We start from the raw sequence: 57671 nt of genomic DNA, 5'->3' as shown, positions 1-57671 counted from the left end.
CTATGGTTTCCCATTTGAATTAACTGTTGAATATGCTGCCTTAGATGGGCTCACAGTAGATGAATCAGCATTTAATGAAGAGATGGCACTACAAAAAGAAAGAGCACGTCAGGCAAGAAAACAAGGCGAATCAATGCAAGTTCAATCTGAAACCTTCCATAGCATTACAAGTGACAGTAAGTTTCTCGGCTACGACACAACAACAGCAAAAGCAGTTTTATCTCATATCGTCAAAGACGATCACCTAATCGATGTTGTAGATAGTGGTCAAGTTGAAGTCATCTTTGATCAAACACCATTCTATGCTGAAAGTGGTGGACAGATTGCTGATACCGGCACAATTACAAGTGACACTGGTCAAGCTGAAGTGAACTATGTGTACAAAGGACCAAATGGTCAAAATGTCCATGTAGTAACAATCATAGAAGGTGTCTTAACTACAGGTGAAACTTATGATTTACAAGTAGATAAAGTAAAACGTCGCTTTGTGATGAAAAACCATACAGCAACTCATCTCTTACATCAAGCTCTAAAAGATGTCATTGGTGCACATGCAAATCAGGCAGGTTCTTTAGTTGAAGCTGAACGTTTAAGATTTGATTTTTCACACTTAGAATCAATATCAGCTGATGATCTTAAGACAATTGAAAATATCGTTAATGAAAAAATCTATGAGAGTCTAGATGTAGTCATTGATGAAATACCGATTAGTGAAGCTAAAGAAAAAGGCGCCATGGCACTCTTTGGTGAAAAGTATGGAGATGTTGTTAGAGTAGTCGATATCAATGGTTATTCTGTCGAGTTATGTGGAGGAATCCACGTTAAAAATACTGATGACATCGGTGTCTTCAAGATACTTTCAGAAAGTGGCATTGGTGCAGGGATCAGAAGAATTGAAGCAGTCACTAGTAAATATGCTGTAGAAATCTTCCAAACTAAAGAAGATGACCTAAAAGAAATCGCTAAGTCAATAAAAACAAAAGAAGATCAAGTTGTTACTAAGGTCAACCAACTGGTTGCAGATAAAAAAGACTTACAAAAACAGTTAGAAGAATTAAAACATGAAATTCAACAAGCAAACTTAAATGATTTATCTGATGCGACTGTTGATGTGAATGGTGTGACTGTCATCCGTCAGCAAGTTGAAGCGGAAAATGGTAAAGAATTACGCGAGCAAATGGATTTAATCAAGTCACAAAATCAAGATGCAATCATCGCACTCGGTGCCATCACAGGAGACAAGGTTGCCCTTGTTGTAACAGTGCCAAACGCTCTAACAGCAAAAGTTAAAGCAGGCGATATTATGAAAGGCATGGCTAATATTGCTGGTGGTAAAGGTGGCGGTCGTCCAGATATGGCTCAAGGGGGCGGCACAAATCCTGAAAGTATAACAGCAGCATTACAATTTGTTGAAGAGTATATTAAAGATTATGTATAAGGCGACTTATAATGCTATAATGAAGCGTAAATAAGTAGAAGGAATAGGAGTGCTATTTGTGGATCAGTTCGATAAAACGATGAAGTTCAGTGTCGATGAACGTAAGGAAGAGAATGTTAAGTCTGTACTGACAAACGTGTACAAGACTTTAGAAGAACGTGGCTACAATCCTATTAATCAAATCGTTGGATATTTACAAAGTGGGGATCCTGCCTATATTCCTCGCCATAATGAAGCCCGCAACCAGATTAGACACGTTGAAAGAGACGAAATTATGGAGATCTTAGTTAAAAACTATGTTGATAAAGAGATAAATGGTTAGAATTCTTGGACTTGATGTAGGCACAAAAACGATTGGTGTCGCCCTGAGCGATGCACTTGGTTGGACAGCTCAGGGGCTTACGACCTTAAAAATAAATGTACCTGAGGGTGACTACGGTATTGATCAGGTAGTTGATATTGTCAAAGACAATGAAGTAGATACTGTTGTTGTTGGCTTACCTAAAAACATGAACAATACAATTGGTGAGAGTGGAGAACGGTCTCAGCATTTTGCCGAATTACTTGCGCTTCAACTCACAGATGTTAAAATAACTTTGTGGGATGAACGGCTCAGTACGGTTGCTGCTGAACGTTCATTGCTAGAAGCTGATTTATCAAGAAAAAAAAGAAAAGCAGTAATTGATAAGATGGCTGCGGTATTTATTTTACAAGGCTACTTAGACAATCCACATAAAGGAGCATAATTATGACAGAAGAAAACACTGAATTTAACAAAGAAGAAGAACTACTAACACTATATGATGAGGATGGAACAGAAGTCCTTTATCGTAAAATGCTCGAATTCTACCACCCTGAATTTGATAAAAATTACGTTATCTTAGCTGAAGAAGGCAACTTCAGTGACGATGAAGAAGATATTGAGTTAATTCCGATGATCAATGTGCCTGACGAAGATGGTGACGGCGGTAAGTTCTTACCAGTCGAAACTGATGATGAATGGGACATGATTGAAGAAGTTGTCAATACTCAAATGGATGACGTTGAAGAGTAAAATAAGAAGCTTCCAATAGCGATATTGGAAGCTATTTTTTAAAGATTGGAGAACGAGATGACGAAATACGATGATATAAAGTTTTCTAAAAATGTATCTTCCTATTTAACACTTTTTATCGTAATCGCTCTGGTTGTTGTTCTGATTATTGGTGCGATTTTTGCCTTTTTATATATTAGAAATGGACTACAACCGGTAGATGAAGATTCTAAAGAAACTGTAGAGCTTTCTATTGAATCGGGTTACTCAGCAGGTGACATAGGAGATATTTTAGAAGAACAAGGAATCGTTAAAAATGGTTTCATGTTTGAACTATACTTAAGATTAAACAGTATTTCTAGCTATCAAGCAGGTACATATCAAATGTCACCAGCAATGGATTTTGAACAGATTGCTAGAACACTAGAGTCGGGTACTATGTATGAGGAAGTTTTATATAAAGTCCCAGTTCCAGAAGGTTATACTGTAGAACAAATTGCTGAACAAGTCGGTAATAATACACCTGCATCAGCGGATGATTTTATGGAATTGATGAATGACGATGAATTTATTAAGGAACTCATCGCTGAATATCCAGATATGTTGACTGAAGAAATCTTAAATGAAGATATTAAATATCCTTTAGAAGGTTATTTATTCCCAGCGACATACGATATTACTCAGGAAGAACCTGACTTAAGATTATTAGTTAAAAATATGCTGAATGCAACCAAGGAAAATAGCTATAGTCTATTTACTTCTATTCCACAATATACAATTGATTATGAAGGAGAGAGTAAAGACTTAAGCTTCCATGAATTTTTAACTTTTTCATCATTAATTGAAGAAGAAGCAACCTCTCTTGCAGATCGTTCAAAAATTGCATCTGTATTCTTAAATAGGATGGCAAGTGTGCCGACTATGCCACTACAAACTGACCCGACTGTTTTATATGCGCTTGGTCAGCACCAAGATGTTGTCTTATATGAGGATTTAGAAGTTGATGATCCATATAACACATACATTCATAATGGTTTGACTCCAGGACCAATTGCAGCGCCTGGATTAGAATCCTTACAAAGTACTCTGAATCCGTCTGATACGAACTACTATTATTTCTTAGCAGATGAAGATGGAAATAACTACTTTGCAGAAACTTATGAAGAGCATTTAAAAAATAGAGAAGACCATATAGATGGTGAGTAAACAAGCCTTTTCAAATAAAGCGCTTTGTGTTATTATCATCCTTAATGGATTTAACAACTGGTAACTTTGTTATCAGTTGTATTTTTTGTATATGGTGATCAGATGGAACTCAGTAATTATGTAAAAGAATTAAATACCCAGAAAGAAATCTTTGAAGACGTCTATCTTTATGCCAAAGATAATCACGTGCCAATCATTGATGCAGATGCTCTAAATGCAGTAAAGCAGTATATAAAAATCAAAGGTGTTAAACGCATCCTAGAGATTGGAACAGCGATTGGCTATAGTGCAATGCACTTTGCCAGTGTGTCTGAAGAGATAAAACTTACAACAATAGAAAAAGATCCATATAGTTATGAGCTTGCTAAATCAAATATTGAGAATAGCCCTTATAATGATAGAATTGAGCTCATCTTAGGTGATGCTAAAGAAGTTGAGCTCGGAAATAAACGTTTCGATTTTTTATTTATAGATGCCTCAAAAGGGAACAACCAATTCTTTTTCGATAAATATAAAGAATATTTAACTGATGATGCCCTGATTATTGTAGACAATATTTTTATCCGAGGTCTAATCGTTGAAGATGAAGTCGCTAACAAAAATAAACGCAAGCTTCGTGATAAGGTTAGAACCTTCAATCAAACTATGAAAGATAGTGAGTACTCAACTTCGTTTTTAAATATCGGAGATGGCTTACTAGTAATTTACTAAGGGTGTGTCAGTCATGGAAAAACCGACTATTATTGGTATAGCGGGCGGATCTGGATCCGGTAAAACTTCAGTCACAAGAAAAATTATGGAATCACTAAAAGGACATAGTATCGTTCTGATTGAACAGGACTTTTACTATAAAGATCAAAGTGACAAAACAATGGAAGAAAGATTACAGACAAACTATGATCATCCATTTGCTTTTGACAACGATCTCTTACTTCAACATATTAATCAATTGATTAATAGAGAGACCATTGAAATTCCTACTTACGATTATGCAAATCATACAAGAAGTGATCAAACAATCACTGTTGAGCCTAAAGAAGTCATCATAATTGAAGGAATATTTGCGCTCGAAAATGAAGCTTTAAGAAATATCATGGATGTAAAATTGTATGTTGATACAGATTCTGATATCAGAATTTTAAGACGTATATCAAGAGATGTTAAAGAAAGAGGACGCTCCTTAGATTCAGTTATGGATCAATATCTCTCAGTTGTACGTCCGATGCACTTACAATTCATAGAACCTACAAAACGCTTCAGTGATATTATCATTCCTGAAGGTGGAGAAAATATGGTCGCAATTGATATCATTACGACTAAAATTAGAACGCTTATAAATGAATAAGTTGTATTAGATGGAGGATTATTATGGAAAACAAAAAAGAATACCCAATGACTAAAGCTGGTTATGACCAGTTACATGTAGATTTAGAAGAATTAAAAACTGTTAAACGCCCAGAAGTTGTAGAAAAAATAAAAGTCGCACGTAGTTTTGGTGACCTGTCTGAGAACTCAGAATACGATGCAGCAAAAGACGAGCAAGGCTTTGTTGAAAAAGAGATTACCAAAATTGAAGAAATGATTAGACATGCAGTTATCATCGAAGATAATGGAGATAAAAATACTGTTGCTCTAGGTAAGACAGTTACTTTTAAAGAAATCCCAGATGGTGATGAAGAATCATATCAAATCGTAGGAAGTGCAGAAGCTGATCCGTTTGAAGGTAAAATCTCAAATGAATCTCCAATGGCTCAAGCATTACTTAACTCAAAATTAGACGATGAAGTCAATGTTCCACTGCCTAACGGCAATGAAATGAAAGTGAAAATTGTCAACATTGACTAAGAATACAATCGGTATTATTGGTGCTATGGAACCAGAAATCGAGCTTTTAAAAAGAGCGATGGTTATTGAAAGAGAAGAAAAATTAATTCATACAACTGCTTTTATTGGCACCTTAAATCAACAAGATGTTGTTTTAGTACAATCAGGTATTGGCAAAGTGAATGCGAGTATTATCGCAGCACTGATGTGTGACAAATATGAGCTCGATTATCTAATTAATACTGGTGTTGCAGGTGCTTTATCTAAAAAATTAAGCGTGACAGATATGGTCATTTCTAATCAAGTGGCCCATCATGATGTAGATGCGAGCGCTTTTGGTTATGCACTTGGTCAAGTACCAGGAATGCCAGTTGCTTATGAAAGTGATTCACACTTAAAAGATTTAGCTCTAAATATTTTATCTTTGAATTCAGAAATTAAAGGACTCGAGGGACTTGTAGTCAGCGGGGACTCCTTTATAGACAATAATGAAGTGAAAAATGACATTTTAACATACTTTCCTGACGCCTTTTGTGTCGACATGGAATCTAGTGCAATTGCCCAAACGGCTTATCAATTCAATGTTCCATTTTTAATTTTACGCTCGATGAGTGACTCTGCAGATGATTCTGCTGACATGAACTATGAAGAATTTTTATCGAAAGCTTGTGTTCACTCGTCTGAAGTTGTAAAATCATTATTAAGAGAACTGTGATGTGGAGGTAGCTATGTTATTCTTAATGATTTTAGCAATTGTATTTACGGTTATTATCGGTTTTGTCGTTTATACGGAAACTGAAACAGATGATCCAGAAATAATTGAGTAATGAAAAGCACCTTAACTTAGGGTGCTTTTTTTGTGTAGACTAAAGTGATGGAGAGAAATTATGAAAATTATAGAAGATAAATTTTTACCAAATCATTTTGTTAATCGATATGAGAATATAACTATAGAATTTTTAAAACAACATAATATTTCAGCGGTAATGACTGACCTTGATAATACTTTAGTAGCTTTTGATGATCGAGATCCTAACGACAATGTCATTAAGTGGGTGAAAACATTAGAAGCATCAAATATTAAACTACTCATCTTGTCTAATGGTCGACAAGAACGTGTAAAAGCATTCGCAGAACTCCATGGTATTGATTACATCAATAGTGCAAAAAAACCACTTTTAAAAAACTTCCATGAAGGCTTAAAACGCTTAGGCACGAAGAAGAAAAATACAGTGATGGTTGGTGACCAACTCATGACTGATGTGCTTGGTGCTAACCGTGTTGGGATTAGAAGCATACTAGTGATTCCTGTTAAAGAAAAAGATGGTTGGGCGACATATTTAAATCGTAGAATAGAACGTGTTATAATGAAGTACTTTAAGAAAAAGAACATGATTACTTGGGAGGATTAATTTGACTGAAATTAAATGTATTGGTTGTGGTAGCATACTGCAAACCGAAAATAAAAATGCTGAGGGCTATATTCCACAATCTGGCTTAAACAAAGAGGAACCGATTTGTCAACGTTGCTATCGTCTTAGACACTATAATGAAGTACAGGATTTAGAAGTAGATTCTGGAGATTTTTTGACGATGTTAAACTCGCTTTATGAAACGGATAGTTTAATTGTTAAAGTGATTGATATCTTTGACTTTGAAGGTAGTGTCATTCCATCATTCAATCGAATCGTTGGCGATAAGAAAGTACTCGCAGTAATTAACAAGATTGATTTACTACCACGCTCGATGAATACTTCTCGACTTGTAGAACGTGCTAAAAAAATGCTGAAAGATGAAGGTATCACTGCCAATGATACGATAGCGATTAGTGCTTTAAAAGGTCAAAATTTAGATGCTTTACTAGATAAAATTTCTTCTATGTCAGAAGGTAAAGATGTTTACATTGTTGGTACGACAAATGTAGGTAAATCAACCTTAATCAATAAATTACTTGAAGACAATACCGGTTTAAAAAATGTAATTACGACAAGTAATGTACCTGGTACGACTTTAGGTATGATTGATATTCCTTTAGGAGACTCACAAACAATGTACGATACGCCAGGTATTGTTGTAGACTCACAAATTTCACACTTTGTGAAAAGTGATGATTTGAAATATGTGTCTCCAGGTAAGGAAATCAAAGCTAAGACTTTCCAATTAAATGAGGAGCAAACTCTCTTCATTGGTAACTTAGGTCGAATTGATTACTTAACAGGTGGACAAAACAGTTTTTCAGTTTATTGTAATCATCACTTAACGATCCACAGAACCAAATTGGATAATGCAGAAGATTTTTATCTAAAACATTATGATGGTTTACTTACACCACCTAATATAGATGAACCATTCTTAAGTGAAAACTATGATGAACATTTAATTAATGTTGACGCTATGAGTGATGTACTAATCAGTGGCCTCGCCTTTATTTCCATTGCCAAAGATGCGAAAGTAAAAGTCAGAGTTCCTAAAGGAGTCAATGTATCTGTCCGACCAACCATCTTTAAAGGAGTGCAATAAAATGCATTTTTCTGTTATCGGTTATCCAATTAAACACAGTCTTTCTCCCATAATTCACGAAGCGAATTTTAAGGCAAATAATGATGAATCAAGCTATGTCAAAAGTGAAGTTCATCCTGATGACTTAAAGAATATCAGACAATATATGATTGAAGAAACTATGTCAGGTATCAATGTTACAGTCCCCCATAAAGAGAAAATTATGGACTTTTTAGACGTGCTTGATCCGACTGCTAAAGAGATTGGGGCTGTGAATACTGTCAGTTTAAAGAACGATATTTTAACAGGGTATAATACAGATGTAACAGGTTATATAAAGGCTTTTAATGATTCTTTTGGCCCATTAAAAAATCGTCATATCCTCATACTCGGAGCAGGTGGGGCAGCAAAGGCTGTTCACCGAGCACATGTTGATCACGGAGATAAAGTCACTATAGTCGCAAGGCGATTGGAAAGCTTTAATAGCTTTATTAAAAAAGACTTTACGAGTGTCTTATCTAACGATTTCACTGGTGGACATTTTGATGCTGTAATTAATGCAACTCCACTGGGTTTAAATAATGAAGATGTGTTTATTAGTATGGGTATAAATCCGGATTTTATCGATAGTGACACCATCGGTATGGATTTAATATATAACCCTTCAATCACACCGTTTATGACTTATTTTAAACGCAGTCAAAATGGCCTGGGTATGCTAATCAATCAAGCAATGGATGCTTATTATATTTGGACTGGTAAAAAGGGTAATACAAGAGCAGTAGAAACTGCGTTAAAAAAATATTTGGAGGTAGAATAATGACTTTAAGTGGAAAACAAAAAAGATATTTGCGTTCATTAGCTCATCATGAATCAGCCTTATTTCAAATTGGTAAAAATGGTTTAACGGATAATTTTATTACGCAAATTAAAGATGTGTTAGAGAAGCGAGAACTTATCAAAATTTCTGTTTTACAAAATTGTTTAGAAGACAAAGATTCAATTGCAGAAAGCTTGGTAAATGAAACAGCTTCTGAGCTAGTCCAAATTATGGGTAACACTATTGTTTTATATAAGGAATCACAAGAACATAAATCGATTGACCTACCATGAAAATAGGAATATTTGGGGGCAGTTTTGATCCTATCCATATTGGACATATCAATGCCATGATAGAAACTTATCTCAAACTAGACCTTGATAAGGTATTAGTCATGCCGACTTATCTTTCTCCTTTTAAAGGCGTAGTGAATACGAGTAGTCAAGACCGCTTTAAAATGCTGACACAATGCCTTGAAGACTTTGATTATATAGAAGTAGACAGCTATGAAATATTTGGTCAAACAACGACCTATACTTATGATACACTCACTTATTTAAATGAGCAGTTTGTTAATGATGATTTATATTTCATTATTGGGACAGATCACTACCAGTCATTTGACCGTTGGAAAAATAATGAATTATTACATGACTTAGCTCAATTTGTGGTAGTTAATCGAGAAAATACAGCAATAGAAGTTCAGCCGCCATTTATTCAACTTGATATAAACACTGTAGAAGTATCGTCCTCAGTGATTAGGGAGAGACTTAAAAATCAAACAGAAGTCAGACATCTACTAGATCACAAAGTGTATCAGTATATAAAGGAGCATCGCTTATATGAAACGTAAGGAAGCACTGAAAGTTGCAGCGGAGAAATTACCTAAAAAGCGTTTTAAACACTGCCAAAGAGTAGCGGAAACCGCTGAAGAAATGGCAGAAATGTTTAACGCAGATTCATCAAAAGCTTATCTAGCCGGGGTCTTACACGATTATTCAAAGTATGATGACCTAGCTAAAATGTATCAGACAGTAAGTTCAGAAGGTCTGGATCCAGAACTGTTGGAATATAAATCAGAAGTCTTACATGGACCAATAGCAGCGGTAAAGGTGAAAAATAAATTTGGTGTGAGTGATATCGACGTTCTAAAAGCGATTAGCAATCATACATCAGGTGCAAAACAGATGGGGATCTTAGAAAAGATAATCTTTGTTGCTGATTATATAGAACCTGAAAGAAGCCAGCCCGGAGTCGATGATATTAGAACAATCGTCTATGAAGAAAAGAATCTGGATAAGGCAGTCTATGCAATTACAAAAAGAAATATTCAACATTTATTAAATAAAGATCAGACAATTTATCATAAGACTTTAGAATGCTTAAATTATTATAATATGGCCAAGGAGTGACGGTATGGAAAGTAGTAAATTATTAGATTTAATGGTGGAAGCAGTAGACGATAAACGCGCTCAGGATATTACAGTCTATGACGTAAAAAATTCTAGCCCAGTGACCGACTACTTTGTGATATGCCATGGCAATACAGAAAGACAAACCCAAGCGATTGCTGATGAAGTGAGAGACGTAGCTCATAAAAATCAGCTAGATGTTAAGCTTGAAGGCTACAGAACAGGTAAATGGATTTTGTGTGATGTTGGCGATGTTATCGTCCATATTTTTGTCAAAACAGAAAGAGAATATTATAATTTAGAACGTCTATTTAAAGATGACGGTGATAGTGTTGGCCACCAATAAGTATAAAAGTTTTGCAAAAGTATATGATATTCTAAATTATGATATGCCTTATAATCTGTGGCTAGATATTATCAAATATTATAGTAAAGATGCTTCGTCCGTCTTAGATATTGGAGTTGGCACAGGCTATATTTTACGCAATTTATCAATCGATAAAAAATTCGGTATCGATAATTCAGAAGAGATGATTGATTTAGCTAAAAGTCATCACACTGATGCTGAACTCTATGTTCAAGATATGATCGACTTTGACTTAGATGAGCGTTTTGATTTAATTATTGCTACTGCAGACGTCTTAAATTATGCACCATCTAAAGAAGATTTTCTGAAAGTGCTTAATCAAGCCTACAAACACCTAAATGAGAATGGTATTTTTATTTTTGATGTTCATACGGAAGAGAAGTTTAAAACAGATTTTAATTATGAATTATACTCGGATTCTAATGAAGATGTCTTTTACACTTGGCAAACGATTCCTGGAGAAAAGGATTTAAGTGTTTGGCATGAATTGACATTTTTCATTAAAGAATCAGATGGTCGCTATTCAAAATATGAAGAAACTCACTACCAAGAAACTTATAAACATAGTGATATTTTACAGATGGCAATCTCTTCTGATTTCACTATTCATCACACTTTCTCTGATTTTGATATCGATAATCCTATAACAGATTTAGCAGAAAGAAATTTCTATATCCTAAAAAAATAAGCTAAATAAATTTATTAACTTATTCGAAATAAAAATAAGTTATCTGAATTTCCTATATATAGTATAAGAACTATATCAGGAGGAAATTATGGATATACGATCATTTTTTGAGCAGTATCGTGCTTATCTTATTTCAGCTGGAATCATCACCGTAGTATTGGTTTTTCTACTTTTGAAATTATTTCAAGGTCAAGAAGTTGAAGAGACCCCTTTTCCTATTGACACAAGTGTTGTAGAAGAAACAACAGAGGATTTAGAAGAAACATTGCCTACTACTGTTTTTGTTGAAGTTAAAGGGGCAGTCAATGCACCAGGTGTCTATGAATTACCAGGAGATGCTAGAATTAAAAACGTACTTGATATTGCAGCAGTATCAAAAAATGCAGATTTACTCACTGTTAATCAATCTCTTAAATTAAAAGATGAGATGGTCATCTATGTGCCTTTTAAGGGTGAGTTAGATTCAAAAGAAATTCCTTACCTTACTACTGGAGACAGTACGAATCTTGAAGGCAGTGAAGAATCAAGTAAAGTTAATATCAACACTGCTGATGTAAGTGAACTGACTACTTTAAATGGTATTGGTGAAAAGAAAGCACAAGCAATTATTGAGTATAGAGAAGAGTTTGGTCTATTTTCTAAAGTAGAAGATCTGATGAATATATCGGGTATTGGAGAAAAGACTTTTGAAAATCTTCAAGCTGATATCACTATAAATTGAGGTGTATATATGAGAATTAACTGGCATGAATACTTTATGGCACAGGCAATGTTACTCTCACTTAGATCCACATGTAAACGATTAAGTGTCGGTGCAACTATAGTCAAGGACAACCGCATTATTGCAGGGGGTTACAATGGTTCAGTATCAGGTGAGGTTCACTGTATTGATGAAGGCTGTTATTTAGAAGATGGACATTGTATTCGAACTATCCATGCAGAGATTAATGGTTTACTGCAGTGTTCTAAGTTTGGTGTGTCAACAGAAGGTGCGACAGTCTACGTTACTCATTTCCCTTGCATTAACTGCACTAAGGCACTAATTCAAGCAGGTATTAAGAATATCTATTATCGTGAAGATTATAAAAATCATCCTTACGCTATAGAATTACTCGATAAAAATAATATTAACTATGAATTGATTGATACCGATACTGAAACAGTTAAAGCATATTTTGAAGCACTATAATGCTGCTACTCTATATAGTACTTAGTATCATTACTGCTTATGTCTTTATTGAAAGCCCAATATTGGGCTTCTTTTTTTATGTTTTTTTAATGTACAGTGTCTATATCAATTTAAAAAAATTTGTCTTTATGCTTACATTTACTTCAGTTTGTCTTCTTTCTATATATTTCGTTTCACAACTCGATAAAACGATTCAAACAGATAATCTTTATTATTTTGTCATCGATGACTATAAATACTATAAAGACCAAACGCATTATATCGTTCATTCTGATAAGGGGAAGTATGAATTATATGTCACAGAAGACGATCTATTACCTATCTCAACACGGTGTTATGGTGATATAGAAATTAATGAAATTGTTGAAGAGAGAAACTTTATTAAAAGGGATGCCTTTGAAAACTTGCATATAAATCAATTAGCCGGTCGGATATATCTAGATAATTTCCATGGTTTAAGCTGTAGCAAGCATCAGCCGAACTTATCTCAAAAGATTAATCAGATTCGTAGTATCTATATCAATAAAATATTAAACATCACTGAACATGATTATAAGTTTGATATGCTCACCTTATCTATAGGTAATAAATCTTATATAGAAGCTGATTTTTTTGATGCACTACAAAAGCTTGGTATCTATCATTTGTATGTCATTTCAGGAACGCATGTTGCTTTTTTATCTGGTGTGGTAATTTTTATTTTAAGGTGCTTTAAATTATCAAGAGTCACAATTAAACTCATCCTAATTGCTGTCTTGCTTTGTTTTTTCTTTCTTAACTTTTTTTCACCGAGTGTCTTAAGAGCAACTTTTATGGGGATTATGCTTTTAGTCACATCTTTGTTTAAAAGAAAACCTTACTTGACCATAATTTCTTTATCTGCCTTAGTTCAAATAGTTTTTAACCCTTGGGTCATGTATCATGCTGGCTTTCAACTATCGTATATGACGACTTTATTTATAGTCTTATGTCGACCAATCTTGGCACAATATAAAAACTTCACTCAACTAATTTTAATTACAATCATCTGTGAACTTTCAACTATTGTCATTGTCCTCTTGCAGTTTAATGAGATTAGCTTATCTGGACTTATACTTAATATCTTCTTTGTACCTTTGTTTTCTTTCCTTGTTTTTCCTAGTGTAATTATCTTTAATGTCCTATCATTTGTGTATTTTCCTGAGTTTTTAAACGAACTCTACCATAATTTTTATACATATTTAAAATATCTTATCGATCAAATTGCACAAGCTTTTAAACATAGAATACCGATCAAAAATTTACATGATGTCTCCACAATATTATTAATTGCAATCTCTTATAAATTAATCCTTCACTGTTTAAGTAAAGAAGTGTTTAAAGTAGGCATAGCTACTGTTCTTATTATCATAATCTTATACTTTAATGCTCAAAACTATAAAGATAATTTTACATTAACCATGGTAGATGTTAGTCAAGGAGATGCTTTTATTTTAAGAGACCATAGAGAGAATAAGACAGTCTTAATTGATACTGGTGGAAGGTTTAGTGATCAAGAAAATGCAATTCCTTTAAGTGAGAAGAACATTCTGCCGTATTTAAAAGAAGCTGGTCTTGGTAAAATCGATTTACTAATCATCAGTCACTTAGATATAGATCATAGTGGGGAAGCAGGTCACATTTTAGAAAAATTAGAAGTCAGCAATATATTAATAAATAGTGAAGATGAAAAATTTGGAGAATGGGTTAGTGGATTAAGTGAGGAGAAAAAAGAAAAGATTATTGATAGTCGAAATATAAAAGAGTTCAGTATTGGGAATATCAAATTTCAGCAACTCTTAACAGACACCGAGCTTTTAGATTCCAACAATCAATCGATTGTTTTAAAAGTGTTTATGGATCAGTACTCTGTTTTATTTACAGGGGATATAAGTGTAGATAGGGAAGAGAGTTTACTTAAAGAAGACTTCAATTTACAAAGTGATATTTTAAAAGTTAGTCACCATGGTAGTGACACATCAACAAGTCAGGAATTTCTTAGTAGGGTCTCGCCTAAAATTTCATTAATTTCAGCTGGTGTGAATAATCGCTATAAACACCCACATCAAGAAGTAGTCGATAACTTGTCTGAATCAATCATTTATAATACACAAGAGTCGGGGATGGTAGAATTTAAAATAAAAGATGATACAATATGTATTCGACAAAAATTACGTGTTGACAAAGCGTGTTTAGAAAAATAAAAAAAGAGCCTTAAAGGCTCTTAGAATTTAACCAGCAACGATCGCGAATACTTGAGGAATAATGTAGATGACTGCAAAAGCAATGAAACCTACAATAAATCCTAAACCAGAATCGATAACATCATTGTTTTTTGATTGTACGTTTTTCTCGAATTTGTTCATGAAATTACCCCCTAAACACTTACTTATAGTATATGATATATTCTAAAAAAAAGCTATAATAGATTTATAAACATTAAGGAGCTTCGCCATGGATCTGCTACAACTCTTATACGGGACAAATATTATACGTATAGAAGATGAAGTAAAAAAAATCGCCAAGACTTATGTTGGTGACTTAGATGACTTTAATTTTACACGTTTAAATTACAAGGACACATCTACTGAAACTATTATTGAAGAAGCTCAAACACTGCCATTTTTGAGTGATCGAAAAGTGATTGTGGTAGAAGAGGCGATTCTGTTTACCGGGCAAAAAGAAACGGGATCTTTAAAACACAATATCGATCCTTTAATTGACTATCTTGCTAATAAAAAAGATGATACTTTACTTATTTTTGTCGTCCATAGTGATAAATTAGATAAGCGTAAAAAAGTGACTAAGCTGATGAATCAAAAAGCTAAAGTCATAGAGATTAACGAGATGACAGAGAGTGAATTAATTGCCTATGTTCATAGTGTATTAGACCGTGAAGATATTACAATTGAACATGAAGCCTTGAATTTGCTCTTAGAAAGAACCGCTTATAAGTATGAAACTTTATATAATGAGTTAACTAAGCTCATCTTATATGTAGACCATGAGATAACACTCGTCGATGTCCAAAACCTCGTTACTATTTCACTTGAAGAAAATGTATTTTTACTCACTGACTATATTTTAAAAAATGAAAAGGTAAAGGCAGTTAACTTAGCTTCAGGACTTATTTTACAAAAGGAAGAGCCGATTAAACTTCTTCACTTAATCATTGGTCAATTCAGATTGTTTTACCAAGTTAAGATATTAAGCCAACAAGGTTATCAAGAAGACAATATGGCAAAAACTTTAAAGGTCCACCCATACAGAGTGAAATTAGCACATAGACATGTCAGACAAATACACTTAGATGTACTTTTAGACAAAATAGTGCTGTGTAGAGATATTGATTATAAATTCAAATCATCTTATCTAGATAGAGAAGCATTATTTGAGCTATTTATCTTAGAAATATAAAAAAATAAAACCTTCTTAATTTTATAAGAAGGTTTTATTTTTATTTAGCCATAAGTTTTGATTTAATACGGCTTGCTTTATTAGCGTGAATGTGATTACTTTTTGCAGCTTTGTCTACAAGTTTGACAGCGTTAGATACTAAAGCATCTTTGTTGTCAGCGTCTTCAAGTTTAGCTGTTTCAGCACGTTTCACTGCAGTACGCATCGCATTTTTTTGTGCAATGTTAGCTTCTTGTGCAGTTTGGTTTGTTCTCACACGTTTGATTGCTGATTTAATATTAGGCATAATGTCACCTCCGACATAAAGTTGTACAACTTTTATTGCAACATAAAATATTTTACCAAAAATAGCGACCGTATGCAATAATCAATCCGAAATGAATTGAAGTTAATCGCTAGCATTGGTATAATTATAGCATTGTAAAGACGAAGAAAGTTGGATTTTAAATGGATAAGATGGAACGTTTAAAAAGACAAAAAAATATAAGGAACTTTTCAATTATAGCTCATATCGACCACGGCAAATCTTCCCTTGCTGATCGATTATTAGAAAACACACGCTCTGTCGAAAGCAGAGATATGAAATCTCAATTACTAGATTCTATGGATTTAGAAAGAGAACGTGGTATCACTATTAAACTGAATGCTGTAAGACTAAAATACACAGCAAAAGATGGTGAAGATTATACCTTTCATCTCATCGATACGCCTGGACACGTCGATTTTACCTATGAAGTTTCTAGATCACTTGCTGCTTGTGAAGGGGCAATACTTGTAGTTGATGCTGCACAAGGTATAGAGGCTCAAACACTTGCTAACGTTTACCTTGCTTTAGACAATGATTTAGAGCTCTTACCGGTTGTGAATAAAATTGATTTGCCAGCTGCTGACCCTGACCGCGTTGCTGAGGAGATAGAAGATGTGATTGGATTACCTGCTGAGGATTCAATTTACGCGTCAGCTAAGTCAAATATTGGTATAGAAGATATTCTAGAGAGAATTGTCGCAACAGTACCCGCACCTGATGGCGATCCTGAAGCACCACTAAAGGCTTTAATTTTTGACTCTGTCTTTGATTCATATCGCGGTGTTATCTCTTCGATTAGAATTGTTGAAGGTACGGTTAAAGCAGGCGATAAAATACGCATGATGTCTAGTGGAAAAGAATTCGAAGTGAATGAAGTTGGTATTAATACACCAAGTCCACTAGCAGTAGAAGATTTATCAGCTGGAGATGTAGGATATATCGTAGCTTCTATTAAAAAAGTTGGAGACTCCCTTGTAGGGGATACGATTACCAATGCAGATAATCCAGCAGATGAACCATTACAAGGCTATAAGAAGATGAACCCAATGGTATATTGTGGGATGTATCCAATCGATTCAAGTAAGTATAATGACTTACGTGAAGCACTGGAAAGATTAGAATTAAATGACTCTTCTCTACAGTATGAGCCAGAAACTTCTCAAGCATTAGGCTTTGGTTTCAGAACTGGTTTCTTAGGACTCTTACATATGGAGATTGTTCAAGAACGTATTGAAAGAGAGTTTGGTATCGATCTAATCGCAACTGCACCGTCGGTAATATATAACGTTGAAATGACTGATGGAGAAGTAATCAGAGTTGATAACCCTGCACAAATGCCAGATCCACAAAAGATTGAGAAGATTAACGAGCCATACGTTAAAGCACAAATTATGGTGCCTAATGACTATGTGGGTTCTGTTATGGAACTCTGTCAGAGAAAACGTGGAAACTTTATGACCATGGATTATTTAGATGACGTGCGCGTTAACATCATCTATGAAATTCCTTTATCAGAAATAGTATTTGATTTCTTTGATCAGTTAAAATCACATACTAAAGGTTATGCATCATTGGATTATGAATTAATCGGTTATAAGGAATCTAAACTAGTTAAGATGGATATTCTCTTAAACAGTGAAAAAGTAGATGCTTTAAGCTTTATTGTTCATAGAGATTTTGCTTATGAAAGAGGAAAAGCAATCGTTGAAAAACTGAAGAAAATTATTCCAAGACAACAATTTGAAGTGCCAATTCAAGCTGCTATTGGCCAAAAGATTGTCTCTCGTACCAATATTAAATCCATGGGTAAAAATGTCCTATCTAAATGTTACGGTGGGGACATTAGTCGTAAGAAGAAATTGTTAGAGAAGCAAAAAGAAGGTAAGAAGAAAATGAAAGCAGTTGGAAGCGTAGAAATTCCACAAGAAGCTTTCTTAGCAGTTTTAAAAATGGATGATGAATAAATTCAAACTAGAGGAGAAATCATTAGATTTCTCCTTTAATATTAGGAGGGTAAGTATGGATAGTATGTATATCCACATTCCTTTTTGCAATCGCATTTGTACCTATTGTGATTTTAATAAGGTGTTAATAAAAAATCAGCCAGTCGACGACTATATTGAAGCGCTGATTCAAGAATTATCAGCATATGGAGACATGACTTTAAAAACAATTTATGTCGGTGGTGGAACGCCAACTGCTTTAAATGAAGCACAATTAAATAGACTCTTAAGTTATGTCACGGAACACTTTAAAGTAACAGATGAATTTACTTTCGAAGCAAATCCAGATGAATTAACTACAAGTAAACTAGATATCTTAAAAAACTACGGCGTCAACCGAGTAAGTTTGGGTGTTCAGACCTTCAATAATGATCTACTAAAGGTGCTCGGACGAACGCATAAGAAAGATGACATCTTCAATAGCATTAATCACTTAGAAAAAATCGGCTTAACCAACTACTCCATAGATTTGATGTATAATTTACCAGGCGAAACGTTTGATGATATTGATATGAGTTTAAAATATATATCTGAACTAAAACCTAAGCATGTCTCTTGGTATTCCTTAATCATTGAGCCTCATACTGTCTTTTATAACAAAATTAAGGCAGGGAAAATGTCTATAGCTGGCAGTATAGAAGAAGGGGAAAAATATGATAAGGTAATACATGGATTGTCAGCACTCGGCTACCCTCAATATGAGATCTCCAACTTTGCGACTAAAGTGCATGAATCTCATCACAACAAGACCTATTGGTTAAATGAACCCTACATTGGAGCAGGTGCTGGTAGTCATGGTTACACGGGTGATGTTCGTTACTACAACATTAAGCCTGTCAATCATTATATTAATAGTATGAAAGATACTGGCAGCGTTGTAAAAGAGGAACTTAAGTTAGCCTTAAAAGATAAGTACGAAGAAGAAATGTTCTTAGGTTTACGCTTAAATAAAGGCGTTAGTGAACAGAGATTTTTCGATAAATATAATACTTCAATCGATTCAATTTACGGTAAAGTTTTAAAAGAATTGCATGCAAAAAAATTGATAAAAAGAGAGTCAGGATTCATCAGTTTAACTGAACAGGGACGTATGATTGGTAACGACGTTTTTGCAGAATTTTTACTCTAAAAAATAAAGCGAGCTAATCCTTGACTTATTTTGACCTATTTGATAAATTATAATTAGCACTTAAGAGATAAGAGTGCTAATGAGGTGATTATTTGCTAACTGAGAGGCAGAAAATCATTTTAGAATTAATCGTAGATGATTTTCTGGAAGTAATGACACCTATTAGTTCCAACTATTTATTAAATAAATATCAATTCAATGTATCTAGTGCAACAATCAGAAATGATATGGCTGCTTTAGAACAAGAAGGATATTTAGTTAAAGTGCACACGTCTTCTGGACGTATGCCATCAAGAAAAGCCTTGAAGTATTATATTGAGGAACTAAAGTATGAAATCATCCAAGACCCACCACAGCCTATTGAGTTCAATACACCGGTAGATAATACCAAGAACTTCACGCAATCTCTAGCAACATCAATTAGTGAGAGACTGGGTCACTTAACTCAAGTTTCACTTACTGATGAAGATGAGAGAATTAAAGGCATGTATATCACGCCTTTAACTGATAGCGCTGGCATTGCAATTATTGTTTTAGATACAGGAAATATTAAACAACTTCCTGTTAAGACAGGCCGTGGAGTAACTGTTGAAGACTTATCTAAGTTAAGTAACTTTTTCAACAACTTACTCATGGATAAGAGACTTGGTGATTCACGCTTAATACTAAATGAAAATACAGTCGTCCCGACTGAAATTCGTCATTTGTTTGATCAATTGTCAACTCAAATTAATGCGGCTATTGTAAAACCAAGACGAACGGTTGGCCATGCTGGTTTTTCTTTTCTACTTAAAGATATGAAAGATGAACTAGATACTCTGGAGCATATCTATGAGGATATTGAATCAGAGTCGCTACAACAAACTGTGGAGCAATTGTCATCTAATGATGTTAATATTTATTTTGGCGATGAGTTAGATGATAGTTATAAATCCATTTCAGTTATCACGACTAATTTTGATTATAGTGGACTGAGTGGGAACTTGATGGTGATTGGGCCGGAATTAATGGGTTACAAGCACGTCATAAACTTGCTTCACTCATTTAAAAAAGGAGTGTAGAGATTGTCAGAAGAAAACAAAGATCTTACTTCAGAAGAAGTTAAAGAAACTTCAACTACATCAGCTGAAGAAGCGGTCGAAACAACAGAAGAAAAGAATGAGGCTTCAAATGAAGCTGAAGATGTAGTAGACACAGAAGAAGATCCTAAAGACGAAAAAATTAAAGAGCTTCAACAAGCAGTTGAAGAAAATGAAAACAAATATTTAAAACTAATGGCAGAGTTTGAAAACTTTAAGAGACGTAATCGCCAAGAGATGGAACTTAATAATAAGTACAAAGATCAGAAATTTGCTGAAGATCTCTTGCCGGTCATCGATAATCTAGAACGCGCACTTGCAATTGAAGGCGAAGAAGAGAGCTTTATCGCTTTAAATAAAGGTGTCGATATGGTTTATAGAAATCTCTTAGAGTCATTAGAAAACCATGACATTAAAGTCATCGATGCCCTCGATCAGGAATTTGACCCTAACTTCCACCAAGCTGTTATGACAGAAGAGGTTGAAGGTAAAGCGTCAGGTCTTGTAATCGAAGAATTTCAAAAGGGCTATATTTTAAAAGACCGCGTTATCAGACCATCAATGGTTAAGGTAAGCGAGTAATAACTTAAATTAATGGAGGACTAATTAATATGAGTAAAGTAATTGGAATAGACTTAGGAACAACAAACTCAGTAGTATCAGTATTAGAAGGTGGCGAACCTAAAGTAATTCAAAACGCAGAAGGTAACCGTACAACGCCTTCAGTAGTATCATTTAAAAATGGTGAACGCCAAGTTGGTGAAGTTGCTAAACGTCAAGCAATCACTAACCCAAACACAATCATGTCAATCAAAAGACATATGGGTACAGAATATATAGAAAAAATTGAAGATAAAGAATATACACCACAAGAAATTTCAGCGATGATTTTACAAAACCTAAAAGAAACAGCTGAAAGCTACCTTGGTGAAAAAGTAACAAAAGCTGTTGTTACAGTTCCAGCTTACTTCAACGACTCAGAACGTCAAGCGACTAAAGATGCTGGTAGAATTGCCGGTTTAGAAGTTGAACGTATTATTAACGAGCCAACTGCAGCAGCACTTGCATATGGTTTAGACAAAACTGACAAAGAAGAAAACATCTTAGTTTTTGACTTAGGTGGGGGAACGTTTGACGTTTCTATTCTTGAACTTGGTGACGGTGTCTTTGATGTACTTGCAACAGCAGGTGATAACCGCCTAGGTGGGGATGACTTTGATGATGTTGTCATTGATTTCTTAGTGGATACTTTCAAACAAGAAAATGGTATTGACCTTTCTAAAGATAAAATGGCAATGCAAAGACTAAAAGATGCAGCTGAAAAAGCGAAAAAAGATTTATCAGGTGTATCTTCAACTCAAATTTCTCTACCATTTATCTCAGCTGGTGAAGCTGGACCATTACACTTAGAAACTTCACTAACTAGAGCTAAATTTGATGAGTTAACACACAAACTTGTAGAAAAAACTATGGGCCCTGTTCGTCAAGCACTTAAAGATGCTGGCGTATCTAAATCAGAAATCGATGAAATTATCCTAGTTGGTGGATCGACACGTATCCCAGCTGTTCAAGAAGCGATTACTAAAGAATTAGGTAAAGAACCAAACCGTAGTGTAAACCCTGATGAAGTTGTAGCAATGGGTGCAGCAGTTCAAGGTGGGGTACTTACTGGTGATGTTCAAGACGTTGTTCTCTTAGACGTTACACCATTATCACTAGGTATCGAAACTATGGGGAATGTTTCAACTGTATTAATTGAAAGAAATACAACTATTCCTACAAGTAAATCACAAGTATTCTCAACAGCAGCAGACAACCAACCTGCAGTAGACATTCATGTTGTTCAAGGTGAAAGACCAATGGCAAGCGACAACAAGACACTTGGTCGTTTCCAATTAACTGATATTCCACCAGCACCAAAAGGTGTTCCACAAATTGAAGTAACATTTGATATCGACAAAAACGGTATTGTAAATGTCACAGCAACAGATAAAGGTACTGGTAAAGAACAAAAAATCACTATCGAATCTAGCTCTAATTTAACTGACGATGATATCGACAGAATGATTAAAGAAGCAGAAGATAATGCTGAAGCTGACAAAGCTCGTAAAGAAGAAGCTGACTTAAGAAACGAAGCTGATCAATTAATCTTCTCTGCAGATAAAGCAATCGAAGATTTAGGCGATAAAGTTGAAGAGTCTGAAAAAGAAAGTATCAACAATGCTAAAGATGACCTGAAAACTGCTTTAGAAGGTTCAGACTTAGACGCAATTAAAGAGAAAAAAGAAGCTCTTGAACAAGAAGTTCAAGGTATTACTACTAAACTTTATGAGCAAATGGCACAAGAACAAGCAGCTAACGCTGAAGGTTCTGAAGATGCTTCATCTAGTGATGATGACGATGTTATCGATGCAGAGTATAAAGAAGTAGATGACGACGAAGATAAAAAATAAAATCTTCAACATTTAAGTCAAAGCCAATGCGTTTGGCTTTGACTTTTTTAAATGGTAATATATATGACTGTTGGAGGGAAAAACTGTGGCTAAAAGAGATTATTATGAAATACTCAGTTTAGATAAAAATGCAACACAAGATGAAATAAAAAAGGCCTATCGTAAACTATCAAAGAAATATCACCCAGATATGAAAGATGGCTCTGAAGAAAAATTTAAAGAAGTTTCTGAAGCGTATGAAGTTTTATCTGATGAAAATAAACGTGCACAATACGACCGTTTCGGTCACGAAGGTATGAATTCACAAGGTGGTTTTGGTGGCGGTGGTTTCCAAGGCGGCGGCTTTGGTGGCTTCGAAGATATCTTCTCATCATTCTTTGGTGGGGGTGCAAGACGTGACCCGAATGCTCCTAGAAAAGGTGATGATCTTCAATACACAATGTCAGTTTCTTTTGAAGAAGCAGTCTTTGGTACGACTAAGACAGTGACAATTAAAAAAGAAGTCACTTGTGATGTGTGTGATGGGGACGGAACAAAACCTGGAACATCTAAATCAACATGTAAAACTTGTTCTGGTTCAGGTCATGTTTCAGTTGAACAAAACACACCATTTGGTCGTGTTCAAACCCAAAGAACTTGTCCAACTTGTGGTGGAACTGGTCAAGAAATTGAACATCCATGTGACAAATGTAATGGTCACGGTACAGTGACTAAAAATGTTGATATTGAAGTAAAAGTACCTGAAGGTATAGACAATGGACAACAAATTCGTCTATCCGGACAAGGTGAGCCTGGTATCAACGGCGGCCCAGCAGGGGACTTATACATTGTCTTTAGAGTTAAAGCGGATAAGAGATTTACGAGAGATGGAGATGACATTCACTACAACTTGAATATTTCCTTCGCTCAAGCAGCTTTAGGTGATGAACTAAAAGTACCAACGATTAATTCATCAATCATGTTAACAATTCCTGCCGGCACACAATCAGGCAAACGCTTTAGACTTAAAGAAAAAGGTGTTAAAAACGTCCAAGGATTTGGTTACGGTGATCAGTATGTGACAGTAACGGTCGTAACACCGACAAAACTATCAGAAAAAGAACGCGACTTATTCAAGCAATTAGCAGCTGAAAATGGTGAAGATATCTCTGAGCAACAAGAGAATTTTATCGATAAAACAAGACGTTTCTTTAAGGGTGAGTAAAGATGAAATGGCATGAGGTTACAATCAGTAGTAATGTCGATAATGAAGAAGTATTGACGAGTTTTTTAAATACCATAGCAAAAGGTGTGGCCATAGAATATTCTGTGGACACACTAAGGTCTGATATTGATGACTTCGATGCTAAATTTCGCTTAAATCCAGAAGATTATCCAGAATCTGGTCTTAGGTTAATTGTTTATTTTGATGAGACCATGGACATTGATGAGAAGTTAAGACAAATTGAAACATTCATTGCAAATAATGACTTAGTTGATCGAGAACAAATTACAATAAGTAAAAACATTATAGATGAAGAAGATTGGGAAAATGAATGGAAGAAACATTTTCATAATTTTAAAGTTGGTCGAAACTTCTTTATTGTTCCTTCTTGGGAATTTGATCAAGTCGCTGTCTCTGAAAGTGATAAGGTCATTAAAATAGATCCTGGTATGGCTTTTGGAACAGGAGATCATGCAACGACGAGTCTTTGTTTAACTTTGATGGAAGATATTATTGAAGATCATCAAAAGGTAATTGATGTCGGTACAGGTTCGGGTATTCTTTCCATTGGTGCTCACTTACTTGGTGCAAGAAGCATCAAAGCGACAGATATTGATGAATTATCTTTAAAAGTTGCAACAGAAAATATTAAACTAAATGATTGCAGTGAGGATATTACTGTTGAGAAGGGTGACCTTTTAAAAGATGAAAATGATCAATATGATGTTGTGATTGCTAATATCTTAGCTCATATTATTGATGATATGATTACCGATGCCTATAGTCACTTAAATAATGATGGTTATTTTATCTCTTCAGGTATTATTGTTGAAAAGAAAGATGAGATTATTAATCATTTAGAAGCTGTCGGATTTCAGGTTCAAGAAACGCTTGTAGAAGACGGTTGGGTAGCTATACTGAGTAAAAAGGTGATTTAATGCAAAGATACTTTGTAAAAGAAGAATTATCAGTGGACCAGACGTATGAAATGGACAGTGAGCATAGACATCACATTATCAATGTAATGCGGTCAAACGTAGATGATGTATTCACCGTAGTGGATAGCCACTCACAAGCTTATTTAGTGAAGCTAAATAGTATAGACCCACTGGCTTATCAAGTAGTTGAAAAAGTGGATCATGTTGTTGAAATGCCTGTTAATATTACAATTTTTAGTCCACTTTTAAAGGGCGACAAGATGGATATTGTCATTCAAAAATCTACTGAACTCGGAGCTCATGCCTTCGTCCTCTATAAAGCAGAGCGTAGTGTAGTTAGATTAAATTCAAAAAAAGAAAGTAATCGACTAGAACGATTTGAAAAAATTGCGACAGAAGCAGCAGAGCAAAGTAAAAGGCTTCATATTCCCACTATTAGATTTGATGGCACTTTAAAAGAAATAGACTTTTCTAGTTTTGATACCGTACTTTTTGCTTATGAAAATAATAATTTTAAAGGCCAAAAAATTAGAGATGTACTAAGAGACACTGAAGCTAAAAATATCGCTTTTATTTTTGGACCAGAAGGTGGCTTTACTGATAAAGAAGTTGATGATTTTAAAGATGCTAACAATATTACACTAGGACCTAGAATCCTAAGAGCAGAGACAGCACCGCTTTATGCACTTTCTGTTATTGCTAGCTGTATAGAATAAGAATACTATGATATTATTAAGCAGAAAATTTGATTATAGGAGTGTAAATATGAATTTAGCAAAATATATCGACCACACTTTACTGAGCCCAACAGCTCAAAAAGAAGAAATCCTTGAGCTTTGTAGTGAAGCAGATCAATACGGTTTTTTCAGTGTCTGTGTACAGCCTTCATGGGTGAGTACTTCTCATGAAGCACTTAAAGATAGTGAAGTTAAAGTATGTACTGTAATAGGTTTTCCTCATGGTGCAACAAGTTCAGAAACTAAAGCATTTGAAACTAAAAATGCTATAGAAAATGGTGCTGACGAAATTGACATGGTGATTAACCTAGGGCAATTAAAAGACGGCAACTTAGATTATGTTAAATCTGACATACAAAGTGTCGTTGACGCTGCGAATAAAGAAGCCTTGGTTAAGGTAATTATTGAATCGAGTCTTTTAACAGATGAAGAAATTAAAACAGCTTCTCGTTTATCTAAAGAAGCTGGTGCTGACTTTGTTAAAACTTCTACAGGATTTAATGGTGCTGGCGCAAGTGTTGAAGCTGTCAAAATTATGCGTCAAACAGTTGGAGAAGACCTAGGTGTTAAAGCGAGTGGTGGCGTTCGCTCTAAAGAAGATGCAGATGCTATGATCACTGCAGGTGCGACTAGAATTGGTGCCTCTAGCGGAATTGCAATTGTAGAAGGTGCAGTTTCAGACTTTGATTATTAATTTAACGTTGACTGAACTTAACAACATATATTATAATATTTAAGTACATAGTATATATTTACTATGTTAATTAGCCTTTTGCATTATCGGAGGGAGGGAAAAACAAATGTCAAAAACAGTTGTTAGACAAAACGAACCAATAGAAGATGCTTTACGTCGTTTCAAACGTACAGTTTCTAAAAGCGGTACGCTTCAAGAAGCTCGTAAAAGAGAGCACTACGAAAAACCTAGTGTAAGACGTAAGAAAAAATCTGAAGCTGCGCGTAAGCGTAAGTTCAAATAATATCACTCTTCCCTCTGATAAGTGATATATTTTTGAGCAGTGCATATAATGCACTGCTCTTTTTTGTCTACAAAATTTTACCTGACTATCGCAATTTTCACTGCTTAATGTATAATTGGTATTAGGAGGGATGCTTATGGATTTTGTATATTTATTTACAATCAATGAACTGTTTAATAATTTTGTAAATATGATTACATCACCCATTATGGCATTTCTGTTATTAGCTATGTTCTTTTTAGGGACCATCTACCAACTATTTTCTAACAGGATAAATATTGTAGGCGTCTTGGCATTTCTTTCTATAATATTATTCTTTCTTGGTCACCTTCTGTCGGGCAATGGTAGCTTAACTACCTTGGTCTTAATACTCATTAGTGGTTTACTCATCCTATTAGAGTTTTTTGTCATCGGTATGATATTAGGAGTCATTGGTTTAGGTTTATTTGTCTTAAGTATTCTTATTGTCAGTGGAAATATTGGCTTATATTCAATATTTCTAGCAGTTATATTTATATTGGCAATCGTGGAGTGGGTGATATTTGTGAAACATAAAAAGAGAAAGATTCCATTTTTAAGTCGCTTGATTTTAAATGATGCGACAGATAAGGAATCTGGTTATACATCATTTGATGATCGCTCTCATCTCGTTGGTCAAGAAGCTGTAACTCATACTGTTTTAAGACCTTCTGGGACCATTAGGCTCGGAGATGAACGCTATGACGCTGTAGCAGAAGGATCGTATATCAGTAGTGATGTGAAAGTTAAAATTATTTATGTAGAAGGTACCAGAATAGTTGTTAGACCAATTGAAGAGAACGAATAAACAAGAGGAGAGTGGACAATGAGTTTAGGATTTATTACAGGTGGTACGATTGTGACACTATTAATTTTAGTCGTTGCAATTATCATCATCGCATTCATCTTATCATTTGTACCAATTGGCTTATGGATCTCTGCTATTGCTGCAGGGGTTAAAGTAGGAATCTTTACCTTGGTTGGAATGCGTTTAAGACGTGTTAAACCAAAACGTGTAATTGAACCAATGATTAAAGCGCATAAAGCAGGAATACAGTTAAAAACTAATCAGTTAGAATCTCACTTTCTTGCTGGTGGTAACGTAGACCGTGTTGTTGATGCTTTAATTGCTGCTCAAAGAGCAGACATTAACTTAACATTTGAACGTTGTGCAGCTATTGACTTAGCAGGTCGTGACGTTTTAGAAGCTGTACAGATGAGTGTAAACCCTAAAGTAATTGAAACACCATTTATTGCAGGTGTTGCAGTAGATGGTATTGAAGTGAAAGCAAAAGCGCGTATTACAGTTAGAGCTAACATTGAAAGATTAGTCGGTGGTGCCGGTGAAGAAACAATTATCGCACGTGTCGGTGAAGGGGTAATTTCTACAATCGGTTCATCTAATAAGCATGCTGAAGTATTAGAGAACCCAGAACGTATTTCTCAAACAGTTCTATCTAAAGGTCTAGACGCAGGAACAGCTTTTGAAATTCTATCTATCGATATTGCTGATGTAGACATCGGTAAAAACATTGGGGCAGACCTACAAACAGAACAAGCTGTGGCAGATAAAAATATTGCCCAAGCTAAAGCAGAAGAACGTCGTGCAATGGCCGTAGCCCAAGAACAAGAAATGAAAGCTCGCGTACAAGAAATGAGAGCTAAAGTTGTGGAAGCTGAATCACGTGTACCATTAGCATTTGCTAAGGCACTCGAAGATGGAAATATTTCTGCATCTGATTATTACAATCTTAAAAACGTAGAAGCTGATACAAGCATGAGAGACTCCATTAATAAGATGACGAACCCTACACAATATAACGAAGACGAATAGGGTGTGATTAAATGGAATTAATTCCAATAGTAATTATCGTGCTCGGTATTATCTCCTCAATTATATCAGGTAGTAAACAAAATAAAGATGAGGGAAAACGTAATATCGATCCTTCTAAGTTAGAAAAAAGACAAAAAACAGCACCTCGCAGACGCCAATTTGAACAGGAAACCAAACAACCGAAAGGTTTTTTTGAAGAACTTCAAGAGGCATTGGAAACTGAGTTAAATCCAGAAAAATTTGACAAAGAACAGACTGAAAAGAAAGATACATCGAGTCAAAAAAATAAAGAGGTAGAAAAAAGAAAACCAAGAGAAACCATTCAAAGAAGTAGCTCTAAAGATCGATCTAGTAAAGATAGAGTAGAGACTGATCGTTCTCTCGTTAAAAAACGTGCAGAGAGAGCTAAGGAAAGAGTGGCGACAAAAGCCTATGATAAACGTGTTGTAGCAGCTGAAGGGCTAGGCAGAGATATTGCTGAAAAAGCACGTTATACGCTTGACGATTCTCCTAAAAAAGACAAAAAAGATGTCGTCAAAGAAAACGAAATATCGAGTAAAGACTTAACATTCGATTCTAAAGCTGTTGTTAACGGAATTATCATGGCAGAGATACTTGGTAAACCAAAATCTAGAAGGTAAAATACTTTAAATGATATAAAAAAGAGATAGAGGGAAACCTCTATCTCTTTTTTCTTGTCTTGTAGTATATAATATATTGGCTACTATATACTGTATGCATACAGATTTTATCTTTTCAATTGATTGCACAAGGTGCTTTATAATGGTAAATTTAAATAGAAAAGACTATAAAAAAGGGGTTTGTAAATGCCTAATATTATCAATATAGATAGCCTTGATGAAGCACAAGCTTTGATTGGGGCGAATGATTCACACATCACTTATCTTGAAGAAGAGTTCGGCGTCAAAATTCATACACTGGGTAATGAAATTACAGTCAGTGGAGAAGAAACAAATCAAGTCGAACTTGTTGAGGATGTGTTGCTTCATTTACTAAAAATAATTCAGCGTGGTATGTCGATTTCTCTTGGAGATGTACAATCAGCAGCCATGATGGCAAAAAATAATACTATTGAATATTTACAAGACCTTTATAATGAAGAAATTGCAAAAGATGCTAAGGGTAAAAGTATAAAAGCTAAAACGACAGGTCAAAGAATATATGTCGATAACATCAAAAAGCATGATCTAACCTTTGGTATCGGTCCTGCTGGAACAGGTAAAACCTTCTTAGCTGTTGTAATTGCGTGTCAGATGCTAAGAGAGAACCAAATCAAGCGTATTGTACTGACTAGACCGGCTGTAGAAGCAGGAGAAAATTTAGGCTTCTTACCTGGTGATTTAAAAGAGAAGGTCGATCCTTATTTAAGACCTCTATATGATGGTTTACATGCTGTTTTAGGTGTAGAAACAACAGACCGCCTAATTGAACGTGGCATTATTGAAGTCGCACCTTTAGCTTATATGCGTGGACGTACTTTAAACGATGCTTTTGTAATTTTAGATGAGGCTCAAAATACAACTGAAATGCAGATGAAGATGTTCTTAACACGTCTAGGATTCGGCTCCAAAATGATTGTCACTGGTGATGAAACACAGATTGATTTACCGGGCTCAACTCGTAGTGGTCTTGTAGAATCAGTTAAACGCTTGCAAGATATTAAAGGTATTGCAATCAATCGCATGGATGAAAACGATGTAGTTAGACATCCACTTGTATCGAAAATTATTCTTGCTTATGAAAAGGAAGCGAATATATGATTAGTGTAGATTTACTTGATGAAGATAACTATTTAAGCGAGCTTGAAAAAACAGAGATTCAAGAACTTTTAAACTTTGCTTACGACCATTTAAAAGAAGAAGGTCAGGCAGAAGTTTCTGTCTCCTTTGTATCAAATGACGAAATCAGAGCAATCAATAGAGATTACCGTGATAAGGATAGTGTCACGGATGTCATCTCTTTTGCACTTGAAGAAGATGAGATGAATATTATTCATGAAGATGCACCGCGTACGCTTGGTGATATTATAATTAGTACGGACCGTGCACGTGAACAGGCTGTCGACTATGGACATTCATTCCGTCGTGAACTGTTGTTCTTAAGCTTACATGGTTTCTTGCATTTACTAGGTTATGATCATATGGAGACGGATGAAGAAGCTGTGATGAATGGTACACAAGAGGAAATCTTAAATGCTTTTGGAGTGACTAGAGATTAAACTTTCTAAGTTTCTCTATCCTCTCCAAGGTTTGCAACAAATTTTCAAAAGAGATAATAATTTTTTATATCATATAATAGCTGCTCTAATAGTGATATTGATTTCCTTTTTGTTAGGAATTAATTCACTGGAATGGTTATTTATCATCTCAGCAATATTTTTTGTTTTAATTACAGAAGTTATCAATACCGCAATAGAATATACCGTTGATTTATTTACCGATAGCTACAGCATTTACGCTAAACATGCTAAAGACCTTGGGGCTCTAGCAGTTCTCTTAGCCTCTATATATGCTGTAATTATCGGTATGATTATCTTGTTACCTTATTTGATTCAACTATTTTAGGAGGGAAAACATGGAGTTTAAAGAAGAATGGTTAAAGGAAGCTTTAAAAGCTAAGGAAGGTGCTTACACTCCGTATTCAAACTTTAATGTGGGTGCGCTTTTAATCACCGATGAAGATGAATATATTTACGGGGCGAATATAGAAAATGCTGCTTACCCAGCATCAATCTGTGCAGAACGTACAGCTTTAGTCAGTGCTTATGCAAATAATAAGAGAAGTTTTAAAGCGATCGTTGTCGTTACAGATGCACCAGAACCAGCGAGTCCGTGTGGCGTTTGTCGACAAGTCATGAAGGAACTTTGTCACGATGATATGCCTGTATTTTTAGTCAGCCCATCAGGACAAGTGATCGAGAGAACTGTGGATGATTTACTACCACTCGGCTTTAGTGGAAAGGATATGGAATAATGGATTTTGAAGGATTTAAATCAGGTTTTGTCAGCATAATCGGTCGACCGAATGTTGGTAAATCCACTTTTATGAATAAGGTATTAGGGCAAAAAGTTGCTATCATGTCAGATAAACCTCAAACAACTAGAAATAAAGTACAGGGTGTTTATACGACAAAAGACAGTCAAATTATTTTTATTGATACACCTGGAATTCATAAGCCTAAGCATCAACTAGGTGAACACATGATGAAAGTTGCTAGAAATACCTTACGTGAAACTGAAGTAATACTCTTTATTATTAATGTTGCTGAAGAGATTGGTCGCGGGGATAAATATATCATTGATATGTTAAAAAATACTAAGACACCGATTGTTTTAGTCTTAAACAAAATTGACCTTGTTCATCCTGACGACTTGTTAAAACAAATTGATGTCTATAAAGATCTCTTGGACTTCTCAGACATCGTCCCCATTTCAGCACTACAAGGTAATAATATTGATAGACTGCTAAGAGTAATTGAATCACACTTACCAGAAGGACCGATGTACTATCCTAAAGATAGAATTACCGATCATCCTGAGTATTTTATCGTCTCTGAATTGATTAGAGAAAAGGCACTTCATAAACTGAGCCAAGAACTCCCACATGCTATCGGCGTTGAAGTCTTAAAGATGAAAAAAGAAGAGAGTTCTGAAAAAGTTAAAGTTGAAGCTACAATTTTTGTCGAAAGAGAGTCACAAAAAGGTATGGTCATCGGCAAGGGCGGAAAAATGCTGAAAGAAATTGGCCGAGAAGCAAGAATGGATATAGAAAATCTATTAGGCAGTAAAGTTTACTTAGAATTATGGGTTAAGGTCCAAAAGGATTGGAGAAATAAGCCGCAATTTATTCGTTCACTCGGCTATAAAGATGAAGAGTATTAAAATAGGTGAGTAAATGATTTATCAACAAACAGGTATAATGATTAGACAGACAAACTACAGTGAAACGAGTAAGATTCTCACTGTTTTAACAGAGGCTGGCGAACAGGTACCATTGATGGCTCGAGGTTTTAACAAACCAAAAAGTCCTTTTGTTGTCTTAAGACAAGGTTTTAACGAGTTTCTTTTTACCTATAATCGATTTAAGGGTATTGGTACATTAAATGATGTGGATGTTACAGAACGTTTTAAGGTTTTAAATGGAGACTTTGATCTATATACACATGCTTCGTATATTATGGAAGTTATTGTTCGGGCGCTAGAAGAAGAAATGGCTTACCCATCGTATTACCGACTATTAACAACAGGTTTTAAACTGCTAGATGAAAAAAATGAGCGTTATAGTGTGACTGCACTTGTCCTAATCAAGATGTTACCTGCCTATGGTGGTGAATTAAATGTTGATCACTGTGCGATTTGTGGTCAACAAGATTTTAAAAATTATAGTCACTACTCATTTAAATATCACAGTGTCATTTGCAATCGTTGTTTAGATGAGGAGACTTTAGAAAGAGCTGTTCCTGTTTCCAATAAAGCATTATATTTTTCACTCTATTTTAAACATGTTAAATTAGAGGATGTCAAAAGTATCCAGATATCTGAAGATGTCGGTAAAGCTTTACTAAAATTTATAGAGATGCTCTATGAGGAATACAGTGGGGTATACTTTAAAAGTAAAAAGCTAATTATAAAATAAAGGACTTAAAATCATATGATCTTAAGTCCTTTAATCTTACTAATATTTAATTCTACTATTTAAAAAGTCGCGTAATTCAGCAATTGGAATTCTAGTTTGTTCCATTGTATCACGGTCACGAACTGTGACTTTTTTGTCTTCAAGTGAATCAAAGTCAAAAGTAATGCAATAAGGTGTACCGATCTCATCTTGGCGACGGTAACGTTTACCTATAGATTGAGATTCATCAAATTCTACATTGAAGTCTCCAGCAATTTCAGAGTATACTTCCATTGCTTCTTTACTTAATTTTTTAGATAAAGGTAAAACCGCAGCCTTAAATGGTGCAAGCGACGGGTGGAAACGTAAAACAGTGCGTGTTTCGCCACCTTCTAAAGTCTCTTCATTATATGCATCACATAAAAAGGCAAGTGTCATTCTATCTAAACCAAGTGATGGTTCGATACAATAAGGAATATATTTCTCATTTGTTTCTGGATCATGGTATCTAAAGTCTTCATTTGAGTGCTCCATATGTTGACGGAGGTCAAAATCAGTACGGCTTGCGATACCCCATAGTTCTCCCCAACCAAATGGGAATTTATATTCGATATCCGTAGTCGCATTAGAATAGTGAGATAGTTCATCCTCATCATGATCTCTAAGACGAGTGTTTTCTTCTTTTAAGTTTAGGTCTTTAAGCCAATTAACTGCAAAGTCTTTCCAGTAAGTTTGCCATTCCATCTCAGTACCTGGTTTACAGAAGAACTCAAGCTCCATCTGGTCAAATTCACGTGTTCTGAAAGTGAAGTTACCAGGTGTAATCTCATTACGGAAAGATTTACCAACTTGACCAATACCAAATGGTAATTTTTTACGCATTGTTCTTTGAACATTTTTGTAGTTTACAAAGATTCCTTGAGCAGTTTCAGGTCTTAGGAACAACTCATTAGTTGAACCTTCTGTAACACCTTGGAAAGTTTTAAACATGAGGTTAAACTGACGGATATCAGTGAAATCATGTGCGCCACAGTTCGGACATTTGATATCTCTTTCTTCAATGATTTCTTTCATGCGATCAAATGATAGACCATCAGCAACAAAAGTATCATCTTCTTTTTGCATAACATCTTCAATTAATTTGTCAGCGCGATGACGAGATTTACAGTTTTTACAATCGATCATTGGGTCATTAAAGTTACCTAAGTGACCTGATGCTTCCCATGTTTTAGGGTTCATTAAAATCGCAGCATCAATACCGACATTATACGGGGATTCTTGGATGAATTTTTTCCACCATGCAGCTTTGACGTTGTTTTTTAAAGCAATACCTAAGGGACCATAATCCCAAGTATTTGCGAGTCCTCCGTAGATTTCACTACCGGGGAAAACAAAGCCTCTAGTTTTAGCTAGGTTTACAATTGTGTCCATATTCATTTCTACAGCTCCTTTTATTAATTAACCAGATAAATAAAAATCCCTGGACAGCAAAAATATGCTATCCAGGGACGAGCAAGTGCCCGCGGTTCCACCCATGTTAGTTTGAAAACTCGCTTTTATATATAAGGTTATAATTTTAAAATTTATATGCCATTTAACATGTTAAGCTCACACCATCCTTAACTCGCTTAATAAGTATTATATAATTGACTTAAGAACAATGCAAGAGCGACGATGTTCCTTTATCAAGGTAAATATTATATAATATCTATGTTGGGAGTGAGAGTGTGGAATTAAACGAACGTCAAGAGAAAATTTTAAACATTGTAAAACAACATGGCCCGATCACTGGGAGTAATATCGCTGCTCAATTATCTTTAACTCGTGCAACCCTAAGGCCAGATCTTGCTATCTTAACGATGTCTGGATTTTTAGACGCTAGACCTCGGGTGGGTTATTTTTATACAGGTAAAGAGACAAATGATGTTATTTCTTTAAAAGCAAATAATTTATTGGTCAAGGATGTACAGAGCTTACCTATTGTAATCACTTGTGATACATCTATATACGATGCGATTGTAAAAATGTTTTTAGAAGATGTTGGCACACTCTATGTCATCGAAAAAGATAAATCACTTCAAGGTGTTTTATCTAGAAAAGACTTATTAAAAGGAACGATGAGTTTTAATGATATAGAAAACACAGCAGTCACAACTGTCATGAGTCGTAAGCCAAATATTACAATGTGTTATCCAGATGATTCTTTACTGTATGCTGCTAAACAGTTAATTGATAGACAGATTGATTCACTGCCAGTCGTCAGTGAAAATAAAGGAATTTTAGAAGTTGTCGGTAGAATTACAAAGACAAATATTACTAAAGTATTCGTAAACTTAATGGAGTGATATAGATGACAAACTTAAGGGTGATTGTTGCCTCAGATTCAATAGGAGAGACTGGAGAACTTGTGACCAAAGCGTGCCTTTCTCAATTTGATTTAGAAGCACCAGATAATATCATTATTCGTTATCCCTATGTAAATTCAACAGACGATGTAGATGATGTGCTTGATTTAGCTAAATCAAAACATGCGCTTGTTGTATATACCTTAATTACGCCGTCACTTAGAACTTATATGGAAGAAGAGCTCGATAAGGAAGATATCCCATCTGTAGACGTGATGGGTCCTTTAATGAAAGAGATTGCCAAAAAAACAAATCAAGAGCCGATGAACGAACCAGGCAGAGTTCACCGTTTGGATGAAGATTACTTTAAGAAGATAGAAGCGATTGAATTTGCAGTTAAGTATGATGATGGTAAAGATGCTTCTGGAATAGCAAAAGCAGATATTATTTTAATTGGTGTTTCAAGAACTTCTAAAACACCTCTGTCACAATTTTTAGCATTAAAAAAATACAAGGTAATGAATGTACCACTTGTACCTGAAGTGAGTCCTCCAAATGAACTATTTGAAACCGATAAAAGTAAATGTGTTGCGCTTCGAATTGATCCAGAAACATTAAATCGTATTCGTAAAGAGCGTTTAAGTCAACTCGGTTTGAAGGATACTGCTATGTATGCAAATAGTTCTAGAATAGACGAAGAGCTTAAGTACTTTGATGAGATTGTTGGTAAATTAGGTTGTCCTGTCATCGACGTTTCTGATAAGGCTATAGAAGAAACTGCCAATGCCATAATGAAATACGTAGATAGTGAAAGTAATATCAGAGGGTGATATTTTGAGAATACCCGTAGAAACTATAGAAAAAATTAGAGAACAGACCGACATCACAGAGCTCGTTGCAAGTTATATCAAACTTGAACGACGCGGACGGAACTATGTTGGTCTGTGTCCTTTTCATGAAGAGAAAACTCCATCTTTTTCAGTGAGCCCTGACAAGCAAATTGCCCACTGTTTTGGTTGTAAAAAAGGTGGAAACGTTTTTCAGTTTTTAATGGAGATAGAGAATATTAGTTTTACTGAAGCGGCAGCCAAGCTTGGTGAGCCTCTCAACATTAAAATTGAACAGCCAAAAGAAAATATTAGAGAAGACGATATGGTAGCCATTAAAATGCATGATTATTTAAGTGATTTATATCATCACTTACTCATGAACACTAATGAAGGTGATCAGGCGCTACAATATCTTCTTGATCGTGGTTTTACTAATGATTTAATCAGACAAGAGCGTATTGGTTTTGCACCAAATATGTCCCATTTTGCAAAAAATGCTTTGTTAGAACATGGTTATAATGAAGAAGCTGCTTATCAGGCCGGCTTATTATCAAGAAATGAAGAGAATTTCTCATATTATGACCGATTTACTAGTAGGATTATGATTCCAATTAAAAATCATCAGGGCTATCATGTCGGCTTTACAGGTCGCTCCCTCGATGGTTCTGAACCTAAGTATTTAAACACTCCTGAGACAGAAATATTCAAAAAAAGAGAATTATTTTTTAACTTAAGTGATGCAAGAAAACACATTAGAAAACTTGATAATATTATTCTAATGGAAGGTCATATGGACGTTCTAAAGGTGAAGATGACTAAGGTTCAAAATATTGTAGCGACCATGGGAACTGAGCTGAGTAAAGAAAACATCAGTCTCTTAGAACGTTTGACTTCGAACGTGACTTTAATGTTTGATGGTGATAATGCAGGTGTAAATGCAACGCTTAAAGTAGGCGATACTTTACTACAACACAGTTTTAATGTCTTTGTACAAAAATTGCCAGACAAGATGGATCCCGATGAATACATTGAGAAGTATGGTCAAGAAAAATTTGAAGCATTCATCGATAAGTCGCAGAGAAATTATATTCATTTTAAGGCTGAAAAGCTAAAGTTTGATGCTGGTGAAAATGATATGAAGCTAGGTCAGAATATCAAACTGGTCTTAGATGATTTGAAATACGTATCTGATGAACTAACAAGAGATCGACTCTTAACTTCTATTGCTTCAATTTTCAAAGTTGAAAAAAATACGCTCATCGGCCGAGTACCAAATGCCTTAAATGAAAAATCTAAAGTAGCTCCAGTCATAGATTATGAAGTAAATAATTTAAGTCTGAGACAGAAAAAAGAAAGATACCTCACTAAAATAATGATGATGAACCCTGATTTATTGAAAGAATTCAGTGATGACCTAAGTAAGGATATCTTAACATTCAAGCCTTATTATGATATAATTAGAGGACTTTGTGTGTATTTCCAAACACATGATGTTTTTGAGATTTCTCTTGCCCTTAATTATCTTGATAGCGCACTGACAGATACATTGATTGATTTAGATAATATAATTATTCCTTCAGATGTATCAGAGAGTGAAATAAATGATTACTTAGAAGATTTAAGTGGTATAAGAAATAGTGAAAACGAAATTCAGCTTTTACATCGTCAATTGGAAATTGCAGAGCGTGATAATGATATAGAACTGCAGCTTAAACTTACAGATGAAATTATAAAACTTAATAGAATATTTAAGATGTAGTTTTTTTATAACTAGGAGGCACAATATGGCGAACAAAAAAGCAGCAATTGCTGAAACTAAAGAAGTAGAATTTACAAATATTGACCAAGCCAAACAATACCTATTAGAAAAAGGTAAAAAAGAAGGTCAACTTTCACACGAAGAAGTGGCAGATAAACTAGCTAATTTTGAATTAGATTCTGACGCTATGGATGAATTCTTTGAAGAAATAAATGAGAATGACATCTCTATGGTTAACGAAAAAGATGCATCTGATAAAGACGAAAAACTAGATTTACATGATATGTCAGCACCACCAGGTGTTAAAATCAATGACCCAGTAAGAATGTACCTTAAAGAGATCGGCAGAGTCGATCTCCTAACTGCTTCAGAAGAAGTAGAGTTAGCAAAAAGAATTGAAGACGGAGACGATATTGCCCGTGCAAGACTTGCAGAGGCTAACTTAAGACTTGTTGTGAGTATCGCTAAACGTTATGTTGGCCGTGGTATGCTCTTCTTAGATTTAATTCAAGAAGGGAATATGGGGTTAATTAAAGCCGTTGAAAAATTCGACTTTACTAAAGGTTTTAAATTCTCAACTTACGCAACATGGTGGATTCGCCAAGCCATCACACGTGCAATCGCTGACCAGGCAAGAACGATTAGAATACCCGTTCACATGGTTGAAACAATCAACAAGCTCATTCGTATCCAACGTCAACTACTACAAGATTTAGGACGCGAACCTACGCCTGAAGAAATAGGAGAAGAGATGGATTTACCAGCTGAAAAAGTTAGGGAAATCCTAAAAATTGCACAAGAGCCAGTGTCACTAGAAACACCAATTGGTGAAGAAGATGACAGTCATCTTGGAGACTTTATTGAAGACCAAGAAGCTCAGAGTCCGTCTGATCATGCAGCTTATGAGCTGTTAAAAGAACAATTAGAAGATGTCTTAGATACTTTAACTGACCGTGAAGAGAATGTTCTTCGTCTTCGTTTCGGATTAGATGATGGGCGTACAAGAACACTTGAAGAGGTAGGTAAGGTCTTCGGAGTAACGAGAGAGCGTATTAGACAGATTGAAGCTAAAGCGCTAAGAAAATTAAGACATCCTTCAAGAAGTAAAAAATTAAAAGATTTTATGGACTAATATGTGTAATTTTTTCTCAAAATTGTTTTGACTTTGTCACAATTTGAGATACAATTGTAATTGAGATTAAATCCATGTGATGAGGGGGTAACGAATTGAATAAAAATCCTATAATTCCATTTTTACTTATCATTTTCTTAGGAATCGGTTTAGTATTCCTATTATCTGGAGTAGGCTCTACTGACGAAGGAGAAGAAGATGTTGCAACTGAAGAAGGTTCAGAAGAATCAGGTGGTGGAGATGAAGCTTCAAGCGGAGATGTTGATGCTGAAGGTATCGCTCTTGATAACTGTGCATCATGTCACGGCCAGGACTTCTCTGGTGGTATGGGACCTGCTTTAGCTGGTACTAGCCTTGATGAAGAAACTTTCACAACTACTGTTCGTGATGGTAAAGGGTCAATGCCTGCATTCTCAGCTGACCAAATTGCAGATGAAGAGCTTACTGCACTTTATCAGTTCTTTTCAGAACAATAATTCTATAAATCAGACTCTCCTTTAGAGAGTCTTTTTTCATTTCTAGGAGAGAAAAATATGTTGAGTGAAAGACTTAAAATTGTTGCAGACTTTATTACAGGACCTAATTTAGTTGATATCGGTTCAGACCATGCCTATTTACCAATATATGCTGTGCAAAATAAAATTGTTAATCAAGCCCTATGTGGTGAGGTTGTTCAAGGACCTTTTGAAGCGTCACAAAAGAATGTTGAAAACTATGGATTAAGTGAACAAATAGAAGTGCGTTTTGGAAATGGCTTAGAGATATTAAAGTCCTCAGATACTGTAGATACAATTACAATTTGCGGTATGGGTGGACCTTTAATCGCTGATATCATAGACTCTGGATTCAATCATCTAACTAGTAAACCTAGATTTGTTATCCAGGCTAATACTTATCCTAAAAAGATAAGAGAAGTACTGGTCAAAAGAGGCTATGAAATTACTGATGAAGTTCAATATAAAGACGGACATCATTTTTATGATATTATCGTTTTTGATTATGTAAAAGAAGACCCGGCCGACTATAGTGATTTAGAACTGCGTTTTGGACCAATAAATTTGAAAAATCGAACGACTTTGTTTATAGATGACCTAAACCGTGAAAAGAAACATGTAGAAGGTATTTTATCAGGTATAAAAGATGTTGAGAAAAATGAACAGCAAATTTTAAAGCTGAAAAATAATCTTAAACAAATAAGTGAGGTGTTAGCACTTGATGAAGATAAGTGAACTCTACGCACAGCTCGATAAACTTGCGCCGTTTTCAGACAGTGAAGCTTGGGATAATACTGGCCTCTTAGTTGGCGATATGAACGCTCAAGTCTCAGGGGTACTGACAGCACTGGACTGTAGTATAGAGACAATAGATGAGGCAATTGATAAGGATTTAAATGTCATTGTCAGCCACCATCCCTTAATTTTTTCTAAAATGGCTAATGTGAATGAAGAAGGTATTGGTCAAATTGTTAGGAAATTAATCAAACACGACATTAATTTAATCGCTATGCACACCAACTTAGATCACCAGCCTGATGGTGTAAGTCATATGATTGCTAAACGCTTAGGCTATGAAAACACTGAAATTTTGTTACAGCATCAAGGGAACTTTAAAAAATTAAGAGTGAATATTACAGTCGATGACAAAGAAGAATTTAAAGAAAATATGTTAAATACTGCGTCACTTGGTCGTATGGGAGATTACAGCGATGTATCTTTTGAGTATCCTGTGAAAGGGCAGTTTAAGCCGAATGATCAAGCAAATCCCACACTCGGTCAGAGTGGAGAATTAGAATTTGTGGATGAGTATGTATTAGAATTTATATTTGATGGTCGAGATATAAAAGATGTAGTTTCTAATATTTATAAATATCATCCATTTGAAGAACCAGCTTTTGATATTATCAGTATAGATAGAAAAAGAGATTCTGGTCTTGGTGTGAGTTTTGAATGTCAGACAACTTTAGAAGATTTAAAAGAAAAAATAGAAGAAATCATTAAACGACCAATTGTCAACTTAGTGAAGGCAAATGATAAAGCGATCAATAAGGTTGGCATTATAGGTGGTTCAGGTATGTCATATGCTGTTGAAGCATTTAAAGAAGGAATCGATGTTTTGATTACTGGTGACGTAAAATATCACGAAGCTTATGATGCTAAATTTAACGGTCAGAATATTATCGATGCAGGTCATTACTTAGAATTTTTAATGAAAGACGGTCTAAAAGAGTTAATTGAAAAAAATATAGAGGTTGAAGTGTTTGCTTCAGAAATTTCTACCAATCCTTTTGAATAAGAAAAACGTTCAAGTCAGTGACTTGAACGTTTTCTTTATTCCATAATTTTAGATGGTGTAGGATTTTTAATCTTAGGTAAGATTTTAGTCATTGGTACTTTAGACTCAGGTAAAATCTCTTCAGCTGGGTCATAATCTTTAATGTAATTGATAACTTCTTTAACAATTGGAGTTGGTGTAGAAGCACCAGCAGTAATCGCTACTGTCTTCACATCTTTTAACCATTCAGTTTTAAGTTCGTTTAGAGAAGAAATACGGTGTGAGTTTGTATGTGCAATCTCCTCTGATACTTGAGCTAAACGGTTAGAGTTATTACTCTTAGGATCTCCAACTACAATGAGTAGATCTGCTTCACCAGCTTGTTCTGCAACTGCTTCTTGACGCACTTGAGTTGCGAGACAGATTTCCTTATGCACTTCGATATGTGGGTAACGTTTCTTTAAGTCATCCATTAAGTGACTAACGTCCCACTGACTCATTGTTGTTTGATTTGTAACAATTAGTTTTTTATCAGATAAGTAGTCCGGCAAATTTTCTACATCTTCAGGTGTTTCAATTAAGTGAACGTGGTCTGGGGCAACACCAACAGCACCTTCTGGTTCTGGGTGATCCTTTTTACCAATGTAGATGACATCATAATCATCTGCAGTTTTTTCTCTGATTAAGTCATGTGTAAACTCAACATCTGGACATGTCGCATCGATACAGACTAAACCTTTTTCCTTTGCACGAGCTTTCACTTGAGGTGATACACCGTGAGCTGTAAAGATTACTGTACCATGTTCGATTTGTTCTAGTATTTCCAACCTGTTAGGACCATCCAAAGTAATAATACCTTCTTCTTCAAATGCATCCGTCACATGTTTATTGTGTACAATCATACCTAGAATATATATAGGACGCGGTAGAGATTGATCTAGAGAAGCGTTTCTTGCAATTACCATTGCGTCAACAACACCATAACAATATCCACGCGGTGAAATTTTAATTATATCCATTAGCTTAACTCCTCCTTAACCTTGATTATACTTAATTTTTCACGACTTTCAAATGTTCGTGCTGGTTAAACGAATATTATAGCAGAAATAGCTAATTTTAGTTATAATTATAAAGAGTTTAAAAAGGAATAGGTGACATATATGTCAAAAGCATTTAATAGATTTGAGTTTGATGACAAAATGATAGAAGCAATTGAAGAAATTGGGTTTACTCATCCGACTATGGTACAAGAACGCGTCATCCCAAAAGTCTTCAAAGGAGCTAATGTCGTTGCACAGTCAGCGACTGGTAGTGGTAAAAGTCATGCATTTTTACTGCCATTAATAGCAAAAATTGATCAAACGTTAAACACGACCCAAGTGATTATTCTAGCACCCACAAGAGAGTTATCAAAACAACTTGAGAACATGGCCAAAAAAGTAGTTGAATATTACGGTGATATCAGTGTTCGTTCTTTCATAGGTGGGACAGATATTAAAAAAGACGAGGAAAGAGCGAAATCTAGACCGCAGCTCGTTATTGGCACACCAACAAGAATTAAAGATTTAATTGATAGTCAAGACCTAGATATTCATGACGCTTGGTCAATTGTTATTGATGAAGCAGATTTAATGGTTGATTTAGGCTTTATGAATGATGTGGATTATATATCTAACCGCATCACAAATGATAGTCAGTTCCTCGTATTTTCTGCGACTATCCCAGAACCTCTTAAGCATTTTATGGAAAAATATATTGGTAATACTGAGACGATTGTTATAGATAGCCCAACAAATAAAGCTTCTATTCATTATAGTTTGGTACCCGTTAAAGGTGCATCTAAATTTGAAAAAACACTGCAATTAGTGACGACGATCAGCCCGTATATCGGTCTAATATTTGCAAACTCTAGAGAGAGAGCAGATGAGCTTTTTGTATATTTAAAAGAAAATAAAGTTAATGTTGGACTGTTTCATGGTGGCTTAAAACCGAGAGAGAGAAGCCAAGAGATCAAAAAGATTGAAAATCTAGAATATCACTGGGTAGTAGCAAGTGATTTAGCAGCACGTGGACTAGACTTTGATGGTGCATCTCATGTTATTAACTACGATATACCAAAACAAATCGAATTCTTTACACATCGTTCTGGACGAGTTGGACGGGGTGCATATACTGGTGTAGCAATTACTTTATATGAGCCATCAGAAGAAAATCTCATAGATGAACTTGAGAAAAAAGGTTATGTCTTTAATCATGAGGATATACGCGGTGGTGAACTAAAAGAAATTAAAGACCGTACGATGAGAGGTAACAGACAAAGTCGTTCTAAAACTAATACATCTCAAAACTATAAAGTACGTGCACCGAAAAAAGTCAAACCTGGCTATAAGAAAAAGATGAAATATCAAAAAGAAGAACTAGAACGTCAGGAAAGACGACGTTATGCAAAAGCCAAAAGTAGAAATGAAAAGAAACGTAAACAAAGAGATAATAAATAGAGGTTGATAAGATTGTTATTAGGTTCCCATGTTTCCATGAGTGGCAAGAAAATGTTACAAGGATCAGTAGAAACTGCAGCTTCATATGGTGCTAACACATTTATGATTTACACTGGGGCACCACAAAATACAAGACGTAAAGATATTAATGAGTTAAATATTGAGGCTGGACAAGAAGAGATGAAGGCACTTGGTATAGAAAACTTTGTCGTTCATGCGCCTTATATTATTAATATCGCAAATACAGTGAAAGACTATGTCTTTGAATTAGGTGTGGATTTTTTACAAGAAGAAATTGTTAGAACTGCAGCCTTAGGTGCAAATCAGATTGTTCTACATCCTGGTTCACATGTTGGTGCTGGAAGTGACGCTGGTATAAAGCAGATTATAAAAGGTCTAAATGAAGTACTGACCAATGATCATAAGGTGGATATTGCTTTAGAAACTATGGCTGGTAAGGGTAGTGAGATTGGACGCACTTTTGAAGAACTTCACGCTATTATAGAAGGTGTTACACATAATGAAAGATTGAGTGTCACTTTCGATACTTGTCATGTTCACGATGCTGGTTATGACATTAAAAATGATTTTGACGGTGTCCTTAATGAATTTGATAAAATAATTGGCATTGAAAGAATCAAAGTACTCCATATCAATGATTCAAAAAATGAGCGCGGTGCTCATAAAGACAGACATGAAAACTTTGGTTTTGGTCACATCGGCTTCGATGCCTTATCCTATATTGTGAACCATTCAGAATTTAAAGATATACCTAAAATTTTAGAAACACCATTTGTTGGACCAGATAAGAAAAATAGAAATGCCCCTTATAAATATGAGATTGACATGATTAAATCCGGGACTTTTGATCCAAATCTCCTGTACAAGATTAATCCAGCTTTAAATGAATTAAGCTAAGAACACTTTAGAGTGTTCTTTTTTATTTTCGTAATGATTCCTATTTACAAATCGTAATGATTACTTTATAATTTACAAGGGACAAGAAAAGGAGTCATGCGAATGGAAGCACCAGTTTTTGAATTAAAAAATGTCAGCTATCAATATAAAGACAAATTAGAAGCGACACCCGCTTTAAAAAATATTTCCTTTTCGATTAATAAGGGAGACTTTTTAGCAATCGTCGGGCCAAATGGCTCTGGTAAATCAACCTTACTTAAATTAATACTAGGGGTTTATCGGATGCAAGAAGGGGAGATATTAATCAATGGTAAAAGTAGAAAGTCATTTAACGCCTGGCAAGAGATTGGTTATGTATCTCAAAAGGCTGCTTTAAATGCTAAGGGCTTTCCTGCTACGGTAAAAGAAGTGGTTTTAAGTGGCTTAACTAAGGAGAAAGGTTTGTTTAAACGTTTCAATAATAAAGACTATACAGCATTAGACGATGTGCTAAAACTTTTAGATATTGAAAATTTAAAAAATCAAAATATCTCTAATTTATCGGGTGGCCAAACTCAAAGAGTCTTTATAGCAAGAGCATTGATTAATAAACCTTCGGTCTTAATTTTAGATGAACCGACCGAAGGCATTGATGGCCAGCACGTTAAAGATTTTTACAATGTCTTATTAAAATTGAAAAGTGAGAATGTCACTATTTGCTTAGTGACACATGATATCGGTGTAGTAGTTGATAATGCAGATAAGGTTGCATGTTTAAATGAACATTTACACTTCCATGGTACTAATGAAGAATTCAAAAATTTAGGAGAAGCTGAACTATCTAAGATTTATGGTTTCCCTTTACAACTTGTGTCTCACAGTCACGATAGGGAGTGTTGTCAATGATTGAAGCAATCTTAAATTATGATTTCATGCGTTATTCTTTTATTAGTGGTTTGATTGTTGGTTTAATAGCACCTCTATTAGGGACTTTTATAGTAGTTAGACGCTTATCACTAATCGCAGATGCTTTGAGTCACGTTGCACTAGGTGGTATTGCTTTTGGGGTATATTTGTCTTCAGTGCTTAATATTGTCATTAATCCTATACTTTCAGGGATTATTTTTTCAGTAGTCGGTTCACTTGGAATCGAACGCTTACGAACTGTCTACAAACATTATTCTGAAATTGCAATCCCAATTATCATGAGTCTAGGTATTGCGCTTAGTGTATTATTTTTATCTTTAGCCAATGGATTCAATCAAGATTTATTTGGTTATTTATTTGGTAGTATCAGTGCAGTAAGTTTTAGTGATCTGTTGTTGATATCAGTGATAGGCGTCATTGTATTATTATTTGTTTATCTTCTTTATAAAGAGATGTTTTTGATTTCATTTGATGAAGAATATGCAGGCGTCATGAAAATAAATAAATATATTCATGTGATTTTTATTATTTTAGTGGCTTTGGTAATCAGTGCATCAATGAGAATCGTTGGTATTTTACTTGTCTCTGCAATGATGACCTTACCTGTTGCGAGTGCTATGAGAATTACTTCTAGTTTTAAGCAGTTGATGTTTGTCAGTATCATCTTAGGAGAGATTTCAGTTATTGTCGGCTTATTCTTAGGCTTCCACTTAAATATCTCACCTGGAGGTACAATTGTTCTAGTGTCTATCGCCATTCTATTATTCACGTTATTGTTAAATCGTATAGGAGTTGTTAGAAATGCACAAAGAACTCAATGATTATAAAGAATTACTCAAAGAAGCAAATTTCAAAGTGACAAAAAAACGTCTAAGAATGATTGAATTATTCATGCAGGATGAAAGATATTTATCCGCAAAAGAAATTCAAACAATGATGAGTAATGAATATCCAGGTATTTCATATGACACAATCTATAGAAATCTACACACTTTAAATGATATTAATGTCCTAGAGAAAACAAGTTTCGGTGGAGAAATGCAGTATAAGATTTCTTGTACAGATCATCACCACCATCACTTTATTTGTGAGCGTTGTGGTGAAATACAAGTTATTAGCTATTGTCCAGTTGCTAAGTGGGAAGAGGAACTATCAGGAGTGAAAATAAATAGTCACAAAATAGAACTCTACGGCTTATGTGAAAATTGTGCTTAAAATAAAACTCTCTCCTTATCAATTGATAAGGAGAGAGTTTTTTTACTTATGAATTCGCTTCTTCTTTTTCTAAGCGTTTTTTCTCATGATATTCTTCAGCTAAGATATCAATTTCTTTCTTCAATTCATCTACCATTGTTTCCTCTGGAACTTTTCTTACTGTCTTACCATGCATGAAGAGTAAACCTTCACCACGTGCACCGGCAATTCCGATATCGGCTTCGCGTGCTTCACCTGGTCCATTAACCGCACAGCCTAGAACTGCTACTTTTAATGGTGCTTTCACTGTAGAAATGTATTCTTCCATTTCGTTTGCAATGGAAATTAAGTCGATTTCAATTCTACCACATGTTGGACATGCAATTAAAGTTGCTGCGTTTGATGCTAGACCAAACGTTTTTAGTAGTTCCTTACAAACTTTTACCTCTTCAACAGGATCAGCAGACAATGAAATACGCATTGTATTACCAATTCCTTTAGAAATGATTGTACCTAGTCCAGCTGCACTTTTAACTGTTCCGGCAAATAAGGTACCACTTTCAGTAATACCAATGTGAAGTGGGTAGTCAAAAGCTTTAGCTGCTTTTTCATACGCTTCTATTGCAAGATTAACGTCTGAAGCTTTCATAGAAACAATGATGTCATGGAAGTCTAGATCTTCTAGAATTTTAATATGGTGTAAGGCACTCTCCACCATACCATCTGCAGTAGGGTAGCCATATTTTTTAATAATATGACGTTCCAAGCTACCAGCGTTGACACCAATTCTAATCGGTATACCTTTTGCTTTACATGCTTTAACAACTTCTTCGACTTTTTCACGACGCCCAATATTACCTGGGTTGATTCTGATTTTATCAGCGCCGCCTTCAACTGCTAATAGTGCAAGTTTATAGTCGAAGTGAATATCTACAACAAGTGGAATGTTGATGCGTTTTTTAATTTCTGAAATCGCAAGAGCGTCCTCTTCTTTAGGACAAGCTACACGAACAATTTGACAACCTGCTTCTTCAAGCTCATTAATTTGTTTCACTGTTGCTTCAACGTCATGAGTTTTAGTAGTTGTCATACTTTGAATAATTATCTCATCAGCACCGCCGATGGTAAGATCGCCAACTTTAACTTTTCTAGTTTTTGTACGATGTGTAATTGCAGACATATACAAGCCCCTAATCTTAAATTTCTTTCTAATTTCTATCTATCATTATAAGCAAAAATACAAAATAATGTAACCATCATGCCTTAGATTTTGTTTTCTTTTTCACAGGCAATTTTTTATAGTAATAAAAATATGATGGAATTGCAAGTATTAAAATGAACCAGAAGTAGTGACTGGTCAAGACAGCAAGTATCCCGATTAACAGACTTGGTATGACTACCGCATAAGAGCCAAGCTTAAACCAGTTCATATAATCAGTCTTTTTATTGAGTGCTTTTGCAATGCCACTTAAGATAGATGACAAAATAAGCATTAAAGTAAAAATAAAGAAGTAAATAACGATTACGTATATTAATATGTAGATGAAGACATAAAAATATATGCTAGACATCTGACTGTTTACAAATTCTTCTAAGCTTTCTTTGTCGTTTACATCACCAATCAAACTGTAATTAAAGGTACTGTTTTGAAATCCTGCTATGTAAATTCCATCTGATAAAAATGCAAGAATTGTATCATCATTAATTTCATTCACTTCATCACGAGACTTTGAACTTGTAAACACAACTTCACTCTCATTTAAGGTTAAAGTTTTTTCTTCTCCTTTATACTGACCATTGTCTATTGAAAACTCCGGTATTTCGTTTTCTACATTTTTTAATTCTCCTAAGGTAGTTAAAGTTCCTGCCATAGAGACCATATAAGGTAAGGAAATAAATAGAGAAACGAGTAAAATGTTTAAGAGCAAGTATCTAAAGGGTACAGTACGAAAGAGTGGATATTTCTTAAACGTTAATAAGCGTTTATGGAACTCAAAATAATTCATGCAATCATCCTTATTTAATTGACTAAGACTTAGGTCTTATTTAATTTAAATTTAAGCAATCTAATTGTTATTCTAACATCAAATTGCTATATTTAGGATGTAAACAATTTTGAAGGGAGATTTTTATTTATGGCTTTTGAATTACCAGAACTACCATATGCTTATGATGCATTAGAACCAACAATCGACAAAGAAACAATGGAGATTCACCATTCTAAACATCATAACACTTATGTAACAAAATTAAACGACGCAGTTAAAGGTACTGATCTTGAGTCTAAATCTATCGAAGAAATTGTTAAAAACTTAGATGCTGTACCAGAAGACATCAAGACTGCGGTACGTAACAATGGTGGGGGACACTATAACCACTCACTATTCTGGGAATTACTTTCACCAGAGAGAAAAGAATTATCAGGTGACTTAAAAGAAGCTATTGAATCAGCTTTCGGTTCAGTAGATAAATTTAAAGAAGATTTTGAAGCTGCAGCAGCAGGTCGCTTTGGATCTGGTTGGGCATGGCTAGTTGTTAACAATGGTTCATTAGAAATCGTTTCAACTCCAAACCAAGATAACCCATTAACTGAAGGTAAAACTCCAGTATTCGGTGTAGACGTTTGGGAACATGCTTACTACCTTAAATACCAAAACAAACGCCCTGAATATTTAAGTGCGATTTGGAACGTAGTAAACTGGGACAAAGTTAACGAACTTTACCAAGCTGCAAAATAAGAATTTATACTAGTAAAGACGAGGATTTTCCTCGTCTTTATTTTATTTAACGACTATACTAAATAAATATGATAAAATGATGTGGACTTTATTAAAGGGTTTGATTAGTTTGAAACGTGCAAAATTTAAAAGTTTAGATGCAATAAATAAACAAGTGCTCAAATCACGAATCAACATTATTATGTTGGTTATATTTATTTTGTTTTTAGTCGTTATTATTCGACTCGGTTACCTACAGATTGTCTTAGGTGATACATATCAAGAACAAGTAGAAAATGCTCAATACGTTGAGATTAATCAAAGTGTTCCACGTGGGGAGATCTACGATCGTAACGGGAATTTACTAGTTGGAAACTCATCAGAACAGGCGATATATTTTACCAGACATAGAAATATGTCTAATTTCGAAATTATGGATGTTGCCAAAGAGCTCAGCTCTTACCTGACTATGGATACTGACAGTTTAACTCTTAGAGATAAACAGGATTATCTCATCAATAATTACCCAAATGAGTTAAAAAAGATCATGCCTGAACAAGTCACTCTATTAGAAAATGGTGGCATCTCTCAAGATAGCTTCAATGAAGAAGCTTATGAACAAGTCGATGAAGAATTTGCTAATTCTATTTTGAGTGAAGAAGACTTAAATACTTTAGCAGTATACGTGACTATGGTTTCAGCAAGTGAGTTGAACCCTGTAATTGTGAAAAGTGAAGATGTCACAGACGAAGAATTTGCAAGAATCAATGAAGACTTAGACGAGCTAACAGGTATATCTACAGGTTTAGATTGGCAAAGAGATTACCCTCACGGTGATACTCTAAGAACGATTTTAGGTGAAGTATCTACCAACGAAGAAGGATTGCCGAGAGAGCTAGTAGAATACTATCAAGCACTTGGATACTCTAGGAATGATAGGGTAGGGAAATCTTATTTAGAATTCCAATATGAAGATGTCTTACGTGGTAAAAAACCTCAAGTTAAATACACCACTGACAAATCAGGAAAGATTACCGGTGAAGAAACAATACAAGAAGGTAAAGCTGGTGATGATTTATATCTAACCATTGATATTGAACTCCAAAAAGAGTTAGAGAAAGTTGCGGAACATCATTTACTATCAATTAGAAAACTTGCTGAAGATATTGTTCAAATGGATGAAGGACGAGGCAATATAGATTATACGATTATTCCTGAATATATAGATACTGTTCAACTCGTCGTTCAAGATCCAAATAATGGAGATATTCTTGCCATGGTAGGTAAACAAATTAATGAAGACGGAGACATCGTCGATTATGATTATGGTACTTTGACTGCAACATATGTTCCAGGATCTTCTATTAAAGGTGCAACCGTTGCAACTGGTTACCAACAAGATGTCTTTGAAGTCGGCGAAGTTGTCATTGATGAACCACTTTATATTTCAAGTGACCAACCTAGAGCATCATTCTTTAACACTGATAGTAGGGTGCCTGTAGATGATCAAAGAGCTTTAATGGTGTCATCAAACTCATATATGTTTAAGGTTGCACTAGGACTTTTAGGCTTAGATTACACTCAGAACATGACACTACCTACAGATATACAACAAGCAGGCTATGATTTAAGAAATGGTTTAAATCAATTCGGGTTAGGAATTTCAACAGGTATTGATTTACCAAATGAAGCAACAGGACTATCACCACAATTAGATGCGACTGATATGCTTAACTTAGCGATTGGACAATATGATACTTATACAGCACTGCAACTATCTCAGTACATGTCTACCTTCGCTAATGATGGAAAACGAGTGCAACAGCACTTGGCAAAAGAAGTGAGATCATCTGATGCAAATGAGAAAGGTGCAGTCATTAAATCATACGGCACAAATGTTTTAAATACAGTGGACTTAACCAACACTGAAATTGATCAAATCCAAGCTGGTTTTTATGATGTATTCAATACTCATGACCAAGCGCGAGATATGTATGGAACAGGTTGGGATGCTTATCACGAATTAGAACCAAAAGCCGCTGGTAAAACGGGTACGGCAGAGAGCTTTAGAGAAGGAGAAGCCGTGCTTAATCAAACTTATTTAGGTTATGCACCATATGATAATCCTGACATGGCTTTCTCAATTATCTTTCCTACCTTGCCAGGGACTGTACCATTCTTCCCTGCTCAGTATATGGGACAAGATGTAATCAAAAAATACTATGAAATTTACTATGGTCAAGATGAAGAATCTCTCTATAAATATGACGCATCAGAATTCTATCAAGAATTAGATTATGGTAAGTATTAAAACTCGAAGTTCGCTTCGAGTTTTTTTATTTACAATATCTTAACAATACATTTATTTCATATTAACAATACTACTTTAGAATATGAATGTAACATTAATTAATACATCTAATTGGAGGAATTTTGGCGATGAAAAAGAATTTATTTCTTGCTGCGCTATTAATGAGCTTAATGTTCATTCTAGCTGCATGTTCAGGTTCTGGCTCTGAAGAGGGTACTGAAGAAGAAAGTGCTGGCTCTGAAGAGACTACTGAGGAAGGTAGTGAAGATGAAAGTTCAGAAAGTGGTTCATCAGCAGATATTACAGGTGCTGTAAATGAAGATGATGAGCAAATTGCTGGTGAAGGATCATCAACAGTCTTCCCAATTCTAAACCTACTAGTTGAAGATTTTAATGCTGATCAAGGCATTGCAGTTGAACTTGGAGGTAACGGAACTGGTTCTGGCTTCAGTGCACTAATCGATGGAACTGCACAATTTGCAAACGCATCACGTGCAATTGAACAAGAAGAAATTGATGCATTAGAAGAAGCAGGAATTGATTACACTGAATTTTTAGTAGCTACAGACGGTTTAACTGTTGCTGTTAACCCAGCTAACGACTTCGTTGAAGAACTTACTTTTGACGAACTAAAAACTATCTACTCAGGTGAAGCTGAGAATTGGTCAGATGTAAATCCAGACTTCCCAGATGAACCAATCGCTGCATACGGTCCAGACCAATCACACGGAACACATGATTTCTTCAATGAAGAAGTTATGGAAGAAGAAGGTGTACAAGGTCAACTTATCCAAGATACTAACCAAGTTGTATCTTCAGTAGTTGGAGACCAAAACGCAATCGGATTCTTTGGTTATAGTTTCTATCAAGAAAACTCAGATCAGTTAAAAGCTGTAAGCATTGTTGGTCCTGATAGTGAAGAAGCAGTAGAACCTACATTCGAAAATGTAATGGACTTTTCTTACCCATTATCTCGTCCGCTTTATGTTTATACTGATAACGCTGCTTTAGAAGAAAATGAAACTTTCCACACATTCATGGAATTTGTTCTTAAAAACTCACAATCAGCAGCTGAAGAAGTTGGATATGTACCTCTTGAAGACGATGCTCTTGAAGAAGAACTTTCTAAACTTCCAAACTTAGAACAATAAGAAAAATCTTATACCAATGGACGGGATGATGAATTGATCCCCGTCCATTTTTAAAGTAAAGAGAGGTTTATCATGAGCAATAATAATATTCGTGAGCAAATAGTTAAGAACACAAGAAATAAATCAAATATGTTTGAAAGAATTATTCCAATTATACTGTTATTAATTACCTTCGTGTCTGTTGTAGCAACCATTGGTATTCTATATACATTAATCTCACAGTCTTTTGAATTTTTCTCAAGAGTACCAATCACTGATTTCCTTACCTCAACGACATGGCAACCGTATGTTGGTGATGGTGAATGGGGAATTTGGGCACTGATTATGGGAACGATGAAAATTGTAGTCATCGCTGCAATTATCGCTATTCCTATTGGACTTGGTGCTGCAATTTACCTAAGTGAATATGCGACAGATAGAGTAAGACGAATAATTAAACCTATTTTAGAAATATTAGCAGGTATTCCTACAGTAGTTTATGGTTTCTTTGCAATAAACTTTGTAAACCCTATTCTTCAGTCAATCTACGATGGCTTTGGACTGTATAATGCAGTGTCCGCCGGTTTAGTAGTCGGCATCATGATCATTCCTATGATTGCAAGTCTTAGTGAGGATGCAATGAGTTCGGTGCCACAGGCAATGCGTGAAGGTTCCCTCGGTATGGGAGCAACACGTTTAGAAACTGCTTTTAGAGTCGTTGTGCCTGCAGCATTTTCTGGAATAATCGCATCATTTGTACTCGCTATCTCTCGTGCGATTGGTGAGACTATGATCGTATCAATTGCAGCAGGTTCTACACCTAATGCAAGTTTTGATGTCACCGAACCACTGCAAACAATGACTGGATTTATTGTTCAAATCACATCAGGTGATGCGGCATTTGGAACAAACTTATATTACAGTCTATTCGCAGTCGGTATGTCACTGTTCGTAATGACTTTAATTATGAACATCATCTCAGCTTGGCTGACTAAGAGATTTAGGGAGGAATATTAAAATGACACTGATAGACAAGGATATCATTGCCAAAAAGAGAAATGGCAGACAGTCTAAAAATACAATTTTAAAATGGTTATTTTTCCTCTGCACAATGTTTGGTTTAATAGTCCTAATCATGTTAATCGTCGATACTTTGATGGACGGCTGGAGCCGTTTAAACTTAGATTTTCTAACAAGTTTCAACTCTAGTAGAGCGGAACAAGCTGGTTTCTTCGGAGCCATTATTGGTTCACTTTGGTTGATGCTTGTTACTGCGCCAGTAGCTATTATTTTATCAATTGGAACGGCACTTTATTTAGAAGAATATGCACCTAAAAATAAATTTACTGAGTTTATTAAGATTAATATTTCAAACCTAGCAGGGGTTCCATCAGTTGTCTTTGGTTTACTTGGACTTGCAATGTTTGCAAGAGCACTTCAGTTAGGTAACTCAGTACTTGCCGCAGGTTTAACACTTGCTTTGATGATTCTACCTGTTATCGTTGTTGCTTCACAAGAAGCTATCAGAACTGTACCAGCATCTGTTAGAGAAGCTTCAATTGGAATGGGTGCAACGAAGTGGCAAACGGTCTCAAGAATTATCTTACCCGCAGCGATACCTGGTATTGTAACTGGGGTCATCTTAGCTTTATCAAGAGCCTTGGGTGAAACGGCACCGCTAGTAGTTATTGGTGTACCAACAACTTTATTAGTGACACCATCAAGTGTGCTAGATTCTTTCCAGGCAATGCCTATGCAGATCTACAGCTGGGTTAAGATGCCAAATGAAGAATTCCAGTACGTTGCAGCAGCCGGTATTATCGTTATGCTCGTAGTGCTTTTACTGATGAACTCAGCAGCTATATTTATACGTAATAAGTTCTCTAAGAGATATTAATTTTTAAAGGAGTTTTACCATGACAGAACTAAAAAATATTAATGTAAAAGAAAATACTGTAGGTAGCCAAGTTACAACAAAAGACAGCCCAATTATTCAAACTAATAAAGAAGTCGTTTTTGAAGCGAAGAACTTTAACTTATGGTACGGAGATAACCATGCATTACAAGATATTAACTTAACTTTCCATGAAAATGATATCAATGCAATTATTGGACCATCAGGTTGTGGGAAATCAACATTTGTTAAATCTATGAACCGTATGACTGAACTTGTACCAATCGTTCGTACAGAAGGTAGTATCGACTTTAGAGGCGATGATATTTTCACAAGTGGTATGTCAGTAGAAGAATTAAGAACACGTGTAGGAATGGTCTTCCAAAAACCAAATCCATTCCCTAAATCAATTTACGATAACGTTGCTTATGGACCACGCGTTCATGGCATCAAAAAGAAATCTATTTTAGATGAAGTTGTTGAAAAATCTCTACGTGGTGCTTCCATTTGGGATGAAGTAAAAGACCGTCTAAACGACAACGCTTATGGCTTGTCAGGTGGACAACAACAACGTATTTGTATTGCTCGTACTTTAGCAGTTGAACCTGAAGTTATTTTAATGGATGAGCCTACAAGTGCACTTGACCCAATTTCTACTACTAAAATTGAAGACCTAATGCAAGAAATCAAAAAAGATTACAGTATCATTATTGTTACTCACAATATGCAACAAGCTGCTCGTGTGTCAGATAGAACTTCTTTCTTCTACCAAGGATATGTTGTTGAATCAGATGATACTAAAGTGATTTTCGAAAACCCTTCTGATAAGAGAACAGAAGACTACGTATCAGGTAGATTCGGTTAATATGACAGTACTTCGTGAGAAATTCCAAGAGGAACTTTCATCACTGATTGAAGAATGTATTATACTTGGTAAAGAGTGTCATAATCGTTTATCACTTGCAGTAGAGATATTGGTATCTGACGATGTAGAACCTGCTAGACAGTTAGTTAAAGATGATGCAGAAATTAATCAAATGGAAACAAATATTAATGCTCATGCTATCAATTTAATTACTACCCAAGCACCTGTTGCTAGTGATTTAAGAACGATTATTTCGTGTATAAAAGTCGCTGATAACTTAGAGCGTATAGGGGATAACATTAGTAATATTGCTGAAGTTAGAAAGCGTATAAAGATTACTAATGAACGTACCTTACTTCGCTTTAAGACAATGGAGCGTCTGGCTTCACTTATGCTAGAAGACGTATATACTGCCTTTAAGAAAAGCAACTTAGAACTTATTGACGAGATCATCTTAAGAGATCAGGACATCGATGCAGTCTTTGTTCAAATCACAACTTCTGATATCTTTGAAGAGTCTGATGCATTTTTAACGGGTCAGATTCAATTAACGGCTAAGTATTTAGAGCGTATTGGAGATCATATAAAAAGTATTGCCGAACACATTTACTATATAGAAACAGGCAATACTTACGAAAAAAATAACTAGTCAAGACTAAACCTCCAGATATTCTGGAGGTTTTTTCATACATCATATAAACTAGTATTAAGTAATCAAGAAAGTAGGGAGTAAAATGTCAAAAACTGAACTTAGAAAAAGTATGATTAACATCTTAAAAAATATGAATGCAGAGGAAAAATTAGAAAAGTCTAAGGCCATTAGTCAAAATGCTTATACTTTCATTCAAGAAAGAGGATACCAATCTGTTGGAATTGTTCTTCCTATGGCAATAGAATACGACACTTGGGGCTTAATAGATTTACTTTTAGAAAAAGGAATAGAGGTATATTCACCAGTTTGTAATTACACAGATAAGTCCATGAATTTCCATCGTTTAAACTCTAGAGATGAAGTAAGGAAAGATAATAAAAATATTCCAATTCCTGATCCAGAACAAAGAGTTAATAATAATATTGATCTACTGGTAGTCCCAGGCTTAATCTTTGGTCCAACTGGTTACCGTATTGGTTATGGCGGAGGTTTTTATGACCGATTCCTAACGACCTTTAATAACGACACTGTATCATTAATTTTTAGTGATCAAATTGGTGACACGATTATTGACTCACATGATTTACCAGTCGATTACTTAATTACTGAAGATCGTACCTTTGATGTAAAGTCTGTGAGAGTCAATGAAGAATAAGTGGCAAGCTGCTTATGAAGTAGCAAAATATACAAACTATGATTTTTTCCATCACGATGAAAACCCAGAGATTATTTGGCTAAAAGATAAGAAAAAGAAAACTTTAATGTGTCTTTTAGACTTATCATTATCAGACCAAGAATTGGAAGCTATCACCGAAAATATATTTGATTCACAAGAACAATTAAACAAACAAGCAGGTTTTACCGTTAAAGTGATTAATCTATATCACTTAACTGATCAAAAGTTTACTAGAAAGTTTAAATCAAAAACATTAAGAGTGAATCACCGAGCAGTGAATAACTTAGAAAAAATTATTTCAAATCCATTCTATAAAGTGGATTTGAAATATAAGAAAAGTAAAGATGA

67 protein-coding genes (2 of these 67 only partly in view) are annotated in these 57671 nt (G+C 35.0%); 61 read left to right on the top strand and 6 right to left on the bottom strand.

Annotated features, from left to right (window positions below; all coding sequences use genetic code 11):
• From alaS to JEOSCH030_RS06755, 20 genes are all read left to right on the top strand, one after another.
• On the top strand, window positions 1-1438 hold the 3' portion of the coding sequence (gene alaS / locus JEOSCH030_RS06850) for an alanine--tRNA ligase (RefSeq protein WP_185125876.1). It extends 1190 nt beyond the left edge of the window; only the last 1438 of its 2628 coding nucleotides appear in the window; its start codon lies beyond the left edge, outside the window; the stop codon is at window positions 1436-1438.
• Between the two features lie 58 nt (window positions 1439-1496).
• Complete coding sequence (locus JEOSCH030_RS06845; protein WP_185125875.1) at window positions 1497-1760, top strand: IreB family regulatory phosphoprotein; 264 nt, start codon at window positions 1497-1499, stop codon at window positions 1758-1760.
• On the top strand, window positions 1753-2184 hold the full coding sequence (ruvX, locus tag JEOSCH030_RS06840; protein WP_185125874.1) for a Holliday junction resolvase RuvX: 432 nt from the start codon (window positions 1753-1755) through the stop codon (window positions 2182-2184). The genes JEOSCH030_RS06845 and ruvX overlap by 8 nt, the downstream gene beginning before the upstream one ends.
• 2 nt (window positions 2185-2186) lie before the next feature.
• Window positions 2187-2492, top strand: a complete 306-nt coding sequence (locus JEOSCH030_RS06835) for a DUF1292 domain-containing protein (protein WP_185125873.1) — start codon at window positions 2187-2189, stop codon at window positions 2490-2492.
• A 57-nt stretch (window positions 2493-2549) separates the two neighbouring features.
• Window positions 2550-3677, top strand: coding sequence for an endolytic transglycosylase MltG (gene mltG, locus JEOSCH030_RS06830; protein WP_185125872.1), 1128 nt, complete (start codon window positions 2550-2552; stop codon window positions 3675-3677).
• 102 nt (window positions 3678-3779) lie between these two features.
• Window positions 3780-4388, top strand: coding sequence for an O-methyltransferase (locus JEOSCH030_RS06825; RefSeq protein ID WP_185125871.1), 609 nt, complete (start codon window positions 3780-3782; stop codon window positions 4386-4388).
• A gap of 13 nt (window positions 4389-4401) precedes the next feature.
• A complete protein-coding gene (gene udk / locus JEOSCH030_RS06820) occupies window positions 4402-5022 on the top strand; it encodes a uridine kinase (RefSeq protein ID WP_185125870.1) in 621 nt (206 codons plus the stop codon).
• Window positions 5023-5045: 23 nt separating this feature from the next.
• Window positions 5046-5522, top strand: a complete 477-nt coding sequence (gene greA, locus JEOSCH030_RS06815; RefSeq protein WP_185125869.1) for a transcription elongation factor GreA — start codon at window positions 5046-5048, stop codon at window positions 5520-5522.
• On the top strand, window positions 5515-6216 hold the full coding sequence (locus tag JEOSCH030_RS06810; RefSeq protein ID WP_235962247.1) for a 5'-methylthioadenosine/adenosylhomocysteine nucleosidase: 702 nt from the start codon (window positions 5515-5517) through the stop codon (window positions 6214-6216). Before greA ends, JEOSCH030_RS06810 begins: the two co-directional genes overlap by 8 nt.
• 172 nt (window positions 6217-6388) lie before the next feature.
• On the top strand, window positions 6389-6913 hold the full coding sequence (locus tag JEOSCH030_RS06805; RefSeq protein WP_185125868.1) for a YqeG family HAD IIIA-type phosphatase: 525 nt from the start codon (window positions 6389-6391) through the stop codon (window positions 6911-6913).
• Between the two features lies 1 nt (window position 6914).
• Window positions 6915-8021 carry a ribosome biogenesis GTPase YqeH gene (gene yqeH, locus JEOSCH030_RS06800; RefSeq protein ID WP_185125867.1) on the top strand — a complete coding sequence of 369 codons (1107 nt, stop codon included), beginning with the start codon at window positions 6915-6917 and terminating at the stop codon, window positions 8019-8021.
• Window position 8022: 1 nt separating this feature from the next.
• Window positions 8023-8820 carry a shikimate dehydrogenase gene (gene aroE / locus JEOSCH030_RS06795; protein WP_185125866.1) on the top strand — a complete coding sequence of 266 codons (798 nt, stop codon included), beginning with the start codon at window positions 8023-8025 and terminating at the stop codon, window positions 8818-8820.
• A complete protein-coding gene (gene yhbY, locus JEOSCH030_RS06790; RefSeq protein WP_185125865.1) occupies window positions 8820-9113 on the top strand; it encodes a ribosome assembly RNA-binding protein YhbY in 294 nt (97 codons plus the stop codon). The genes aroE and yhbY overlap by 1 nt, the downstream gene beginning before the upstream one ends.
• Window positions 9110-9673 (top strand): nicotinate (nicotinamide) nucleotide adenylyltransferase, encoded by a 564-nt coding sequence (gene nadD / locus JEOSCH030_RS06785; protein ID WP_185125864.1) that lies wholly within the window; start codon window positions 9110-9112, stop codon window positions 9671-9673. Before yhbY ends, nadD begins: the two co-directional genes overlap by 4 nt.
• Window positions 9663-10232, top strand: coding sequence for a bis(5'-nucleosyl)-tetraphosphatase (symmetrical) YqeK (gene yqeK / locus JEOSCH030_RS06780; RefSeq protein WP_185125863.1), 570 nt, complete (start codon window positions 9663-9665; stop codon window positions 10230-10232). The genes nadD and yqeK overlap by 11 nt, the downstream gene beginning before the upstream one ends.
• A 4-nt stretch (window positions 10233-10236) precedes the next feature.
• A complete protein-coding gene (gene rsfS, locus JEOSCH030_RS06775; protein ID WP_185125862.1) occupies window positions 10237-10578 on the top strand; it encodes a ribosome silencing factor in 342 nt (113 codons plus the stop codon).
• Window positions 10550-11287 (top strand): class I SAM-dependent DNA methyltransferase, encoded by a 738-nt coding sequence (locus JEOSCH030_RS06770; RefSeq protein WP_185125861.1) that lies wholly within the window; start codon window positions 10550-10552, stop codon window positions 11285-11287. Before rsfS ends, JEOSCH030_RS06770 begins: the two co-directional genes overlap by 29 nt.
• An 88-nt stretch (window positions 11288-11375) precedes the next feature.
• Window positions 11376-12008 (top strand): ComEA family DNA-binding protein, encoded by a 633-nt coding sequence (locus JEOSCH030_RS06765; protein WP_185125860.1) that lies wholly within the window; start codon window positions 11376-11378, stop codon window positions 12006-12008.
• A gap of 9 nt (window positions 12009-12017) precedes the next feature.
• On the top strand, window positions 12018-12476 hold the full coding sequence (locus tag JEOSCH030_RS06760; RefSeq protein ID WP_185125859.1) for a ComE operon protein 2: 459 nt from the start codon (window positions 12018-12020) through the stop codon (window positions 12474-12476).
• Window positions 12477-12604: 128 nt separating this feature from the next.
• A complete protein-coding gene (locus JEOSCH030_RS06755; protein WP_185125858.1) occupies window positions 12605-14698 on the top strand; it encodes a DNA internalization-related competence protein ComEC/Rec2 in 2094 nt (697 codons plus the stop codon).
• Window positions 14699-14725: 27 nt separating this feature from the next.
• On the opposite strand, the gene JEOSCH030_RS06750 is transcribed toward JEOSCH030_RS06755, so the two are convergent.
• Window positions 14726-14860, bottom strand: a complete 135-nt coding sequence (locus JEOSCH030_RS06750) for a YqzM family protein (RefSeq protein ID WP_185125857.1) — start codon at window positions 14858-14860, stop codon at window positions 14726-14728.
• 88 nt (window positions 14861-14948) lie between these two features.
• Here JEOSCH030_RS06750 and holA point away from each other — a divergent pair, with 88 nt between their 5' ends.
• A complete protein-coding gene (holA, locus tag JEOSCH030_RS06745; RefSeq protein ID WP_185125856.1) occupies window positions 14949-15911 on the top strand; it encodes a DNA polymerase III subunit delta in 963 nt (320 codons plus the stop codon).
• A gap of 40 nt (window positions 15912-15951) precedes the next feature.
• Here holA and rpsT read toward each other — a convergent pair whose 3' ends face one another.
• Complete coding sequence (gene rpsT, locus JEOSCH030_RS06740) at window positions 15952-16197, bottom strand: 30S ribosomal protein S20 (RefSeq protein ID WP_185125855.1); 246 nt, start codon at window positions 16195-16197, stop codon at window positions 15952-15954.
• 161 nt (window positions 16198-16358) lie between these two features.
• Here rpsT and lepA point away from each other — a divergent pair, with 161 nt between their 5' ends.
• The 19 genes from lepA to recO all read left to right on the top strand — a co-directional run bounded on the left by lepA (window position 16359) and on the right by recO (window position 33246).
• Window positions 16359-18182 carry a translation elongation factor 4 gene (lepA, locus tag JEOSCH030_RS06735; RefSeq protein ID WP_185125854.1) on the top strand — a complete coding sequence of 608 codons (1824 nt, stop codon included), beginning with the start codon at window positions 16359-16361 and terminating at the stop codon, window positions 18180-18182.
• 55 nt (window positions 18183-18237) lie between these two features.
• Window positions 18238-19350 (top strand): radical SAM family heme chaperone HemW, encoded by a 1113-nt coding sequence (gene hemW, locus JEOSCH030_RS06730; protein ID WP_185125853.1) that lies wholly within the window; start codon window positions 18238-18240, stop codon window positions 19348-19350.
• Between the two features lie 92 nt (window positions 19351-19442).
• Window positions 19443-20411 (top strand): heat-inducible transcriptional repressor HrcA, encoded by a 969-nt coding sequence (gene hrcA / locus JEOSCH030_RS06725; RefSeq protein WP_185125852.1) that lies wholly within the window; start codon window positions 19443-19445, stop codon window positions 20409-20411.
• 3 nt (window positions 20412-20414) lie between these two features.
• Window positions 20415-21011: a nucleotide exchange factor GrpE gene (grpE, locus tag JEOSCH030_RS06720; protein ID WP_185125851.1), complete on the top strand. Its 597-nt coding sequence runs from the start codon at window positions 20415-20417 to the stop codon at window positions 21009-21011.
• A gap of 29 nt (window positions 21012-21040) precedes the next feature.
• Window positions 21041-22882: a molecular chaperone DnaK gene (gene dnaK / locus JEOSCH030_RS06715; protein WP_185125850.1), complete on the top strand. Its 1842-nt coding sequence runs from the start codon at window positions 21041-21043 to the stop codon at window positions 22880-22882.
• An 85-nt stretch (window positions 22883-22967) separates the two neighbouring features.
• Window positions 22968-24086 (top strand): molecular chaperone DnaJ, encoded by a 1119-nt coding sequence (gene dnaJ, locus JEOSCH030_RS06710; protein ID WP_185125849.1) that lies wholly within the window; start codon window positions 22968-22970, stop codon window positions 24084-24086.
• 2 nt (window positions 24087-24088) lie between these two features.
• Entirely contained in the window at window positions 24089-25024 is a 936-nt protein-coding gene (gene prmA, locus JEOSCH030_RS06705; protein ID WP_185125848.1) for a 50S ribosomal protein L11 methyltransferase, read from the top strand.
• The gene (locus JEOSCH030_RS06700; protein WP_185125847.1) at window positions 25024-25740 is read left to right on the top strand and encodes an RsmE family RNA methyltransferase; all 717 of its coding nucleotides are present in this window, start codon (window positions 25024-25026) and stop codon (window positions 25738-25740) included. Before prmA ends, JEOSCH030_RS06700 begins: the two co-directional genes overlap by 1 nt.
• Before the next feature lie 49 nt (window positions 25741-25789).
• A complete protein-coding gene (gene deoC, locus JEOSCH030_RS06695) occupies window positions 25790-26455 on the top strand; it encodes a deoxyribose-phosphate aldolase (protein WP_185125846.1) in 666 nt (221 codons plus the stop codon).
• Window positions 26456-26561: 106 nt separating this feature from the next.
• Window positions 26562-26738, top strand: coding sequence for a 30S ribosomal protein S21 (rpsU, locus tag JEOSCH030_RS06690; RefSeq protein ID WP_185125845.1), 177 nt, complete (start codon window positions 26562-26564; stop codon window positions 26736-26738).
• A gap of 136 nt (window positions 26739-26874) precedes the next feature.
• Window positions 26875-27564, top strand: a complete 690-nt coding sequence (locus tag JEOSCH030_RS06685; RefSeq protein ID WP_235962246.1) for an NfeD family protein — start codon at window positions 26875-26877, stop codon at window positions 27562-27564.
• An 18-nt stretch (window positions 27565-27582) separates the two neighbouring features.
• Window positions 27583-28590, top strand: a complete 1008-nt coding sequence (gene floA, locus JEOSCH030_RS06680) for a flotillin-like protein FloA (RefSeq protein WP_185125843.1) — start codon at window positions 27583-27585, stop codon at window positions 28588-28590.
• Between the two features lie 11 nt (window positions 28591-28601).
• Window positions 28602-29231, top strand: coding sequence for a hypothetical protein (locus JEOSCH030_RS06675; RefSeq protein WP_185125842.1), 630 nt, complete (start codon window positions 28602-28604; stop codon window positions 29229-29231).
• Between the two features lie 186 nt (window positions 29232-29417).
• Complete coding sequence (locus JEOSCH030_RS06670) at window positions 29418-30371, top strand: PhoH family protein (protein ID WP_185125841.1); 954 nt, start codon at window positions 29418-29420, stop codon at window positions 30369-30371.
• On the top strand, window positions 30368-30829 hold the full coding sequence (ybeY, locus tag JEOSCH030_RS06665; protein WP_185125840.1) for an rRNA maturation RNase YbeY: 462 nt from the start codon (window positions 30368-30370) through the stop codon (window positions 30827-30829). Before JEOSCH030_RS06670 ends, ybeY begins: the two co-directional genes overlap by 4 nt.
• Complete coding sequence (locus tag JEOSCH030_RS06660; protein ID WP_185126541.1) at window positions 30825-31175, top strand: diacylglycerol kinase family protein; 351 nt, start codon at window positions 30825-30827, stop codon at window positions 31173-31175. The genes ybeY and JEOSCH030_RS06660 overlap by 5 nt, the downstream gene beginning before the upstream one ends.
• Window positions 31176-31185: 10 nt before the next feature.
• Window positions 31186-31584 (top strand): cytidine deaminase, encoded by a 399-nt coding sequence (cdd, locus tag JEOSCH030_RS06655; RefSeq protein WP_185125839.1) that lies wholly within the window; start codon window positions 31186-31188, stop codon window positions 31582-31584.
• A complete protein-coding gene (era, locus tag JEOSCH030_RS06650) occupies window positions 31584-32492 on the top strand; it encodes a GTPase Era (protein WP_185125838.1) in 909 nt (302 codons plus the stop codon). Before cdd ends, era begins: the two co-directional genes overlap by 1 nt.
• A gap of 13 nt (window positions 32493-32505) precedes the next feature.
• Entirely contained in the window at window positions 32506-33246 is a 741-nt protein-coding gene (recO, locus tag JEOSCH030_RS06645; RefSeq protein ID WP_185125837.1) for a DNA repair protein RecO, read from the top strand.
• A gap of 39 nt (window positions 33247-33285) precedes the next feature.
• On the opposite strand, the gene JEOSCH030_RS06640 is transcribed toward recO, so the two are convergent.
• The gene (locus JEOSCH030_RS06640) at window positions 33286-34662 is read right to left on the bottom strand and encodes a glycine--tRNA ligase (RefSeq protein ID WP_185125836.1); all 1377 of its coding nucleotides are present in this window, start codon (window positions 34660-34662) and stop codon (window positions 33286-33288) included.
• A 290-nt stretch (window positions 34663-34952) separates the two neighbouring features.
• Here JEOSCH030_RS06640 and JEOSCH030_RS06635 point away from each other — a divergent pair, with 290 nt between their 5' ends.
• The 7 genes from JEOSCH030_RS06635 (at window position 34953) to JEOSCH030_RS06605 (ending at window position 41583) form a co-directional block, all read left to right on the top strand.
• The gene (locus tag JEOSCH030_RS06635) at window positions 34953-35570 is read left to right on the top strand and encodes a helix-turn-helix transcriptional regulator (protein WP_185125835.1); all 618 of its coding nucleotides are present in this window, start codon (window positions 34953-34955) and stop codon (window positions 35568-35570) included.
• Window positions 35571-35575: 5 nt separating this feature from the next.
• Entirely contained in the window at window positions 35576-36400 is an 825-nt protein-coding gene (locus tag JEOSCH030_RS06630) for a pyruvate, water dikinase regulatory protein (RefSeq protein WP_185125834.1), read from the top strand.
• Window positions 36401-36404: 4 nt separating this feature from the next.
• The gene (gene dnaG, locus JEOSCH030_RS06625; protein ID WP_185125833.1) at window positions 36405-38159 is read left to right on the top strand and encodes a DNA primase; all 1755 of its coding nucleotides are present in this window, start codon (window positions 36405-36407) and stop codon (window positions 38157-38159) included.
• A 25-nt stretch (window positions 38160-38184) separates the two neighbouring features.
• On the top strand, window positions 38185-39291 hold the full coding sequence (gene rpoD / locus JEOSCH030_RS06620; protein ID WP_185125832.1) for an RNA polymerase sigma factor RpoD: 1107 nt from the start codon (window positions 38185-38187) through the stop codon (window positions 39289-39291).
• A 95-nt stretch (window positions 39292-39386) separates the two neighbouring features.
• On the top strand, window positions 39387-39767 hold the full coding sequence (locus JEOSCH030_RS06615; RefSeq protein WP_185125831.1) for a c-type cytochrome: 381 nt from the start codon (window positions 39387-39389) through the stop codon (window positions 39765-39767).
• Window positions 39768-39824: 57 nt separating this feature from the next.
• Complete coding sequence (locus JEOSCH030_RS06610; RefSeq protein ID WP_185125830.1) at window positions 39825-40520, top strand: tRNA (adenine(22)-N(1))-methyltransferase; 696 nt, start codon at window positions 39825-39827, stop codon at window positions 40518-40520.
• On the top strand, window positions 40507-41583 hold the full coding sequence (locus JEOSCH030_RS06605) for a Nif3-like dinuclear metal center hexameric protein (protein WP_185125829.1): 1077 nt from the start codon (window positions 40507-40509) through the stop codon (window positions 41581-41583). Before JEOSCH030_RS06610 ends, JEOSCH030_RS06605 begins: the two co-directional genes overlap by 14 nt.
• 35 nt (window positions 41584-41618) lie before the next feature.
• Here the strand turns inward: JEOSCH030_RS06605 and JEOSCH030_RS06600 are convergent, their stop codons facing one another.
• Window positions 41619-42581 carry a 4-hydroxy-3-methylbut-2-enyl diphosphate reductase gene (locus tag JEOSCH030_RS06600; protein ID WP_185125828.1) on the bottom strand — a complete coding sequence of 321 codons (963 nt, stop codon included), beginning with the start codon at window positions 42579-42581 and terminating at the stop codon, window positions 41619-41621.
• Between the two features lie 141 nt (window positions 42582-42722).
• On the opposite strand from JEOSCH030_RS06600, the gene JEOSCH030_RS06595 reads away from it, so the two are divergent.
• From JEOSCH030_RS06595 to JEOSCH030_RS06575, 5 genes are all read left to right on the top strand, one after another.
• A complete protein-coding gene (locus JEOSCH030_RS06595) occupies window positions 42723-44060 on the top strand; it encodes a DEAD/DEAH box helicase (RefSeq protein WP_185125827.1) in 1338 nt (445 codons plus the stop codon).
• A 12-nt stretch (window positions 44061-44072) separates the two neighbouring features.
• A complete protein-coding gene (locus JEOSCH030_RS06590; RefSeq protein WP_185125826.1) occupies window positions 44073-44978 on the top strand; it encodes a deoxyribonuclease IV in 906 nt (301 codons plus the stop codon).
• 102 nt (window positions 44979-45080) lie between these two features.
• On the top strand, window positions 45081-45863 hold the full coding sequence (locus JEOSCH030_RS06585; RefSeq protein ID WP_185125825.1) for a metal ABC transporter ATP-binding protein: 783 nt from the start codon (window positions 45081-45083) through the stop codon (window positions 45861-45863).
• The gene (locus JEOSCH030_RS06580) at window positions 45860-46705 is read left to right on the top strand and encodes a metal ABC transporter permease (protein ID WP_185125824.1); all 846 of its coding nucleotides are present in this window, start codon (window positions 45860-45862) and stop codon (window positions 46703-46705) included. The genes JEOSCH030_RS06585 and JEOSCH030_RS06580 overlap by 4 nt, the downstream gene beginning before the upstream one ends.
• Window positions 46686-47099, top strand: coding sequence for a Fur family transcriptional regulator (locus JEOSCH030_RS06575; RefSeq protein WP_185125823.1), 414 nt, complete (start codon window positions 46686-46688; stop codon window positions 47097-47099). Before JEOSCH030_RS06580 ends, JEOSCH030_RS06575 begins: the two co-directional genes overlap by 20 nt.
• 46 nt (window positions 47100-47145) lie before the next feature.
• On the opposite strand, the gene ispG is transcribed toward JEOSCH030_RS06575, so the two are convergent.
• Together ispG and JEOSCH030_RS06565 are read right to left on the bottom strand one after the other, a co-directional pair.
• Window positions 47146-48258: a flavodoxin-dependent (E)-4-hydroxy-3-methylbut-2-enyl-diphosphate synthase gene (gene ispG, locus JEOSCH030_RS06570; RefSeq protein ID WP_185125822.1), complete on the bottom strand. Its 1113-nt coding sequence runs from the start codon at window positions 48256-48258 to the stop codon at window positions 47146-47148.
• A 76-nt stretch (window positions 48259-48334) separates the two neighbouring features.
• Window positions 48335-49084: a DUF1189 family protein gene (locus tag JEOSCH030_RS06565; RefSeq protein WP_185125821.1), complete on the bottom strand. Its 750-nt coding sequence runs from the start codon at window positions 49082-49084 to the stop codon at window positions 48335-48337.
• A 129-nt stretch (window positions 49085-49213) separates the two neighbouring features.
• On the opposite strand from JEOSCH030_RS06565, the gene JEOSCH030_RS06560 reads away from it, so the two are divergent.
• From JEOSCH030_RS06560 to JEOSCH030_RS06520, 9 genes are all read left to right on the top strand, one after another.
• A complete protein-coding gene (locus JEOSCH030_RS06560; protein WP_185125820.1) occupies window positions 49214-49816 on the top strand; it encodes a superoxide dismutase in 603 nt (200 codons plus the stop codon).
• Window positions 49817-49925: 109 nt separating this feature from the next.
• Window positions 49926-52106, top strand: coding sequence for a peptidoglycan D,D-transpeptidase FtsI family protein (locus JEOSCH030_RS06555; RefSeq protein WP_185125819.1), 2181 nt, complete (start codon window positions 49926-49928; stop codon window positions 52104-52106).
• A gap of 128 nt (window positions 52107-52234) precedes the next feature.
• Window positions 52235-53257 (top strand): phosphate ABC transporter substrate-binding protein PstS family protein, encoded by a 1023-nt coding sequence (locus tag JEOSCH030_RS06550; RefSeq protein ID WP_185125818.1) that lies wholly within the window; start codon window positions 52235-52237, stop codon window positions 53255-53257.
• A 69-nt stretch (window positions 53258-53326) separates the two neighbouring features.
• Window positions 53327-54253: a phosphate ABC transporter permease subunit PstC gene (gene pstC, locus JEOSCH030_RS06545; protein WP_235962272.1), complete on the top strand. Its 927-nt coding sequence runs from the start codon at window positions 53327-53329 to the stop codon at window positions 54251-54253.
• Between the two features lies 1 nt (window position 54254).
• Window positions 54255-55133, top strand: coding sequence for a phosphate ABC transporter permease PstA (gene pstA / locus JEOSCH030_RS06540; RefSeq protein ID WP_185125816.1), 879 nt, complete (start codon window positions 54255-54257; stop codon window positions 55131-55133).
• A 19-nt stretch (window positions 55134-55152) separates the two neighbouring features.
• Complete coding sequence (gene pstB / locus JEOSCH030_RS06535) at window positions 55153-55995, top strand: phosphate ABC transporter ATP-binding protein PstB (RefSeq protein WP_185125815.1); 843 nt, start codon at window positions 55153-55155, stop codon at window positions 55993-55995.
• A 1-nt stretch (window position 55996) separates the two neighbouring features.
• A complete protein-coding gene (phoU, locus tag JEOSCH030_RS06530; RefSeq protein ID WP_185125814.1) occupies window positions 55997-56644 on the top strand; it encodes a phosphate signaling complex protein PhoU in 648 nt (215 codons plus the stop codon).
• Window positions 56645-56729: 85 nt separating this feature from the next.
• Complete coding sequence (locus tag JEOSCH030_RS06525; protein ID WP_185125813.1) at window positions 56730-57302, top strand: 5-formyltetrahydrofolate cyclo-ligase; 573 nt, start codon at window positions 56730-56732, stop codon at window positions 57300-57302.
• Window positions 57292-57671: the 5' end (the start) of a rhomboid family protein gene (locus JEOSCH030_RS06520; RefSeq protein ID WP_185125812.1), read on the top strand. The gene runs 1030 nt beyond the window's last position; only the first 380 of its 1410 coding nucleotides appear in the window; the start codon lies at window positions 57292-57294; the stop codon falls past the right edge of the window. The genes JEOSCH030_RS06525 and JEOSCH030_RS06520 overlap by 11 nt, the downstream gene beginning before the upstream one ends.

Origin of the sequence: Jeotgalicoccus meleagridis (assembly GCF_903994045.1) — a bacterium.
Taxonomy (GTDB): domain Bacteria; phylum Bacillota; class Bacilli; order Staphylococcales; family Salinicoccaceae; genus Jeotgalicoccus; species Jeotgalicoccus meleagridis.
The sequence above is the reverse complement of the archived record's forward strand: the minus strand, read 5'-3'. Positions and strand labels throughout refer to the sequence as shown.

Coding starts and splice junctions, on each gene's coding strand:
- floA (WP_185125843.1), top strand. CDS start 27,583: ATGAGTTTAGGATTTATTACAGGTGGTACGATTGTGACACTATTAATT.
- JEOSCH030_RS06760 (WP_185125859.1), top strand. CDS start 12,018: ATGAGAATTAACTGGCATGAATACTTTATGGCACAGGCAATGTTACTC.
- JEOSCH030_RS06825 (WP_185125871.1), top strand. CDS start 3,780: ATGGAACTCAGTAATTATGTAAAAGAATTAAATACCCAGAAAGAAATC.
- deoC (WP_185125846.1), top strand. CDS start 25,790: ATGAATTTAGCAAAATATATCGACCACACTTTACTGAGCCCAACAGCT.
- yqeK (WP_185125863.1), top strand. CDS start 9,663: ATGAAACGTAAGGAAGCACTGAAAGTTGCAGCGGAGAAATTACCTAAA.
- holA (WP_185125856.1), top strand. CDS start 14,949: ATGGATCTGCTACAACTCTTATACGGGACAAATATTATACGTATAGAA.
- ispG (WP_185125822.1), bottom strand. CDS start 48,258: ATGTCTGCAATTACACATCGTACAAAAACTAGAAAAGTTAAAGTTGGC.
- rsfS (WP_185125862.1), top strand. CDS start 10,237: ATGGAAAGTAGTAAATTATTAGATTTAATGGTGGAAGCAGTAGACGAT.
- recO (WP_185125837.1), top strand. CDS start 32,506: ATGATTTATCAACAAACAGGTATAATGATTAGACAGACAAACTACAGT.
- aroE (WP_185125866.1), top strand. CDS start 8,023: ATGCATTTTTCTGTTATCGGTTATCCAATTAAACACAGTCTTTCTCCC.
- pstA (WP_185125816.1), top strand. CDS start 54,255: ATGACACTGATAGACAAGGATATCATTGCCAAAAAGAGAAATGGCAGA.
- JEOSCH030_RS06600 (WP_185125828.1), bottom strand. CDS start 42,581: ATGGATATAATTAAAATTTCACCGCGTGGATATTGTTATGGTGTTGTT.
- JEOSCH030_RS06640 (WP_185125836.1), bottom strand. CDS start 34,662: ATGAATATGGACACAATTGTAAACCTAGCTAAAACTAGAGGCTTTGTT.
- rpsT (WP_185125855.1), bottom strand. CDS start 16,197: ATGCCTAATATTAAATCAGCAATCAAACGTGTGAGAACAAACCAAACT.
- era (WP_185125838.1), top strand. CDS start 31,584: ATGGATTTTGAAGGATTTAAATCAGGTTTTGTCAGCATAATCGGTCGA.
- udk (WP_185125870.1), top strand. CDS start 4,402: ATGGAAAAACCGACTATTATTGGTATAGCGGGCGGATCTGGATCCGGT.
- rpsU (WP_185125845.1), top strand. CDS start 26,562: ATGTCAAAAACAGTTGTTAGACAAAACGAACCAATAGAAGATGCTTTA.
- cdd (WP_185125839.1), top strand. CDS start 31,186: ATGGAGTTTAAAGAAGAATGGTTAAAGGAAGCTTTAAAAGCTAAGGAA.
- JEOSCH030_RS06700 (WP_185125847.1), top strand. CDS start 25,024: ATGCAAAGATACTTTGTAAAAGAAGAATTATCAGTGGACCAGACGTAT.
- JEOSCH030_RS06765 (WP_185125860.1), top strand. CDS start 11,376: ATGGATATACGATCATTTTTTGAGCAGTATCGTGCTTATCTTATTTCA.
- dnaK (WP_185125850.1), top strand. CDS start 21,041: ATGAGTAAAGTAATTGGAATAGACTTAGGAACAACAAACTCAGTAGTA.
- JEOSCH030_RS06770 (WP_185125861.1), top strand. CDS start 10,550: ATGACGGTGATAGTGTTGGCCACCAATAAGTATAAAAGTTTTGCAAAA.
- mltG (WP_185125872.1), top strand. CDS start 2,550: ATGACGAAATACGATGATATAAAGTTTTCTAAAAATGTATCTTCCTAT.
- JEOSCH030_RS06610 (WP_185125830.1), top strand. CDS start 39,825: ATGTTGAGTGAAAGACTTAAAATTGTTGCAGACTTTATTACAGGACCT.
- JEOSCH030_RS06595 (WP_185125827.1), top strand. CDS start 42,723: ATGTCAAAAGCATTTAATAGATTTGAGTTTGATGACAAAATGATAGAA.
- JEOSCH030_RS06685 (WP_235962246.1), top strand. CDS start 26,875: ATGGATTTTGTATATTTATTTACAATCAATGAACTGTTTAATAATTTT.
- JEOSCH030_RS06565 (WP_185125821.1), bottom strand. CDS start 49,084: ATGAATTATTTTGAGTTCCATAAACGCTTATTAACGTTTAAGAAATAT.
- pstB (WP_185125815.1), top strand. CDS start 55,153: ATGACAGAACTAAAAAATATTAATGTAAAAGAAAATACTGTAGGTAGC.
- JEOSCH030_RS06670 (WP_185125841.1), top strand. CDS start 29,418: ATGCCTAATATTATCAATATAGATAGCCTTGATGAAGCACAAGCTTTG.
- JEOSCH030_RS06630 (WP_185125834.1), top strand. CDS start 35,576: ATGACAAACTTAAGGGTGATTGTTGCCTCAGATTCAATAGGAGAGACT.
- JEOSCH030_RS06835 (WP_185125873.1), top strand. CDS start 2,187: ATGACAGAAGAAAACACTGAATTTAACAAAGAAGAAGAACTACTAACA.
- JEOSCH030_RS06805 (WP_185125868.1), top strand. CDS start 6,389: ATGAAAATTATAGAAGATAAATTTTTACCAAATCATTTTGTTAATCGA.
- yhbY (WP_185125865.1), top strand. CDS start 8,820: ATGACTTTAAGTGGAAAACAAAAAAGATATTTGCGTTCATTAGCTCAT.
- hemW (WP_185125853.1), top strand. CDS start 18,238: ATGGATAGTATGTATATCCACATTCCTTTTTGCAATCGCATTTGTACC.
- phoU (WP_185125814.1), top strand. CDS start 55,997: ATGACAGTACTTCGTGAGAAATTCCAAGAGGAACTTTCATCACTGATT.
- JEOSCH030_RS06550 (WP_185125818.1), top strand. CDS start 52,235: ATGAAAAAGAATTTATTTCTTGCTGCGCTATTAATGAGCTTAATGTTC.
- rpoD (WP_185125832.1), top strand. CDS start 38,185: ATGGCGAACAAAAAAGCAGCAATTGCTGAAACTAAAGAAGTAGAATTT.
- prmA (WP_185125848.1), top strand. CDS start 24,089: ATGAAATGGCATGAGGTTACAATCAGTAGTAATGTCGATAATGAAGAA.
- JEOSCH030_RS06675 (WP_185125842.1), top strand. CDS start 28,602: ATGGAATTAATTCCAATAGTAATTATCGTGCTCGGTATTATCTCCTCA.
- ybeY (WP_185125840.1), top strand. CDS start 30,368: ATGATTAGTGTAGATTTACTTGATGAAGATAACTATTTAAGCGAGCTT.
- JEOSCH030_RS06575 (WP_185125823.1), top strand. CDS start 46,686: ATGCACAAAGAACTCAATGATTATAAAGAATTACTCAAAGAAGCAAAT.
- JEOSCH030_RS06585 (WP_185125825.1), top strand. CDS start 45,081: ATGGAAGCACCAGTTTTTGAATTAAAAAATGTCAGCTATCAATATAAA.
- JEOSCH030_RS06580 (WP_185125824.1), top strand. CDS start 45,860: ATGATTGAAGCAATCTTAAATTATGATTTCATGCGTTATTCTTTTATT.
- JEOSCH030_RS06755 (WP_185125858.1), top strand. CDS start 12,605: ATGCTTACATTTACTTCAGTTTGTCTTCTTTCTATATATTTCGTTTCA.
- greA (WP_185125869.1), top strand. CDS start 5,046: ATGGAAAACAAAAAAGAATACCCAATGACTAAAGCTGGTTATGACCAG.
- JEOSCH030_RS06525 (WP_185125813.1), top strand. CDS start 56,730: ATGTCAAAAACTGAACTTAGAAAAAGTATGATTAACATCTTAAAAAAT.
- ruvX (WP_185125874.1), top strand. CDS start 1,753: ATGGTTAGAATTCTTGGACTTGATGTAGGCACAAAAACGATTGGTGTC.
- JEOSCH030_RS06560 (WP_185125820.1), top strand. CDS start 49,214: ATGGCTTTTGAATTACCAGAACTACCATATGCTTATGATGCATTAGAA.
- JEOSCH030_RS06750 (WP_185125857.1), bottom strand. CDS start 14,860: ATGAACAAATTCGAGAAAAACGTACAATCAAAAAACAATGATGTTATC.
- JEOSCH030_RS06605 (WP_185125829.1), top strand. CDS start 40,507: ATGAAGATAAGTGAACTCTACGCACAGCTCGATAAACTTGCGCCGTTT.
- lepA (WP_185125854.1), top strand. CDS start 16,359: ATGGATAAGATGGAACGTTTAAAAAGACAAAAAAATATAAGGAACTTT.
- nadD (WP_185125864.1), top strand. CDS start 9,110: ATGAAAATAGGAATATTTGGGGGCAGTTTTGATCCTATCCATATTGGA.